At 41.8% G+C, this 57,671-nt stretch carries 50 protein-coding genes and 1 riboswitch (1 of these 51 cut by a window edge); of the genes, 32 read left to right on the forward strand and 18 right to left on the reverse strand.

Features of this window, described 5'->3' with window-relative positions:
• Nucleotides 1-96 precede the first annotated feature (96 nt).
• The gene (gene pyrE, locus HKX39_RS09085) at nucleotides 97-762 is read left to right on the forward strand and encodes an orotate phosphoribosyltransferase (RefSeq protein WP_171681009.1); all 666 of its coding nucleotides are present in this window, start codon (nucleotides 97-99) and stop codon (nucleotides 760-762) included.
• On the opposite strand, the gene HKX39_RS09090 is transcribed toward pyrE, so the two are convergent.
• Entirely contained in the window at nucleotides 759-1,655 is an 897-nt protein-coding gene (locus HKX39_RS09090) for a lysophospholipid acyltransferase family protein (RefSeq protein WP_171681010.1), read from the reverse strand. The genes pyrE and HKX39_RS09090 overlap by 4 nt on opposite strands.
• Nucleotides 1,656-1,908: 253 nt before the next feature.
• On the opposite strand from HKX39_RS09090, the gene metK reads away from it, so the two are divergent.
• The 12 genes from metK to epsC all read left to right on the forward strand — a co-directional run bounded on the left by metK (nucleotide 1,909) and on the right by epsC (nucleotide 17,690).
• Nucleotides 1,909-3,075, forward strand: a complete 1,167-nt coding sequence (metK, locus tag HKX39_RS09095) for a methionine adenosyltransferase (protein ID WP_171681011.1) — start codon at nucleotides 1,909-1,911, stop codon at nucleotides 3,073-3,075.
• Between the two features lie 10 nt (nucleotides 3,076-3,085).
• A riboswitch (S-adenosyl-L-homocysteine riboswitch) is annotated at nucleotides 3,086-3,162 on the forward strand.
• Between the two features lie 103 nt (nucleotides 3,163-3,265).
• Nucleotides 3,266-4,663 (forward strand): adenosylhomocysteinase, encoded by a 1,398-nt coding sequence (ahcY, locus tag HKX39_RS09100; protein ID WP_171681012.1) that lies wholly within the window; start codon nucleotides 3,266-3,268, stop codon nucleotides 4,661-4,663.
• Nucleotide 4,664: 1 nt separating this feature from the next.
• The gene (gene metF / locus HKX39_RS09105; RefSeq protein ID WP_171681013.1) at nucleotides 4,665-5,501 is read left to right on the forward strand and encodes a methylenetetrahydrofolate reductase [NAD(P)H]; all 837 of its coding nucleotides are present in this window, start codon (nucleotides 4,665-4,667) and stop codon (nucleotides 5,499-5,501) included.
• 137 nt (nucleotides 5,502-5,638) lie between these two features.
• Nucleotides 5,639-5,845: a LuxR C-terminal-related transcriptional regulator gene (locus HKX39_RS09110; RefSeq protein ID WP_171681014.1), complete on the forward strand. Its 207-nt coding sequence runs from the start codon at nucleotides 5,639-5,641 to the stop codon at nucleotides 5,843-5,845.
• A 187-nt stretch (nucleotides 5,846-6,032) separates the two neighbouring features.
• On the forward strand, nucleotides 6,033-6,488 hold the full coding sequence (locus tag HKX39_RS09115) for a prepilin peptidase (RefSeq protein WP_171681015.1): 456 nt from the start codon (nucleotides 6,033-6,035) through the stop codon (nucleotides 6,486-6,488).
• Between the two features lie 7 nt (nucleotides 6,489-6,495).
• Nucleotides 6,496-7,119, forward strand: a complete 624-nt coding sequence (coaE, locus tag HKX39_RS09120) for a dephospho-CoA kinase (RefSeq protein ID WP_171681016.1) — start codon at nucleotides 6,496-6,498, stop codon at nucleotides 7,117-7,119.
• A 9-nt stretch (nucleotides 7,120-7,128) separates the two neighbouring features.
• The gene (gene zapD / locus HKX39_RS09125; RefSeq protein WP_171681017.1) at nucleotides 7,129-7,884 is read left to right on the forward strand and encodes a cell division protein ZapD; all 756 of its coding nucleotides are present in this window, start codon (nucleotides 7,129-7,131) and stop codon (nucleotides 7,882-7,884) included.
• Nucleotides 7,885-8,000: 116 nt separating this feature from the next.
• The gene (locus HKX39_RS09130; protein ID WP_171681018.1) at nucleotides 8,001-9,179 is read left to right on the forward strand and encodes an MdtA/MuxA family multidrug efflux RND transporter periplasmic adaptor subunit; all 1,179 of its coding nucleotides are present in this window, start codon (nucleotides 8,001-8,003) and stop codon (nucleotides 9,177-9,179) included.
• Nucleotides 9,176-12,253 carry an efflux RND transporter permease subunit gene (locus HKX39_RS09135; protein WP_171681019.1) on the forward strand — a complete coding sequence of 1,026 codons (3,078 nt, stop codon included), beginning with the start codon at nucleotides 9,176-9,178 and terminating at the stop codon, nucleotides 12,251-12,253. The genes HKX39_RS09130 and HKX39_RS09135 overlap by 4 nt, the downstream gene beginning before the upstream one ends.
• Nucleotides 12,250-15,336 (forward strand): efflux RND transporter permease subunit, encoded by a 3,087-nt coding sequence (locus HKX39_RS09140; RefSeq protein WP_171681020.1) that lies wholly within the window; start codon nucleotides 12,250-12,252, stop codon nucleotides 15,334-15,336. The genes HKX39_RS09135 and HKX39_RS09140 overlap by 4 nt, the downstream gene beginning before the upstream one ends.
• An 11-nt stretch (nucleotides 15,337-15,347) precedes the next feature.
• Complete coding sequence (locus tag HKX39_RS09145; RefSeq protein ID WP_171681021.1) at nucleotides 15,348-16,742, forward strand: efflux transporter outer membrane subunit; 1,395 nt, start codon at nucleotides 15,348-15,350, stop codon at nucleotides 16,740-16,742.
• 9 nt (nucleotides 16,743-16,751) lie between these two features.
• Entirely contained in the window at nucleotides 16,752-17,690 is a 939-nt protein-coding gene (epsC, locus tag HKX39_RS09150; RefSeq protein WP_171681022.1) for a serine O-acetyltransferase EpsC, read from the forward strand.
• Here epsC and HKX39_RS09155 read toward each other — a convergent pair.
• From HKX39_RS09155 to HKX39_RS09170, 4 genes are all read right to left on the reverse strand, one after another.
• Nucleotides 17,687-18,658 (reverse strand): nucleotidyl transferase AbiEii/AbiGii toxin family protein, encoded by a 972-nt coding sequence (locus HKX39_RS09155; protein WP_171681023.1) that lies wholly within the window; start codon nucleotides 18,656-18,658, stop codon nucleotides 17,687-17,689. The genes epsC and HKX39_RS09155 overlap by 4 nt on opposite strands.
• Nucleotides 18,655-19,383, reverse strand: a complete 729-nt coding sequence (locus tag HKX39_RS09160) for a DUF6088 family protein (protein ID WP_171681024.1) — start codon at nucleotides 19,381-19,383, stop codon at nucleotides 18,655-18,657. The genes HKX39_RS09155 and HKX39_RS09160 overlap by 4 nt, the downstream gene beginning before the upstream one ends.
• Before the next feature lie 119 nt (nucleotides 19,384-19,502).
• Nucleotides 19,503-20,459 (reverse strand): Nudix family hydrolase, encoded by a 957-nt coding sequence (locus HKX39_RS09165; RefSeq protein ID WP_171681025.1) that lies wholly within the window; start codon nucleotides 20,457-20,459, stop codon nucleotides 19,503-19,505.
• Nucleotides 20,460-20,480: 21 nt separating this feature from the next.
• Nucleotides 20,481-21,353 (reverse strand): ATP-binding protein, encoded by an 873-nt coding sequence (locus HKX39_RS09170; RefSeq protein WP_171681026.1) that lies wholly within the window; start codon nucleotides 21,351-21,353, stop codon nucleotides 20,481-20,483.
• 104 nt (nucleotides 21,354-21,457) lie between these two features.
• Here HKX39_RS09170 and ispB point away from each other — a divergent pair, with 104 nt between their 5' ends.
• The 6 genes from ispB to HKX39_RS09200 all read left to right on the forward strand — a co-directional run bounded on the left by ispB (nucleotide 21,458) and on the right by HKX39_RS09200 (nucleotide 28,788).
• Nucleotides 21,458-22,423 carry an octaprenyl diphosphate synthase gene (ispB, locus tag HKX39_RS09175; protein WP_171681027.1) on the forward strand — a complete coding sequence of 322 codons (966 nt, stop codon included), beginning with the start codon at nucleotides 21,458-21,460 and terminating at the stop codon, nucleotides 22,421-22,423.
• A gap of 119 nt (nucleotides 22,424-22,542) precedes the next feature.
• Nucleotides 22,543-23,289, forward strand: coding sequence for a glutamine ABC transporter substrate-binding protein GlnH (glnH, locus tag HKX39_RS09180; protein WP_171681028.1), 747 nt, complete (start codon nucleotides 22,543-22,545; stop codon nucleotides 23,287-23,289).
• A gap of 91 nt (nucleotides 23,290-23,380) precedes the next feature.
• A complete protein-coding gene (locus HKX39_RS09185; protein WP_171681029.1) occupies nucleotides 23,381-24,091 on the forward strand; it encodes an ABC transporter permease subunit in 711 nt (236 codons plus the stop codon).
• On the forward strand, nucleotides 24,091-24,825 hold the full coding sequence (glnQ, locus tag HKX39_RS09190; protein WP_216605081.1) for a glutamine ABC transporter ATP-binding protein GlnQ: 735 nt from the start codon (nucleotides 24,091-24,093) through the stop codon (nucleotides 24,823-24,825). The genes HKX39_RS09185 and glnQ overlap by 1 nt, the downstream gene beginning before the upstream one ends.
• A 44-nt stretch (nucleotides 24,826-24,869) precedes the next feature.
• Nucleotides 24,870-26,732 (forward strand): dihydroxy-acid dehydratase, encoded by a 1,863-nt coding sequence (gene ilvD / locus HKX39_RS09195; protein WP_171681030.1) that lies wholly within the window; start codon nucleotides 24,870-24,872, stop codon nucleotides 26,730-26,732.
• A gap of 73 nt (nucleotides 26,733-26,805) precedes the next feature.
• A complete protein-coding gene (locus HKX39_RS09200; protein ID WP_171681031.1) occupies nucleotides 26,806-28,788 on the forward strand; it encodes an LTA synthase family protein in 1,983 nt (660 codons plus the stop codon).
• Here the strand turns inward: HKX39_RS09200 and ppc are convergent.
• The gene (gene ppc, locus HKX39_RS09205) at nucleotides 28,785-31,619 is read right to left on the reverse strand and encodes a phosphoenolpyruvate carboxylase (protein WP_171681032.1); all 2,835 of its coding nucleotides are present in this window, start codon (nucleotides 31,617-31,619) and stop codon (nucleotides 28,785-28,787) included. The two genes, HKX39_RS09200 and ppc, sit on opposite strands and share 4 nt — an antisense overlap.
• Before the next feature lie 390 nt (nucleotides 31,620-32,009).
• Between ppc and HKX39_RS09210 the strand changes: the two genes are divergently transcribed.
• From HKX39_RS09210 to HKX39_RS09235, 6 genes are read left to right on the forward strand one after another with little or no spacing between them, the layout of a single operon-like run.
• The gene (locus HKX39_RS09210) at nucleotides 32,010-32,873 is read left to right on the forward strand and encodes a branched-chain amino acid ABC transporter permease (protein WP_171681033.1); all 864 of its coding nucleotides are present in this window, start codon (nucleotides 32,010-32,012) and stop codon (nucleotides 32,871-32,873) included.
• Complete coding sequence (locus HKX39_RS09215; protein ID WP_171681034.1) at nucleotides 32,874-33,821, forward strand: branched-chain amino acid ABC transporter permease; 948 nt, start codon at nucleotides 32,874-32,876, stop codon at nucleotides 33,819-33,821.
• A gap of 22 nt (nucleotides 33,822-33,843) precedes the next feature.
• Complete coding sequence (locus tag HKX39_RS09220; RefSeq protein WP_171681035.1) at nucleotides 33,844-34,608, forward strand: ABC transporter ATP-binding protein; 765 nt, start codon at nucleotides 33,844-33,846, stop codon at nucleotides 34,606-34,608.
• Nucleotides 34,595-35,302: an ABC transporter ATP-binding protein gene (locus HKX39_RS09225; RefSeq protein ID WP_171681036.1), complete on the forward strand. Its 708-nt coding sequence runs from the start codon at nucleotides 34,595-34,597 to the stop codon at nucleotides 35,300-35,302. The genes HKX39_RS09220 and HKX39_RS09225 overlap by 14 nt, the downstream gene beginning before the upstream one ends.
• Nucleotides 35,303-35,347: 45 nt before the next feature.
• Nucleotides 35,348-36,535, forward strand: a complete 1,188-nt coding sequence (locus HKX39_RS09230) for an ABC transporter substrate-binding protein (protein ID WP_246226151.1) — start codon at nucleotides 35,348-35,350, stop codon at nucleotides 36,533-36,535.
• On the forward strand, nucleotides 36,532-37,512 hold the full coding sequence (locus tag HKX39_RS09235; RefSeq protein WP_171681037.1) for an NADPH:quinone oxidoreductase family protein: 981 nt from the start codon (nucleotides 36,532-36,534) through the stop codon (nucleotides 37,510-37,512). Before HKX39_RS09230 ends, HKX39_RS09235 begins: the two co-directional genes overlap by 4 nt.
• Nucleotides 37,513-37,545: 33 nt before the next feature.
• Here the strand turns inward: HKX39_RS09235 and HKX39_RS09240 are convergent, their stop codons facing one another.
• Together HKX39_RS09240 and HKX39_RS09245 are read right to left on the reverse strand one after the other, a co-directional pair.
• Nucleotides 37,546-38,274 (reverse strand): 2-phosphosulfolactate phosphatase, encoded by a 729-nt coding sequence (locus HKX39_RS09240; protein ID WP_171681038.1) that lies wholly within the window; start codon nucleotides 38,272-38,274, stop codon nucleotides 37,546-37,548.
• The gene (locus HKX39_RS09245; RefSeq protein WP_171681039.1) at nucleotides 38,271-38,726 is read right to left on the reverse strand and encodes a PaaI family thioesterase; all 456 of its coding nucleotides are present in this window, start codon (nucleotides 38,724-38,726) and stop codon (nucleotides 38,271-38,273) included. Before HKX39_RS09245 ends, HKX39_RS09240 begins: the two co-directional genes overlap by 4 nt.
• Nucleotides 38,727-38,932: 206 nt before the next feature.
• Between HKX39_RS09245 and HKX39_RS09250 the strand changes: the two genes are divergently transcribed.
• The 5 genes from HKX39_RS09250 to HKX39_RS09270 are packed head-to-tail and all read left to right on the forward strand — an operon-like array spanning nucleotide 38,933 to nucleotide 44,906.
• A complete protein-coding gene (locus HKX39_RS09250; protein WP_171681040.1) occupies nucleotides 38,933-40,111 on the forward strand; it encodes an acetyl-CoA C-acyltransferase in 1,179 nt (392 codons plus the stop codon).
• Between the two features lie 27 nt (nucleotides 40,112-40,138).
• The gene (locus HKX39_RS09255; protein WP_171681041.1) at nucleotides 40,139-40,912 is read left to right on the forward strand and encodes an SDR family oxidoreductase; all 774 of its coding nucleotides are present in this window, start codon (nucleotides 40,139-40,141) and stop codon (nucleotides 40,910-40,912) included.
• A 9-nt stretch (nucleotides 40,913-40,921) separates the two neighbouring features.
• Nucleotides 40,922-41,986 (forward strand): phosphotransferase, encoded by a 1,065-nt coding sequence (locus tag HKX39_RS09260; RefSeq protein WP_171681042.1) that lies wholly within the window; start codon nucleotides 40,922-40,924, stop codon nucleotides 41,984-41,986.
• Between the two features lie 33 nt (nucleotides 41,987-42,019).
• Entirely contained in the window at nucleotides 42,020-43,237 is a 1,218-nt protein-coding gene (locus tag HKX39_RS09265; protein WP_171681043.1) for an acyl-CoA dehydrogenase family protein, read from the forward strand.
• A gap of 25 nt (nucleotides 43,238-43,262) precedes the next feature.
• Nucleotides 43,263-44,906: a long-chain fatty acid--CoA ligase gene (locus HKX39_RS09270; protein ID WP_343043445.1), complete on the forward strand. Its 1,644-nt coding sequence runs from the start codon at nucleotides 43,263-43,265 to the stop codon at nucleotides 44,904-44,906.
• A 78-nt stretch (nucleotides 44,907-44,984) separates the two neighbouring features.
• On the opposite strand, the gene HKX39_RS09275 is transcribed toward HKX39_RS09270, so the two are convergent.
• Together HKX39_RS09275 and HKX39_RS09280 are read right to left on the reverse strand one after the other, a co-directional pair.
• On the reverse strand, nucleotides 44,985-45,731 hold the full coding sequence (locus tag HKX39_RS09275; protein WP_171681044.1) for an enoyl-CoA hydratase-related protein: 747 nt from the start codon (nucleotides 45,729-45,731) through the stop codon (nucleotides 44,985-44,987).
• Between the two features lie 2 nt (nucleotides 45,732-45,733).
• A complete protein-coding gene (locus HKX39_RS09280; RefSeq protein WP_171681045.1) occupies nucleotides 45,734-46,699 on the reverse strand; it encodes an NAD(P)H-dependent flavin oxidoreductase in 966 nt (321 codons plus the stop codon).
• Between the two features lie 297 nt (nucleotides 46,700-46,996).
• Between HKX39_RS09280 and HKX39_RS09285 the strand changes: the two genes are divergently transcribed.
• Nucleotides 46,997-47,842 (forward strand): IclR family transcriptional regulator, encoded by an 846-nt coding sequence (locus HKX39_RS09285; RefSeq protein WP_171681046.1) that lies wholly within the window; start codon nucleotides 46,997-46,999, stop codon nucleotides 47,840-47,842.
• 88 nt (nucleotides 47,843-47,930) lie between these two features.
• Here HKX39_RS09285 and HKX39_RS09290 read toward each other — a convergent pair whose 3' ends face one another.
• Nucleotides 47,931-49,070 (reverse strand): acyl-CoA dehydrogenase family protein, encoded by a 1,140-nt coding sequence (locus tag HKX39_RS09290; protein WP_171681047.1) that lies wholly within the window; start codon nucleotides 49,068-49,070, stop codon nucleotides 47,931-47,933.
• Nucleotides 49,071-49,103: 33 nt separating this feature from the next.
• Nucleotides 49,104-50,300 carry an acyl-CoA dehydrogenase family protein gene (locus HKX39_RS09295; protein WP_171681048.1) on the reverse strand — a complete coding sequence of 399 codons (1,197 nt, stop codon included), beginning with the start codon at nucleotides 50,298-50,300 and terminating at the stop codon, nucleotides 49,104-49,106.
• A 218-nt stretch (nucleotides 50,301-50,518) separates the two neighbouring features.
• Between HKX39_RS09295 and HKX39_RS09300 the strand changes: the two genes are divergently transcribed.
• Nucleotides 50,519-52,615, forward strand: a complete 2,097-nt coding sequence (locus tag HKX39_RS09300) for a 3-hydroxyacyl-CoA dehydrogenase NAD-binding domain-containing protein (RefSeq protein ID WP_171681049.1) — start codon at nucleotides 50,519-50,521, stop codon at nucleotides 52,613-52,615.
• 75 nt (nucleotides 52,616-52,690) lie between these two features.
• On the opposite strand, the gene proB is transcribed toward HKX39_RS09300, so the two are convergent.
• From proB to argJ, 6 genes are all read right to left on the reverse strand, one after another.
• The gene (proB, locus tag HKX39_RS09305) at nucleotides 52,691-53,821 is read right to left on the reverse strand and encodes a glutamate 5-kinase (protein ID WP_171681050.1); all 1,131 of its coding nucleotides are present in this window, start codon (nucleotides 53,819-53,821) and stop codon (nucleotides 52,691-52,693) included.
• Nucleotides 53,822-53,959: 138 nt separating this feature from the next.
• Nucleotides 53,960-55,069 (reverse strand): GTPase ObgE, encoded by a 1,110-nt coding sequence (gene obgE, locus HKX39_RS09310; RefSeq protein ID WP_171681051.1) that lies wholly within the window; start codon nucleotides 55,067-55,069, stop codon nucleotides 53,960-53,962.
• A 136-nt stretch (nucleotides 55,070-55,205) separates the two neighbouring features.
• Nucleotides 55,206-55,466, reverse strand: coding sequence for a 50S ribosomal protein L27 (rpmA, locus tag HKX39_RS09315; protein ID WP_171681052.1), 261 nt, complete (start codon nucleotides 55,464-55,466; stop codon nucleotides 55,206-55,208).
• Between the two features lie 16 nt (nucleotides 55,467-55,482).
• Nucleotides 55,483-55,794, reverse strand: a complete 312-nt coding sequence (gene rplU / locus HKX39_RS09320) for a 50S ribosomal protein L21 (RefSeq protein ID WP_171589388.1) — start codon at nucleotides 55,792-55,794, stop codon at nucleotides 55,483-55,485.
• A gap of 124 nt (nucleotides 55,795-55,918) precedes the next feature.
• A complete protein-coding gene (locus tag HKX39_RS09325; protein WP_171681053.1) occupies nucleotides 55,919-56,983 on the reverse strand; it encodes a DUF1853 family protein in 1,065 nt (354 codons plus the stop codon).
• A protein-coding gene (argJ, locus tag HKX39_RS09330) for a bifunctional glutamate N-acetyltransferase/amino-acid acetyltransferase ArgJ (RefSeq protein WP_171681054.1) crosses the window boundary here: on the reverse strand, nucleotides 56,946-57,671 show its 3' portion. 498 nt of this gene lie beyond the right edge of the window; only the last 726 of its 1,224 coding nucleotides appear in the window; its start codon lies beyond the right edge, outside the window — the gene reads right to left on this strand; its stop codon occupies nucleotides 56,946-56,948. Before argJ ends, HKX39_RS09325 begins: the two co-directional genes overlap by 38 nt.

The following is a 57,671-nucleotide window of genomic DNA, read 5'->3' on the forward strand; positions in this document are numbered from 1 at the left end:
AAATATCTTGTACAAAGATAGCGAGGGTGGCATTGGTGTACGGAGGGAATTCGTATTAAAATGAGACTTTTAAATCACTTACTTACGGAAATTATTATGTCTCAAAATAATCGTCTTGATTTTGTTCGCTTTGCTTTAGCACAAGGGGTATTGAAGTTTGGTGAATTTAAAGTGAAATCAGGTCGATTAAGTCCTTATTTTTTTAATGCAGGGCTTTTTAATAGTGGTCGCTCCATTGGTGCGTTGGCTCAGTTTTATGCAAATGCATTGGTTGAGTCAGGTGTACAGTTTGATATGTTGTTCGGACCTGCTTATAAAGGTATTTCATTGGCAGCGACAACGGCAGTTGCTTTGGGTAGTCATGCTGGCTTGGGTAAAGATGTGCCTTTTGCATTTAATCGTAAAGAGGCCAAAGATCATGGTGAAGGTGGTGTTTTAGTGGGTGCGCCATTACAAGGAAAGGTGGTAATTATTGATGATGTGATTACGGCAGGGACTTCAGTACGTGAATCAGTAGAGATTATTCGACAAGCAGGTGCTGAGCCAGCAGCGGTATTGATTGCTTTGGATCGTATGGAGCGTGCAGGTGCAGATGATGCATTATCCGTACATTCGGCAGTTCAGGAGGTTGAACAAAAATACGGTATGCCTGTCGTGAGCATTGCTTCTTTGAATGATATTATGCAGCTCTTAGAGCAAGATAGTGCTTTTGCAGAACACCAACCGCGTGTAGCGGCTTATCGTGCCAAATACGGCGTTTAGTAAAAACCTGCCTCGCCTTCTGGGCGAGTTTTAAAGCGACGATGGACCCAGTAATATTGTGCTGGGTCTTTTCGTATCCACTCTTCTAATAAGCGATTAACACGAGCGGTTGCTTCTTCAATACTGTCTTCACCGGGGAAATTTTCGAGAGCTGGTAGTTGCTCAATATGATAAATGCCTGTATCAATATCTAGGTAAGTCACTATAGGAGTGACTTTAGCATTAAACATTTTGGCAATTTGTGCTGTACTCGGTAAGGTGGCCGCTTGGATATTAAAAAATGGAACAAAGATAGATTCATTGCGTCCAAAATCCATATCAGGTAGATAATAAAGCGGAATTCCTTTTTTGAGGAAACGCACTAGCCCTCGGAAGCCGTCCTTCCTGCTTAGCAGATGTATCTTATTGAATCGTCCACGCCCTTTACGAATAATATCATCCATACTTGGGTCACGTTGAGACTTGTACATCGTGCAAGCTTCTTTTAGTCGTATTGATAGTGCAGTTGCTGCGGTATCTAAACCAATGAAATGAGGTGCGAGGATGATAATCGATTCTTGCGTATCGAGTAATGTTTGAAGATTTTCAAATCCTTTTAATTGGGCAATTTCATGGATTTTTTGAGTAGAGCCATACCATAATACCCCACGATCAATAAAGGATTGAGTGGTAAGGCGGATATTGCGTTTTACCCATGTTTCAAGTTGTACATCATCTACTTCAGGAAAGCATAGGCGTAGGTTCGTCCGTACAATATGTGTACGACGCTTAGCTAGCTTTGGGAACAACCACGATAAACCTGCACCTAATCTTAGGCGGTTTTTATGTGATAGTTTGCCAATGCTTTTAAAAACAAACTCGATAAAACGGTATTTAAGGCTCTTTTCTATCATGAAGGTATTGTAAAGGAAGATAAGGTTCTTATGTGTAGAAAGTGAGTGTCTTGGTTTTAAAAGCAGATAAAGAATAATCTTATGAAAATAATGGTTTTTTACCTATTGATAGGTTTTTGAATTAAAATAGCAAACTAAATTCGCTGAGTTAAACCAGACAACTTGCGGGGCGAAACACAAAAGCCGCTAAAGCGTCGCACTTATTTTAAAGTTGCTACGCGTTCCTTTTTTATTTTTCAGGACGCACATTCTCATGTCACAAAACGAATTTTTATTTACTTCTGAGTCAGTTTCTGAGGGGCACCCAGATAAAGTTGCTGACCAAATTTCTGACTCCATTCTTGATGCTATTTTAGAACAAGACCCAAATGCTCGCGTTGCTGCAGAAACTTTATGTAATACAGGTTTGGTGGTGTTGGCGGGTGAAATCACGACAACAGCTAATGTGGATTATATTGATGTCGCACGTCAGACAATCAAACGTATTGGTTATGATAATACGGATTATGGTATTGATTACAAAGGTTGTGCCGTATTAGTGGCCTATGATAAGCAATCACCTGATATTGCTCAGGGCGTTGATCGCTCTCCAGAGGAAATCTTAAATCAAGGTGCGGGCGACCAAGGTCTTATGTTTGGTTATGCTTGTGATGAAACCCCAGATTTGATGCCTGCACCCATTTGGTATTCGCATCGATTAGTGCAACGTCAGAGTGAGTTACGTAAAAACGGTACATTGCCGTGGTTACGTCCAGATGCAAAATCACAAGTGACTTTCCGTTATGTTGACGGACGTCCTGTTGAAGTAGATACAGTTGTGTTATCGACTCAGCATCATCCAGATGTATCACAAGCACAAATTAAAGAAGCGGTTATTGAGGAAATTATTAAACCAAGTTTCCCAGAGGGATTGATTACGCCTAATACAAAGTTCTTTATTAATCCAACGGGGATTTTTGTGATTGGTGGTCCTCAGGGTGATTGTGGTCTTACGGGTCGTAAGATTATTGTAGATACTTATGGCGGTGCTTGCCCTCACGGTGGTGGAGCTTTCTCAGGTAAAGATCCTTCCAAAGTGGATCGTTCAGCCGCATACGCTGCTCGCTATGTTGCGAAAAATATTGTTGCAGCAGGTTTAGCTCGTCAATGTCAAATTCAAGTGAGTTACGCTATCGGTGTAGCAGAGCCAATTAATATCACCGTGTATACTGAGGGTACAGGTGTGATTCCTGATGCTGAGTTAGCAAAATTGGTGCGCGAGCATTTTGATTTACGTCCACGCGGTATCGTACAAATGCTTGATTTATTGCGTCCTATTTATAGTAAGTCTGCGGCATATGGACACTTTGGTCGTTCAGAACCTGAGTTTACTTGGGAAGCGACTGATAAAGCCGCTGCACTAAAAGCAGCTGCAAAATAAAGAGTAATTTTACGCTGAGGAGCGCTGCACCAGAGATTCTCTGCTAGGCTCAGGGTAAAAGGAATGAAATAACGGCGCTCATCTTATCTGCCTAATTGTGCATATAGAGATGAGCGTCTTTTTTATGCAGAATTTATCGATAAACATTGGGCAATAAGCCTTATTTTTAAGATGAAAAGGATGAAATAATATGAGTACAGTAGATTACAAAATTGCCGATATTGGTTTAGCAGATTGGGGTCGTAAAGAGCTTTCGATTGCTGAAACCGAAATGCCAGGGTTAATGGCGACACGTGAGGAGTTTGCCGCATCACAACCACTTAAAGGTGCGCGTATTGCTGGTAGCCTACATATGACGATTCAAACAGGTGTACTGATTGAAACGTTAGTCGCCTTAGGCGCAGAAGTACGTTGGGCATCATGCAATATTTTCTCAACACAAGATCATGCAGCAGCAGCAATTGCGGCACGTGGTATCCCTGTGTTTGCTGTTAAAGGTGAGACACTCGAAGAATACTGGCAATATACTCATAAGATTTTTGAATGGCCGGGTGAGCAAGCCAATATGATTCTAGATGACGGCGGTGATGCGACCACCTTATTACATTTAGGCTCAAAGGCAGAGAAAGATATTTCGGTGTTGGATAATCCACAGAGCGAAGAAGAGCGTATTTTGTTTGCAGCTATTCGTGCGAAATTAGCAGAAGATGCAACATGGTATTCAACACGTTTAGCACAGATTAAAGGTGTGACCGAGGAAACGACCACAGGTGTTCATCGCCTTTACCAAATGGCTCAAAAGGGTGAGTTGCGTATTCCAGCGATTAATGTCAATGATTCTGTGACGAAGTCAAAATTTGATAACTTGTACGGTTGTCGTGAATCATTAGTGGACGGTATTAAACGCGCGACCGATGTGATGGTGGCTGGTAAGGTGGCTGTGGTTGTCGGTTTTGGTGATGTGGGTAAAGGTTGTGCTCAAGCATTAGCCGCATTACGTGCTCAGGTGTGGGTATGTGAAATTGACCCAATTTGTGCGTTACAAGCCTCTATGGAAGGCTATAAAGTCGTCACAATGGAAGAGGCGGCGGATAAAGCCGATATTTTTGTCACAGCAACAGGCAACTACAACGTGATTACTCGTGCACATATGGAAAAAATGAAAAATGAAGCCATCGTGTGTAATATTGGTCACTTTGATAATGAAATCGAAGTTTCTGCTTTAGAGGATTTGCAGTGGGAAGAGATTAAACCACAAGTGGATCATGTCATTTTCCCTGATGGTAAGCGTATTATTCTCTTAGCTAAAGGTCGTTTAGTCAATCTTGGTTGTGCGACAGGACACCCATCTTTTGTGATGTCAGCATCATTTACTAATCAAACCATTGCTCAGATTGAGTTATTTACGCGTGGTGAACATTATGAATCAGGTAAAGTGTATGTTTTACCAAAACATTTAGATGAGAAAGTCGCGCGTTTACACTTGAAAAAACTTGGTGTGAATTTATCGAAACTTTCACAAAAACAAGCTGACTATATCGGCGTTTCTGTGGATGGTCCTTATAAACCAGATCACTACCGTTACTAAGATGAGTCGTCAGAATTTTTTTAGCCTAGAGTTCTTTCCGCCTCGTGATGAGGCGGCGAGAGAACGATTGCAACAAACTACACAGGAGCTTTTGGCTGTCGAGCCTGATTACTTTAGTGTAACGTTTGGTGCGGGTGGTTCAACACAGGACGGTACGATAGAAACCGTCCGTATGTTAAAAGCACAAGGGCTTGAGGCAGTTCCACATTTATCGTGTATTGGTAATAAACCCGAACAGATTCTAGCGATTGTAGAGCAGTTCAAGCAGATGGGTGTTAAAAAAATCGTCACGCTACGTGGTGATTTGCCTTCAGGTATGGGCTTGATGGACAATAGCTTGCGCTATGCGAGTGATTTAGTTGCACTGATTCGTCAGCATTATGACGATTACTTCCATCTTGAAGTCGCCGCTTATCCAGAAATGCATCCGCAAGCGCAGTCGCCAAGCGATGATTTGGCACATTTCATTACTAAGGTTAAGGCGGGTGCGAATAGTGCTATCACCCAGTATTTCTATAATGCTGATGCTTATTTTGATTTTGTAGAGCGGTTACAAGCTAAAGGTGTTGATATCCCTGTTGTTGCGGGTATTATGCCGATTACAAACTTCTCACAGTTAAGCCGTTTTTCACAAATGTGCGGCGCAGAAATCCCACGTTGGATTCGTTTGCGTTTAGCCGAGTTTGGTGATGATCGTGCTTCTATTAAAGCATTTGGTACGGAAGTGGTGACAGAGCTGTGTCAGAAATTAATAGATCATGGTGTTCCGGGTATTCATTTTTATACCTTGAATCAATCAGCAGCGACATTAGCGATTTGGCGTAATTTGACGATATAGCTTGAGCGTATGTTTCTCGCATAATAGTATTTAGTGAGTGCTGTCAATAAGGCAAGAATATCCTATGATATTTTTGTCTTATTGTTTTTTAACTTGTTGATTTGTTAGAGTATTGTCTAAAAAGAGAGGGCAGTAATATGCAAATAAAACAAGTGCTTTGTGATTTAACTCCTCGCGAAATACAAGTGATGTGGCTTATCTCCCGAGGATTCCCTAATAAGATTTGTGCCATGAAATTAGGTTGTTCGATTCGAACAATAGAAGCTCATCGTGCCAGTATCTTTAAAAAACTTCATGTTAAAAATGCGGTTGAGCTAGTGGCTATGCTGGCGCGCTACAGGTAATCGCATGATGATACAGATATTTATCGACGGCATATTAATTGTTGTTTTTACCTATCTTTTATGTTGGTATCGTTTCTTTATTTATCATTGCTATTGCCAGTTTCCTCGACACGTTTATTTTTATCAGCATAAGACCTACCAAAGAAGCTCTTCTTATCGCAGCCTATTGTTCTGGGCAATACTTTATATGCTTATTTGGAGCTATGCTTTGCCATTGACGATTACAGTGCCGTTGGGTGTGCTATTCGGGCTATATAGCTTTTTTGTATTGGTATCGAGTCTAGATTTTAAGTTGCGACTACTTCCCTTGCGCTTGTTATGTGGTCTAGCATTATTCATTGTGACTTATCGTTATGCGTTCAATCAGACGATATTCTGGGAGAGTCAAATACAAATGGGGTTGATGAGCGGTTTACTATGGTATATCACTCGCCAAGGTATAGGTCTTGCGGATATTTATTTACTGCTTATTTTGAGCTTCTTATTTCCCATGGATAGGTGGTTATGGCTAATGCTTCTTGCTACATTGATGGGATTGTCCTATGTGCTTATGTTAAGATTAACGCAGATGAGTAGCGTTCAGTCCATTGCTTTTGCGCCTTGGATTTGTTTGTCTGCTTGGTTAATATTATTGCTTACATAGGCATTAAATGGAATATCAACGCGTATTTATTGGGTTAACGGGTGGTATTGGCTCTGGAAAATCAACGGTTTCAAAAATGTTAGCCGATAAAGGCATTGCGATTGTGGATGCAGATAAAATTTCTAGAGAGCTAACACATGCGAATGGTTTAGCTATTCCTGCTATTCGAGAGGTTTTTGGCGATGAGGTGATTACCGAGGATAATGCTTTAAATCGTGCGGTGATGAGAGGGATTGTCTTTTCTCGTCCTGAAGCCAAAAAGACATTGGAGGGGATTATGCACCCCTTGATTCGTGAGCAGATGATTGAGCAGGCCTTGTCAGCTCAAGAAAGTCCTTATATTGTTTTTGATATTCCACTATTGATTGAGTCAGTTGATCGTTATCGTTCATGGTTAACGCGCATTTGTGTGGTGGACTGTGAGGAGGAGACGCAAATTGCACGTGTCCAAGCACGCAATGGCTTGAGTCGAGAAGAGGTGTTACATATTTTGCGAAATCAAGCGACAAGAGAAGAGCGAAAACGTTATGCTGATGATATGATTAACAATGGAAATATGATAAATTTAAGTATGTTAGCCGAACAAGTTAATCATTTACATCACCAATGGTTAGCATTACATACTGCCTAAGAGACGACATTGATTTTATACGAACATCCCTTTAATGAAAGGACGCGTTTTATGATTCGTTTGGAGTATATCTTCAAACAATTATTTGCGTTTGGTCAGAGCCTCTCTACTGATAATCAGCATGTGGCTTTTGCGACCTTATTTCAATTAATGGATGTCTGTGATCGAGGAGATTGTCGTAATTGGGTATTACAGGAAATTGAAAAGCAAAAGCAGAGTTTAGAGGCCTATCGTCATTTTCCTGAAGTGAATCTTAAGGCCTTAGATGAAACTACAGAACGATTAGATAAGGTTGCCAAAACGCTTGCCAATGCGAGTAAATTAGGTAGTCATATCCGTGAGAATGAGTGGTTATTGACTTTAAAAAACCGTTTTTTGACACCCGGTGCGACATCAGCCATGGATTTTCCTGCCTATGCGGCATGGATGAGTGGTCATGAATTAGAGCGTCAGCATGTGCTTCAAGAGCTGATTCAACCTTTTATGCCCTTATATGATGCTATTCATGAGAATTTACTTGTTCTTAGAGAGGCTGCTGTGCCAAATATGGAAAGTAGCAAACCTAATGGTGTTTTTGAAAAATCAATTGGGGGCAAGGTCTACCAAATGGCACGTGTTTGGGTGCCAGAGGGTAAACGAATCTATCCTGAAATTAGTGGCAATAAACATGTTGTGATGATTCGTTTTTTTCAAATCAATGAGCATTTTCGTCATCATTTAGTGAAGGAAGCGGTGGGTTTTAAAATGGCACTCTGCCAGTTATAACCCTAAGCGACGACAAAAGCTAAAAGCGTATTAAATTTTGTTTCAAAACATTGCCTATTAACCATTCTTAGCGTTAAATAAGCGACAATATTGAAAAATATACTCATTTTTCAATTATGCGCACATTGCTTAAATTATTACTACTGGCTCTTATCATTGGGGGAGCCAGTTATTATTATTTTTTCCCATCGTCAATATCAGGTTCTACTGAGTCCTCCTCCTCAAGTAATTCGTCTGGTGGTGCTGTCGCCACAGGCAGTAGAGAGCCAAGAGGAGGCATGGGAGCGATGAGTACTTTAGTAAAAGTCACACATGCTTATCCATCGGCTATTCAGGAAGTCGTGAGTAGTTTAGGGACGGTCATTCCATCACAGTCGGTGACGGTACGTAGTCAAGTTGATGGTATTTTGCAAGCTATTTTATTTGAAGAAGGTCAATTAGTTAAAAAGGGTGATGTCTTGGCAAAGATTGACCCGCGAACTTATCAAGCGGCATTAGATCAAGCAAAAGGCTCATTAGCACAGAATATGGCGAAGTTAAATAATGCTCGTCAGGATTTAAAACGTTATCAAACCTTATTCAAACAAGACTCTATTGCACGACAAGAGGTGGATACACAGCAAGCTTTGGTGCGTGAATATGAAGCCAATCAAAAGACATTACAAGCTGCAGTAGAGCAGGCAGAGCTTAATTTAGGTTATACATCTGTTGTGGCTCCTATCGATGGTCGACTAGGCTTGCGGACGGTTGATGTAGGCAATTTAATTACCGCCAATAGTACAGAGGGTTTGGTGGTTATTACACAGACACAACCTATTGATGTTAGTTTTGCGATTCCTGATAGTTATATTGATAAGGTGGCAAAGGCCTTTTATGCGGGAAAAAAATTGAGCGTAGGTATTTCGAGCAAAGATAATTCGAGAGAGCTAGCGCAGGGCGTATTAGTGTCTATGGATAACCAAGTAGATAGCACGACCGGTACGGTTAAACTAAAGGCGCGTTTTGATAATCAAGATTATCAGCTGTTCCCTAATCAATTTGTGAATGCAAAAATTGTATTACAAGACATTCAGGGAGCCTTGGTTTTGAGTAATGATGCGATTCAATACAATAACGAAGGGGCATTTGTGTACCTTGTCCAAGATGATAATACGGTAAAAACACAAGCGATTAGTCTTGGGGTGGTCAATAACGGTTTAACGCAGATTCTTTCAGGACTGAGTGAGACGGATAAAGTCGTGATAGAGGGATTAGATCGTTTACGTAATGGCAGCAAAGTAGAGATTGTGAAGTGAATATCTCCAGACAGTTTATTTTAAGACCGGTTGCCACGCTGTTATTAATGATTGCATTAGTGATGGGTGGTATTCTCGGCTATAAGCAGTTAGCGGTTTCTGCTTTGCCTCAGGTAGATTATCCGACTATTCAGGTCACTACGCAATATCCCGGGGCCAGTCCAGAGGTTATGGCCTCTTTGGTCACCAGTCCTTTGGAGCGTCAATTTGGTCAAATGCCGGGATTGACGGTTATGCGCTCATCAAGCTCAGCAGGCAATTCAGTGATTACGTTGCAGTTTTCACTGAATTTGTCTATGAGCGTCGCAGAACAACAAGTGCAAGCTGCTATTACGGCAGCGAGCAATTTATTGCCCGCTGATTTGCCCAGCTCCCCTATTTATAGCAAGGTCAATCCAGCAGATACGCCTGTGATGACCTTGGCCATTGTGTCGCATAATTTACCTTTGCATGAGGCACGTGACTTAGTTGAAACGCGTATTGCACAAAAAATTGCTCAATTGGACGGTGTAGGTCTATTAAGTATCTCTGGTGGGCAAAAACCGGCAATACGTGTACAGGTTAATCCTCAAAAATTAGCGAGTAATGGTTTAAGTTTGAATGATATTCGAACGGCTATTGATTCGAATAATATTAATTCACCCACAGGTAATTTTGACGGTCCACAACGTTCAACAACGGTTTATGCTGATGGACAGTTACGTACGCCAGAACAATATAAAGAGCTTATTCTTACTTACAACAATGGTGCAGCATTGCGCCTAAAAGATGTTGCAGACGTAGTCAGTGATGCAGAAGATATTCGTCAAGCGGCTTGGTTTGGTCAGCAGCCAGCTTTGCTGTTGAATATTCAGCGTCAACCTAATGCCAATGTGATTGAAGTTGCTCAAAAAGTACAACAACTCTTGCCTAGCTTGCGTCAGAGCTTACCCAATACGATTGAAATTGATGTGGTATCGGATAGAACCATTTCTGTAAAACAATCCATTACCCATGTTCAAAATGAAATGATGATGGCGATTGCATTGGTGGTATTGGTCACCTTTGTTTTTTTACGAAGCCTAACAGCAACATTTATTCCTTCGGTGGTGGTGCCGTTATCCATTGTGGGTACGTTCGCTATTATGTATTTTCTGGGCTATAGCCTAAACAATCTATCGCTAATGGCATTAACGATTGCGACGGGATTTGTCGTTGATGATGCTATTGTGATGATTGAAAATATTGCACGACACATAGAAGAAGGTGAAAGTCCTTTAAATGCGGCTTTAAAGGGGGCTCAAGAAATTGGATTTACGCTAGTGTCTTTAACTATTTCTCTGATTGCTGTCTTAATTCCATTACTGTTTATGGGAGATGTGATTGGGCGCTTATTCCAAGAGTTTGCGGTGACATTAGCCGTGGCGATTTTATTGTCGCTGCTTATTTCCTTAACGCTGACGCCTATGCTTTGTGCCTATTTACTAAAAAGCAATGTGTCACATAAAGAGAGTCGTTTGCAATCGGTATTACGAGAAACGATTGATGTGATATACCGATGGTATGAAAAAGCATTAAATGTGGTGTTGAGGCATCAAGCCCTTACCTTATTGATTGCGGTAGGAACCTTGGTATTGACGGCGGTTTTGTATCTTGCCATCCCGAAAGGTTTTTTTCCTATACAGGATACGGGAATGATCCAGATGGTCACGGAAGCACCACAATCATCTTCGTTTAAGCGTATTTCTGAAAGACAACTTTCAGTGGTTGCTTTAATTGAGCAAGACCCTGATGTCGCCTCTATTTCTTCTTTTGTCGGTGTGGATAGTTCAAATGCTACATTGAACACAGGGCGTATTTTGGTCCAATTGCATAATGATCGTGAGCGTAGTTCTGTGCAGGAGGTCATGCAGCGATTACAAGAGAAAGTCGGGCAATTATCCGATATTCAAGTCTATATGCAAGCTGTACAAGATTTAACGATTGATACACAAGTTTCTCGGACGCAGTATCAGTTAAGTATGAGTGCAGTAGATGGGGAATTACTTAAAGAATGGGTTCCTCTAGTGGTTGAACGATTGAAAACCTTACCTGGCTTATGGGGAGTGACGGATAATTTCCAGACCAATGGGTTACAAGTTAGTGTTGAGGTCAACCGCGAGCTTGCTTCGAGACTCGGTGTGACAATGGCGAGTGTTGATGAGGCTTTATATAACGCCTTTGGTCAGCGATTGGTGTCGACGATTTTTACACAGTCTGCTCAATATCGTGTGATTCTTGAGGTGGCAGAAGAGTTTAGACAATCGCCAGATAACCTTAACGATATTTATGTCGCCGGTAAAGACGGTATGGTACGTTTAGATAGTATTGCGACGATTAAGCATGGTGCCATGGAGTTAGAAAAACAGCGACTAGACCAGTTCCCTGCCGCATTAATTTCCTTTAACCTGAGTGAGGGTTATGCCTTGTCAGAAGTGGTAGATGATATTTATCAAACCGCAGATACACTTGGGTTACCAAGTAGTGTGAGTCTGCAGTTGCAAGGGTCAGCATTAGCCTTTGAAAGCTCCTTGACGAATACGCTGTGGTTATTATTGGCGGCAGTCTTTACGATGTATATTGTTTTAGGTGTGTTATACGAGAGTTATATTCATCCTGTCACGATTTTATCTACTTTACCGTCTGCAGCGATTGGGGCATTATTGGCATTAATGTTGACCGGACAATCCTTAGATATGATTGGTATTATCGGGATTATTTTACTCATTGGTATCGTCAAGAAAAATGCCATTATGATGATTGACTTTGCGCTACATGCTGAGCGTGAAGAAAGGTTACCTCCTAAAGACGCTATTCATAAGGCGGCCTTATTGCGGTTTAGACCGATTTTAATGACAACATTAGCCGCCTTGTTTGGCGCTATTCCTTTGATGCTATCGACAGGCTTAGGGGCTGAGTTAAGAGCGCCCTTGGGTTTAGTGTTGGTAGGTGGATTGTTATGTAGTCAGTTATTGACAGTCTTTACGACACCCGTGATTTATTTATTCTTTCACCGTTTTCAGCGCATGGGAACCCACCAAGCGGGGCAAGAATGAGTTTTACAGGCCTATTTATTCATCGTCCCATTGCGACAACATTGCTGGCCTTGGCAATGAGTGTGATGGGCGTGATTAGTTATTTTTTGTTGCCAGTAGCGCCGTTACCGCAAATGTCCATCCCCATGATTTTTGTGCAAGCTCAATTATCAGGAGCAAGTGCTGAGAATATGGCCAGCAGTATTGCCACACCGTTAGAGCGCTCATTGGGGAGTATTTCAGGATTGAGTTCAATGAGCTCTAATAGTTCTGAGGGAAGTACGCGTATCTTTTTAGAGTTTGATATTAATAAAGATATTGATGCTGCGGCGCAGGAAGTTCAGGGGGCAATTAATGCTGCTCGCCCTCTATTGCCTAGTAGTATGAAGACGCCCCCCAGTTATCGTAAATTGAACCCATCCTCTATGCCTATTATGGCGTTGGCACTGACCTCAACACGCTATGATCAGGGTAAGCTTTATGATTTGGCGAGTACGATTCTAAGTCAAAAACTATCGCAAATTGAGGGAGTGGGTGAAGTTTCTTTGGGAGGGAGCTCTCTACCTGCCGTGCGTGTAGATTTAAACCCTTATGCGGTCGCAGCGTATGGTGTGACTTTGGCTGAAGTTCGACAAGCGATTAGTCAAGCGAATACTTTATCCCCTGCGGGTTTAGTTGAAAATGAAGAATATCGTTGGCAAATCAAGACGAATGGCAAATTAAATAAAGCAGTTGACTTTCGAGATTTAGTTATTCGTTGGCAAGGTGAAAACGCTTTAAAACTTAAAGATGTCGCCAATGTTTATGATTATATCGAGAGTGAGTTTAATAGTGGTTTTTATAATAATGATAAAGCGGTCAATATTCTGATTCGTCGAGAAGAGCGAGCTAATATCATTAAAACCGTGGATAGCATTAAGGCAAATATAGAGGAGTTACGTGCTTTATTGCCTGATGAAGTGACGCTATCGATTGTACAAGACCGTAGTCCAAGTATTCGAGCCACTTTACATGAGGCGGAGTTAACGTTAATCATCGCTATTGGTTTGGTCATTTTTGTGGTTTGGTTCTTTTTGGGAAATTGGCGAGCAACGTTGATTCCTGCCATTAGTGTACCGGTTTCTTTACTAGGTACGTTTATCGCGATTTATTTACTCGGTTACTCCTTAAATACGATTTCGCTAATGGCATTGATCGTCGCGACAGGGTTTGTGGTGGACGATTCTATTGTGGTGCTAGAAAATATTATGCGCTACATTGAAAAAGGCATGAGTCCCTATAAGGCGGCATTACAGGGTGCCAAGGAAGTAGGGTTTACCGTATTAAGTATGAGCGTGTCCTTAATTGCTGTTTTTATTCCATTGCTATTAATGAATAATCTCATTGGCGTGTTGTTTAAAGAGTTTGCAATGACGCTATCCTTATCTATTTTGGTGTCTTTACTTGTTTCGTTAACATTGACGCCTAGTTTATGTTCTCGCTGGTTACGCCAAGAAAGTCATACGTCAAAGAAGTTTTTTGTATTTCGTTGGTTTGATAAGGGATTTGAGTTTTTACAAACAGCTTATCAACGTAGTTTACGATGGGCATTGAAATTTAAGTTCTTAACCTTATTGATGTTTTTAGCGACTATCGCTTTAAATGTTTATATGTTTATCACCATTCCTAAAGGGACTTTTCCTACACAAGATACGGGCGTAGTGATGGGTTTTTTTAGGGTAGACCAAGGAACTTCTTTCCAAGCCATGTTACCTAAATTGGATTATTACCGTAAGATTATCGTGGAGGATCCAAATGTTGAAACGGTGATGGGTTATGCGGGTGGTCGAGGAGGTTCTAATAGCAGCTTTTTGATGATTCAATTAAAGCCTATCGGTGAGCGAACGTTAGGCGGACAAGAAGTCATTAATAATCTACGCAGAAAGTTTGGTCAAGTACCGGGCACACAGTTATCTTTGGTTCTTCAGCAAGATATTCGAATGGGTGGTGGACCTCCTGGAGGCTCTACCGGCTCGCAAGATTTAATTCTCAAGGCAAGTGATTTAGAGGTGTTAAGAGAATGGACACCTAAGGTGAAAGTCGCTTTAGAACAATTGCCTGAACTTAAAGATGTCATGCAAGGAACGCAAGATAGTGGACGTCGTTTTGAGTTGCAGATTGATCGCGATGCCGTGAAGCGTCTTGGTGTCGATATGAGCTTAGTCACTGGGACCTTAGGCAATTTATTTGGTTCATCACAGGTCTCAGTGATCTATGAGGATTTAAATCAATACTATGTGGTGATGAGTGCTGCACGAGAGTTTTCTCAAGATCCCAATATTATCAAAGACATTGTTTTAATCGCGAGTGATGGTGCGAAAGTTCCTCTAAGTAGTGTCGCTACTTTTACCACAGGACCTGCGCCAGCGAGCGTACGTCACCAAGGCTTACAAGTGTCTGATTCGGTATCGTATAACTTAGCTGAGGGTATTACGATGCAACAAGCCAATCAAGCCGTTAATCGTGCGTTGGAACTGATTAATTTACCTACCAACTTAATTCAGGTTGAGGGTGGTGGCGATATGCAGTTATTGCAACAAAGTACTCAGCAACAACCGTTGTTAATTCTTGCGGCCATTGTAGTGATGTATATCGTATTGGGGATTTTGTATGAAAGTTTTGTCTTGCCGTTGACGATTTTGTCTACCTTACCATCGGCAGGGGTAGGTGCTTTAGCGGCACTTATGTTGATTGATATGGAGTTCACCCTGATTGCACTTATTGGTGTGTTTTTATTAATTGGTATTGTGAAGAAAAATGCCATTATGATGGTGGACTTTGCGGTGAGTCGTGAACGCGAATTAAATGAAACACCAGAACAGGCTATTTTTGAAGCCTGTGTTGTGCGTTTTCGTCCCATTATGATGACTACCGTAGCGGCGATTTTTGGTGCTGTTCCCTTGATTGTCGCCACAGGAGCGGGTGTGGAAATGCGTCAACCATTGGGCGTGACGATTGTAGGTGGTTTAATACTTAGTCAGATTTTAACGCTGTATTCTACCCCGGTCATTTATCTATTATTGGATAAGATGCGTCATCGTTTTATTAAGAAGCAAGTTGTTTAATGTGAAATAGTATGAGAAAACTTAGTGTCATTATCTTGTCGGTCATGCTCACTGCTTGTGCAGTAGGTCCAGATTATAAAGAGGCGCCTGCTATTGAGGTAGGGGAAAAATATAAGGCGAGCACTCAAGATTGGGTACAAATGAGTGAAGAAAGTCTAGAGAAAGAAGATTGGTGGTTACGATTTAAGGATGATACCTTAAATCGCTTAATGCAAGAGTTAAATCAATCAAACTTCCAAATTGCTGAGGCTTTGGCGACTTATGAGGCGGCAATGGCAAGTGTTCGTTCTTCTCGTGCAGGGTTATTTCCAAGTTTAGGGACAAGTGCGGATTACACACGTTCAGGAGGGGATAATCAAAGCGGTATTTCGAATACATATAAAGCAACGGGCTCTTTAAGTTGGGAAGTGGATTTATGGGGAAAGGTTCGCCGACAGCTTGAAGCAAGCAAAAATGCGGCTCAAGCGAGTGAAGCGGATGTGGCCAATATCCGTTTAAGTCTGCAAGCCCAGTTAGCGAAAGCCTATTTTAGTTTGCGAATGACAGATGAGCAGATTGCTTTACTCAATCGTATAGTGGCTAGCTATGAGAAAGCTGTGCAAGTAAATCAAAATCGCTATGATCAAGGTGTTGCCGCACGTGCTGATGTGGTAAGTGCGATGGCGCAATTGGAAAATGCACGAGCACAGGCGATTAATATTCAGTCGACACGTCAACAATATGAAAGTACGATTGCGGTGTTATTGGGCAAAGCGCCAAGTCAGGTGACTATCCCCCAAGAGGCTTTTGTCATGACGATTCCTAGCATTCCCACGGTGTTACCGGCTTCACTTTTATGGCATCGAGCCGATATTTACTCTGCAGAACGTGCTGTGGCTAAGGCAAACGAGGAAATCGGTATTGCAAAAGCGGTGTGGTTTCCGAGTTTAAATTTAGGTGTGAGTGGTGGGTTAAGTCAAAATACCTTGGCGAATTGGTTATCGGCACCATTGAATTTCTGGTCATTAGGACCAGCATTGGCGCTGACTATTTTTGATGGTGGAGCTCGCTCTGCAGCGGTCGCAAGTAGTACGGCTCAGTATCAAGGGAAAGTCGCTGCTTATCGTCAGACAGTATTAAATGCCTTAAAAGAGGTAGAAGATAATATGACTTTATTGAATACCTTAAATCGTCAACATAGTGTTCAGCAAAGGGCTTTAGCGGCAGCACGAGAGTCGCTCAAAATTACGCGAAATCAATATCAGGCAGGTTTGGTGAATTATCTTAGTGTGACGCAAGTAGAAAATACGGCTTATAATACCGAAATTAGTGCTTTGCAGCTGATGAACCAGCGATTAAATGCCGCCGTGGATTTAATCATGGCGTTTGGTGGTGGCTGGCAAGTACCAACAGCTCAAATACGATAGGTAGGAAATATGCCTTTTTTTAAATGTGATGGTCAACAGCCTTTTAAATTTGATCAAGAAGAAATTGTCAAAGGATTACGAGAGGTACGTCAAAAATGGCGTACTTCACAGCATCGTTTAAATGAGGTAGGGGGGCGTCATTTGCCTTCGCCTCACGCGATTGATCAGGCCGTCAAACAATTAACGGGCGCCTTATTTCCTATGCGTTTGGGGCCAGATGATTTGCTACAAGAGAATGAGGACTTTTATGTGGGTTATACCATTGGCTTAGCATTAAGTGCCTTATTAACGCAGATTAAGCTAGAAAAGAAACATCATCATCGCCATGATGAGATGGATGATTGTGCTATTGAAAAAGCCGCGGAGCGGGTGGTACGTGAATTTGCTAAAAAATTGCCAGAAATTCGTGCTTTATTAGATAGTGATGTGATGGCGGCGTATGCAGGAGACCCTGCTGCGCGTAGTGTTGACGAAGTTTTATTGTGTTATCCCGGTATTCAAGCGATGATTTATCATCGTATTGCCCATGAACTGTATAAATTAGATGTGCCCTTAATGGCACGTATTATTGCAGAAATTTCGCATAGTGCGACAGGTATTGATATTCATCCGGGAGCGCAAATTGGAGCGGGTTGTTTTATTGATCATGGCACAGGTGTGGTGATTGGTGAAACAGCCATTATTGGTAAGAATGTGCGTATTTATCAGGCGGTAACATTGGGAGCGAAAAGTTTCCCTGCGGATAAGGATGGCACCTTACATAAAGGACTGGCTCGTCATCCTATTGTAGAGGACGGTGTTGTCATTTATGCAGGTGCAACTATTCTTGGGCGTATTACTATCGGTAAAAATGCGATTATCGGGGGTAATACTTGGGTAACCGATGATGTTCCCGCAGGGGATTTTGTCCGTATTGTGAGCTCACATTCTAAGAATTGTGATTTTTAGAGAACCCACTTGATGTGAGTTATTCTGTCTTTAATCATTTTTAGTGTATTAAGTACATCTTTTTCATTTGGCAGTTCTCCATATACCAACGATTTAAAGTCGTTGGTATACGTATTTTTAAGCTCATTCCATATGTACTCTAAATCTTTGAACACGAGAGCTTCATTTGGATGATGATGTAACCATTGGTTATTATTTTTAAAACTAATGAAATCGTCTTGAGCTACTTTCTGTAGCATGATATCGAAAGCTTTTGACTGAAAGAATCTCTCAAACTCTGATTGGCTTAGTAGTTGGTGTAAGTCATAAGTATGTCTGATTTTTTGTTTTAAACTCGTTATTGGGGTATTGCTATAAGAGAAACGAACCAAGGACATGATTTTCTCGCAGAGGGTTCTATTTGGATCCAAGACAGATACATTGAATGAAAGTAAGTGATGTGTTTCTGCAAGTTGATGTTGCCCCATATTGAGCATCATCTGCCCAATAAAAGAAATAATGGGTTTAGTTGTAAATGGTTCATGATGTCCTAGCCAAGTTGATTCTAGTATGATAACGTCGCGTACCTGTCCATAATTGCCTTTGAATTCTTTGTTGTACGTGTGAGCTGTTTTCCTATTCATCCCCATTTTATGGGTGAGACCATCAATTTCTACACTAGGTAATATTTTGTCAACCAGAGAGCTAATTGTTTTTAGTTTTGTTTTTAGTTGATTGTCTGTTTCACCTTCTTTTCGTAATACGATTAAATCAATATCCTCAGAGAATCGCTCTATTAAGTTAAAACATTTAGACAGTGCAGTTCCTCCTTTAAAAACAACTTCTTGCCCTAGATTGCTATGGAAAATAGTAAATAGCGTATATGTAATCCAATAGTCTTTTTCGATGTATTCTGGTTTTAGATTGAGATGCTGCGATGTAAATCGAATGGCATCATTAAAAAGGGCTTTATCAGTGTGTAGTTTCATTTGATATACCAGTTGTTTTTTGTTGGTAATTCAGTTTTGGTTACACCCAGTTGGATGGTGGTTAAGGGGTTTAGGCTTTCTTTTAGTTTTATTAAAAGGGTGACTTCTTTATTCTCGTTTTCTAATATGGCACCTAATAATGCACGCACTCTTGGAGGGTAAAGGAGGGCATATTTAATTAAATCTTTTTGTTGTTGATGAGTTAATTCATTAATAATAGCACTGAGTCGATGAAGACCTTGAGTTATAGAGCAATCAGGAATATGTTTTATATCTTTAAATGCATCCAATAATCCAAGAATTTGATAATTTGAATTAGTGACTTTGGTGTAGCTTTTTACTGCTTGTGTTTTTAATATTTTGCCATCAATGTTGATGCGCTTATGTATACTAGCGATTTTTATACGAAAAGGTATTTGAGAAGTTAAACCTAGTCGATTGTAGAGAGAAGTTCCCGTTTCATAAGCAATGCGTTTCCCGTTTTTGAATAAATATGGTCGGAGCAACTCTTGGTAATCGGGCATTAATTCACCAAAAGATGTCTGCTCAGGTTTATAAAAAATGCCTTTTGAAATTTTTTTAATAAAATTTTTCTCAACTAAACGAGATAAGGCTTTAGCTGCTGCAGAATAGTCATTTTTGGCAATGTGTAAATCAGCATACCCAAAGGTTTTTCCGTTGGGGAGTTGATTGATTTTCTTGTATATATTACTAGTGATAGTCATGATAATAAATTTAATAAAAGTCAAGTTTTTGATGTTAAAAACTTGACTTTTATTATTTTAAATTATTGATATTATTTTTATTTAAAAATATTCTAATTTAAAAAAATAGATAATCACTTCTAACCTCTAATAAACGCCACGCCATGTGCACCGTATTCTTGTGCTTTGCTTAGGCTTGTTAAAGATTGTCCCCCAATCGCAAAAACTGGGCGTCCTGCTTCGTATGCAAATTGTTGGAATGTTTCCCAACCTAAGGGGGGAGTATCTGGATGAGAGGGAGTGGTTTCGACATGTCCAAGCACCATAAAATCGGCATTGAGGTGCTGAGCATAGAGAATATCAGCGAGATGATGACAAGATACTCCCATCAGCTTATTGTTATCAATTGGGCGCTCATCTAATTGTACGGCATCTTGTGCGCGTAGTTGAACACCATCAGCTAAAGCCCACCATGCACGAGGATGGATACTATTAATGATTAGTTTTGCGCCATGCTCATGGCATTTCGCCAGCATTTTTTCAAAGAGTGCTTTGAGCGTACCATGCCCTACACCTTCAGACCAATTCGGTTCTCGGAATTGAAAGAGTTTGATACCTTGATTGAGTAGTTGTTCAAACTTTTGCCAATACATCTCTTGTATATCAGCTTGTTGAAAGTGGCTAATAGCATAACTCTCGGGCAAGGTTAGCCATTTTAGAGGCTCAACGGATGCAGGTAAAATTTCACCGAGTTGATTTGCCTGAGTAGGCGTTGTCCATGCAAAGGCTTGTTGTTCTAGACCTCGTACTTCCCCTTTCCAATCGTAGACGCGACAGAAAGAAAGCTCTACGGTTGTTTTTGGATAATCATAGGTAAAGCTAACCCAAGGATAAGAGGTGGTAATCTCAATATCGAGCTCTTCTTTTAACTCTCGTGCCAAAGCTTGATGAACGTTTTCTCCTTCTTCTATTTTTCCTCCAGGGAACTCCCACCAACCAGACCATGGTTTACCGTCTGGGCGTTGAGCGAGTAGTACTTGTCCTTCGGGATTAATTATCACCCCTACAGCGACACGAATAAAAGGCTTTTGTTCCATAGTAATCCTTTGAGGAAAGTTTTATTTGCTTAAGTGACGTGCTGTCCAGTCTTTTGCAAAATGTCGGGCAATACGACCAGAACGAGAACCACGTTGAATAGCCCATTGTAGTGCTTCTGTACGACTGGCTTCAATATGTTCTTCTGGGCAGCCTAGTTCTCGTAACCAATAATTGACAATGGCAATGTAATCCTCCTGACGGAAAGGATAGAAAGAGAGCCATAAACCAAAGCGTTCAGAAAGAGAAATTTTTTCTTCAATTGCTTCGCCTGGGTGAACCTCACCGTCGTCTTGGTATTTGGTAGAAAGATTCTCACTCATATACTCAGGCATAAGATGGCGACGATTAGAGGTTGCATAAACCAGAACATTTTCTCCGCTAGAAGAGATTGAGCCATCTAGAATAGATTTTAATGCTTTATAGCTGACTTCACCTTCATCAAAAGAGAGGTCATCACAGAAGATAATAAAGCGTTCGGGGCGCTGATGAATTAAATCAACAATATCCCCTAAATCCCCTAAATCACTTTTATCAACCTCAATGAGACGTAATCCTTGGTCTGCATATTTGGCGAGCATGGCTTTGACTAAAGAGCTTTTTCCAGTACCTCGTGCCCCAGTCATTAAGACATTATTTGCTGGTTTGCCTTGTAAGAAAAAGCGTGTATTGGTATCGATGGCTTCTTTTTGTTTTTCGATATGAAGTAAATCGTCGGTTTCAATATGGTCCACGACTTTGACAGCTTCTAACCATGCAGTTTCCCCTTTTTTACGCCAACGAAAGGCTTTGGCAGACCAGTCTGTGCTTTCTGGTGTAGGAGGCAACCATGCTTCAAGTTGAGATAATACGCCTAGGGCTTTTTGAATGAGTTGCTGAACAGTATCATTAGACATCAGAAAAATCCTTGAGGTTTATAAGGTTTATGCGTTAGTAAGAATTGTTTGTATCAGATATAGTAGAATATACACATATTGTCACTTTTTAACATAGGTTTACTGTGAGCGTTCAAGAAATTATTAGTCCAATTGCAGCGGATATGCAAGAGGTAGATGCGGTTATTCGTTCTCGTTTAAATTCTGAAGTCGTTATGATTCGCACGATTGGTGAATACATCATTAGTGCGGGTGGTAAACGTATGCGTCCTGCGATGGTGCTGATGGTAGCAAATGCACTTGGCTATAAGGGCAATTTACACCATATTCTGGCAGCCGTGATAGAGTTTATTCATACCTCTACGCTTTTGCATGATGATGTGGTTGATGAATCAGATATGCGTCGTGGTCGAGAGACAGCCAATGCGGTTTTTGGTAATGCAGCAAGTGTGTTAGTGGGTGACTATTTATATTCACGTTCATTCGAAATGATGGTTGAAGTCGATTCAATGCGTGTGATGCAGATTCTTTCGCAGGCGACGACGGTGATTGCCGAGGGTGAGGTGCTTCAGTTGTTGAATGTACATGACCCTGATGTGACAGTAGAGCGTTATTTACAGGTTGTACGTTATAAAACCGCTAAATTATTTGAAGCGGCAACACAGGTGGCGGCTGTTATTGCTGGCGCTAGTCCAGAGGTAGAAGAAGCAGCAGCAGCGTATGGTCGTCATGTCGGTACAGCTTTCCAATTGATTGATGATGTCTTGGATTATTCGGGTTCTGCGGAGAGTTTGGGTAAAAATGTCGGCGATGATTTGCGTGAGGGCAAGCCAACATTACCCTTAATTCGTGTGATGGAAGTGGGTACGCCAGAGCAACAAGCCTTAATTCGTCAAGCGATTGAGACAGGTGAAGCAGACTTTGAGGCCGTTGCTGCGGCGATTAGAGCGACGGATGCACTAGAGTATACTCGTCAGATGGCGATTAAAGAGGCCGAAATTGCTCAAAAAGCCTTAGATTTAATTCCTGATTCTGACTATAAAAAATCACTTCGTTTATTCGCGCGTTTTTCAGTAGAGCGTGATCGTTAAGCGCAGTAGATGAGAGTGACAAGGGTATTTCCTAATAGTAGGTAATGCCCTTTTTTATTACATTTACTTATATTTAGAATAAATTTGGGTGTGATATTACGCCTTAAGGAGACTATGTCATGAAAAAACTCTCGGCTGTATTTTTAGGATTAGCAACGACTTTTGCATTTAATGCCTATGCGGCGGATAAAGAAATTATCGTTGCCACCGACACAGCATTCGTGCCATTCCAATTCAAAGATGGTGATAAATATACTGGTTTTGATATTGATTTATTTGATGCCATTGCACGTGAGGCGGGTATCAAGTATAAATTACAGCCGATGGATTTTAATGGTATTATCCCGAGCTTACAGACACGCAATGTGGATGCAGCAATTGCGGGTATTTCCATCAAAGAAGAGCGTAAGAAGATTCTCGACTTTTCTGATCCTTACTACAATAGTGGGATTGCCATTATGGTGCGCACAGCAGATGTTGATAAGATTAAGAGTTTAGATGATCTTAAGGAAAAAACAGTAGCAATTAAAACAGGCTCGGGTCCTGTCGATTTCGTGAAGAAAAATGTACCCAGTGCCAAAATTAAACTCTTCCCTAATAGCGATAACTCTTTCTTAGATTTGCAGTCAGGTAATTCAGATGCGGTGGTTTATGATACGCCTAATTTACAGTACTACGCTAAAACAGCAGGTCAGGGTAAAGTAGTGGTGAGTGCTATTTTAAATAGTGATGATCAATATGGTATCGCCTTTCCTAAAGGAAGCGATTTAGTGGCAAAAGTCAATGAAGGTCTTAAGAAAGTCCGTGCAAGCGGTGAATACGATAAGATTCATGCAAAATGGTTTGGTGATGCACCTGCCAAATAAGGTTTAATGCCAGTTATCGTGCTGTTGAGGTGATGAATCTTTGGGGTTTCATCACCTATTTTTATTTTTAAACTATTGAAAAAATTTTGTTATGGATGTTGATTTTCAAGTAATTGTTGATGCTTTACCTGATTTATGGAAAGGTGCTCAATTAACAATAAAAATTACGCTACTTGGCTTAATCGGTGGTGTTATTTTAGGGGCTTTGGTGGGGGTGATTCGTGCTTATGCACCGTCTTGGTCAGATAATGAGTTTAGATCTAAGCATCCTGTGGGAGGTGTCTTATTACCCTTAGTATCTTGGATAGCAAAAGCCTATGTGCTACTGATTCGTGGTACGCCCATGGTTGTACAAGTGATGTTTATTTACTTTGCCTTTCCTTTGATTTTTCAGGTGCGAGTGGATGGTATGACGGCGGCAATTGCTACCTTGATGATTAATTCAGGAGCTTATATCGCTGAAATTGTACGAGGCAGTCTATTGTCAGTTTCTAAAGGGCTCTATGAGGCTGGTTTAGCGATGGGTTTGCCCTTTTATAAAATCATTACGAAGATTATTGGGCCGATTGCTTTTCGCCGCATGATTCCTGCATTAGGTAATCAATGCATTATTAGTCTCAAAGACACGTCCATTTTTATCGTTATTGGGGTGGCAGAACTCACGCGTCAAGGACAAGAAATTATGGCAACCAATTATCGTGCTATTGAAATTTGGGGGGCTGTGGCCTTTTTCTATCTAGTGATGACAGGCATTATTGCTTTAGGGCTAAAGTTAATTGAGAAGAAAATGAGGATTCTATAATGTCGACACCCATTGTTCAATTTAAAAATGTGACTAAGAAATTCGGTGCTCATACGATTCTGGATGGCGTAGATTTAACTATCAATGAGGGTGAAGTGGTGGTGGTTATTGGTCCTTCAGGGTCAGGTAAATCAACTTTTTTACGGTGTATCAATGCATTAGAGACGATACAAGGAGGTGATTTAATTGTGGGTAGCCATAGTGTCAAATCCTCACCCGCTGAATTGAGAGCGTTGCGCCGTGAGGCAGGTATGGTGTTTCAGCAGTTTAATCTATTTCCTCAACTGACGGCATTGGAAAATGTTATGTTTGGGCCAAAACAGATTCGTGGCGTCACTCATGCTAAAGCCAAAGAAGAGGCGGAAGCTTTGCTGAGAAAAGTGGGACTGGGTGAGCGCATGAATCACTATCCTAGCGAGTTATCAGGTGGACAACAGCAACGAGTGGCTATTGCGCGTGCGTTGGCGATTAAGCCTAAGCTAATGCTATTTGATGAGCCAACATCAGCATTGGATCCCGAGTTACGACATGAGGTACTTAAAGTCATGCAAGACTTAGCACAAGACGGTATGACCATGGTCGTGGTGACGCATGAAATTAGTTTTGCAGAAAAAGTCGGTACACGACTCATTTTTATTGATAAGGGTAAAATTGCGCATGATGGATCGCCTAAGGAACTAATATCCCTACCACCAAGTCAGCGTTTAAAAGATTTCTTGCAACACGTGAAGTAAAATAAACACCTATCTGATAATTTAGCTTTTCATAGGAAGGATGTATGCCTGCTTATCGTTCAAAAACCTCAACCCATGGTCGTAATATGGCTGGTGCTCGTGCTTTATGGCGAGCAACTGGTATGAAAGATAGTGATTTTGGTAAACCCATTATTGCTGTCGTGAACTCATTCACGCAGTTTGTGCCGGGACACGTACATCTTAAAGACTTAGGTCAACTAGTCGCTCGCCAAATTGAACAAGCAGGTGGAGTGGCCAAAGAGTTTAATACTATTGCGATTGATGACGGTATTGCGATGGGGCATGGTGGCATGTTGTATTCTTTGCCTTCTCGTGATTTGATTGCGGATTCTGTCGAGTATATGGTTAATGCACATTGTGCTGATGCGATGGTCTGTATTTCTAATTGCGATAAGATTACTCCAGGCATGTTAATGGCTGCAATGCGCCTTAATATCCCAACTATTTTTGTTTCGGGTGGCCCTATGGAAGCAGGTAAAGTGGTTTTACCTGGTTCAGAAAAAGTTATTAAGCTAGATCTTGTGGATGCTATGATTAAAGCAGCAGATCCCGATGTTTCTGATGCAGAGACAGATAGTGTAGAGCGTAGTGCTTGTCCTACCTGTGGTTCTTGTTCAGGTATGTTTACGGCTAACTCAATGAACTGTCTAACAGAAGCGTTGGGTTTGTCTTTGCCAGGCAATGGTACGATTGTCGCGACACATGCGTTGCGTAAAGGTTTATTTGAGCAAGCGGGTACTTTGATTGTTGACCTTGCTCGTCGTTATTATGAACAAGATGATGAGAGTGTATTACCTCGTAGTATTGCGACAAAAGCTGCTTTTGAAAATGCCATGGTGCTTGATGTTGCGATGGGTGGTTCGACCAATACCGTACTGCATTTATTAGCTGCGGCGCAAGAAGCAGGTGTAGATTTCACGATGAAAGACATTGATGCCATCTCTCGTCGTGTGCCATGTCTATGTAAAGTAGCGCCAGCAACGAGCCAGTACCATATCGAAGATGTACATCGTGCCGGTGGCATCCTAGGTATTTTGGCTGAGTTAAATCGTGCAGGTTTGGTAGATACGACGGTAAACAATATTCATAGTGGTACCTTAGGTAAGGCGATTGAGGCTTGGGATGTAAAAGCCGCTAATGTTAAGGCAGAGACCGTAGAGTTTTTTAAAGCTTCACCCGGTGGCGTACCTACACAAGTGGCATTTAGCCAGAATCGTTATTTCAATGAGCTAGACTTAAATCGTGCCGATGGTTGTATTCGTGATAAAGCGCATGCTTATTCTCAAGACGGTGGTTTAGCGGTGCTCTACGGTAATTTAGCGACCAATGGTTGTATCGTCAAAACAGCGGGTGTGGATGAAAGTATTCTGACGTTTACGGGCAAAGCGATTGTATTTGAAAGTCAAGAAGATGCCACAGCAGGTATTTTGGGCGGTGATGTCCAAGAAGGTCATGTTGTCATTATTCGCTATGAGGGTCCTAAAGGCGGGCCGGGCATGCAAGAAATGTTGTATCCAACCTCTTACCTTAAATCAAAAGGCTTAGGTGCTAAAGCTGCCTTATTAACAGATGGACGTTTTTCAGGTGGTTCTTCTGGTCTAGTCATTGGTCATGCATCACCAGAGGCAGCCGAAGGTGGTAATATTGCATTAGTACAAAATGGTGATGAGATTCAAATCGATATCCCTAATCGTAAAATTCATTTGGCTATTTCGGATGAGGAATTAGCTACTCGCCGTCAAGCAATGGAAGCGAAAGGGGATAAGGCATGGAAACCTGAGAGTCGCGAACGCTATGTATCGCAAGCTTTACAGGCATATGCAGCGATGGCAACATCGGCTGACCGTGGTGCCGTCCGTGATTTGAGTCAATTAAAACGTAAATAAAATAGACGTTATTTGACGTGAGAACCCATCGTTGTATGCGATGGGTTTTTTGTTGATTGTTAGGTTTAAAGGTATGTATCAACCCTCCATAGTAATTGTGCCATTGTGGCTAATCTTTATTTATCAGTTTTTATTGTTGGCAGCACATCGTCGAGCGATGGTAAAAGCCTTTGTTGCTCAGGATATTTTAGAAAACCCGGAGCATCAATTATCGGTAAGAAGAATGTTCGCGTTAGGGCATCGATTTGATATGAAAGTGCTATCGATGGTTGTCGGTATTCCTATGATTATTGGGACAGTAGTGCTTTATTTCACCTCCCACATTGCGCTAGGTATTGCGATAGTGATGTTTGTGCTGTGTTTAGTGCTTAATGGCATTATTGTCGGTAACTTTTACTACTTTAAGACCTATAACAATTACTACGATATTTTTATGTTTGGTCTCGTGGAGGATGATACGCAAGCCGTTTTAAAAAATATTTATGAGGACTACCCGATTATTCGCCTTGTATTAGGTGTGTTATTGAGTGCTCTGTTGCCGGCGTATTTTTGCTATCAAGCGATACATTTAAACTGGTTTGCTTTTGACGCGCTATGGCTCCAAATTATTTTGTCAGTAGTGAGTGTGCTGTGCATTGCTTTAGCCGCAAGAGGTGCGATACGTTCTAAGCCATTGGGACGAGGGCAGGCTCAAGTGAGCTCTTTAAGTATTTTGAATAAAATGGTTCCTGACGGCGTGACTGCTATGAGTTGGGCATTTACCGATCGTAAGGCACAAATTAGTTTTGACGTGGTGACAGCAGAGCAAGGAAAAGCCTTGTTACGTCGTATGGGTGAGATAGAGGATTTTCATGATACAACCCCTAAAAATAATTATCTTGCTCAAGAAAAACCTCATGTGGTTTTTGCCTTAATGGAGAGTTTTGGAAATAATATCTTAATTCACGACCATGCAGAGCATAATGATTTGCTAGGTCGTCTTCGTCCTTATTGGCAAAAGGGTTTTGTGTTTGAACGGTTTTGTTCGGACTATGATGGTACCGCCCCGAGTTTAGCGAATATCTTTTTTCATAGTGATATTCAAAATATCAGCCAAACCATTGCTCAGCATACTTCTTTAGGAGAAACCCCTTTTGAGGTATATAAAGCACAAGGCTATAAGACTGTTTTTATTACGGCTGGCAATATGATGTGGCGTAATTTAGCCAATTACTTCCCTCTACAAGGGGTAGATGAGTTGTATGACCAGAATAATATGATGGAAATATTTCCTGAAGCAAAGGCTTCTCTTTCTTATTGGGGGGTGGCGGATGAATATGCTTTTGCATTGGCTCAAAAACTTCTCGAAGAAAGTAAGGAACCATTATTTATCAGTATTTTGACAATGACAAATCATCCTCCTTATAAAGTACCAGCGCATTACCATCTTAAACCTCTACAGCCAGCGTGTTTACAGGGGAGATATGGTAATGAGGATACGGAGCGATTAGCGGTTTTAGGAACTTATCAATATGCTTGTGATACCTTGGGTGGTTTTCTGCAAGCGATAGATAAAAAAGATACTCAAGCTCGTCAAATTATCGTTGCGGCAACAGGAGATCATCATTTTAGAGGGGTTTATGTTAATCAACCCAAAGAGGTTTTTTTAGCAAAGTCTGTCCCATTTTTTGTCTATTTGTCTAGCGATTTACAGACACAAATGGATTTGTCTTTTGATAAAAACAGAGTCGCCTCGCATAAAGATATTATGCCGACACTCTATCATTTGAGTTTGTCCCAAGCTACTTATTGGCATGGCTGTGGTCGTTCATTGTTTTCGACAGAGCAACGGTTCGAGTTTGCTTATAATGAGAAGTCCTTATTTGCGACAGTAGAGGGGGTGATGGATTTAGGTGCTCAGCCTTGTATAGCTTATCCATGGTCTTCATCAGAGAGTGGCTGGAAGGTAGAGGTGAATAGTCGTCCTTTAACGGCCAGCGAGCAGGATAAAGCCCTCGCATTTCAGGACTTTATCCGGTGGCAGATCAATTATTTGGTTACGCAAGCACAATCCTAACCTGAGTTACGTAAGCCTGCAGCAATGCCGTTAATGGTGAGATGGACACTGCGCTCATCGCGTAGGCTCTCATAACGGTTTTGCTGTGTTTCTGCACGGTGCTGACGTAGGCGACCAATAACCTCCACTTGTAGATAATTGAGGGGGTCAATATAAGCAAAACGTTCTTGTAATATATTCGCCAATGCTTTGTTATTATCTAATAATTCCTCAATATCAAGAATCTCTTTTAGGCTTTTAACCGTTAGCGCATGTTCATGCTTAATCATAGAAAAAATTCGGTGACGTAGCGTCTCATCACTAACCAAGGTACTATATTGCTCAGCGATTTTTAAATCTGACTTGGCTAATACCATCTCCATATTTGAAAGCATTGTTTTAAAGAAACGCCAGCCTTTTGCCATATGACGTAAACGAGCTAATCTGTCTGAGCGACTATTGGGCTCACAGTCAAAACCTTGCTCTAAATAGGTATGTATTGCTGTACCAAAGCCATACCAACCTGGTAATAAGACTCGGCATTGAGCCCAAGAGAAGCCCCAAGGAATAGCGCGCAAATCCTCGATACGTTGCCCTTTTTTGCGAGAAGCAGGACGAGAGCCGATATTCAGTCCCGCAATTTCATTAATCGGAGTGGCAGCAAAGAAGTAATTGACAAAACCCTCAGTGCCATAGACCAATTGACGATAAGTGCGCTGTGAAAGTTGAGATAGCTGCTCCAGTAGGTTCTGATGTTCTTGCATAAAGAGGTCGGGTTCAGACGCTTGTTTGCCGACCGAGGTTTGTAAGGTCGCGCTGAGGAGATGTTCTAAATGCCATTTACCCAAGGCAGCAGAGCGATATTTGTTCTGAATCACTTCTCCTTGTTCGGTGAGACGAATTTGTCCAGCGACAGAGCCCGGTGATTGAGCCAAAATAGCGTCAAAGCTAGAGCCTCCGCCACGGCCGACGGCTCCTCCGCGTCCATGGAACATGCGTAAACGGACGGCATGTTTTTTAAATACCTCCACTAAAGCTTTTTCAGCTTTATATAAAGACCAGTTAGAGGTGAGATAGCCCCCGTCTTTATTACTATCAGAATAGCCTAGCATCACTTCTTGTAGACCATGTTGTGCCTTTATTACACGCTCTTTGACAAGTGGAATGCTAAGCCATTGATCCATAATATTGGGACCTGCTTCTAGGTCAGGAATGGTTTCAAATAAAGGCACGACAATCAGACCATCATCGGCTTGAATAGGGATTGGATTACCTTGCTCATCGGTTTCTAGGCTGATGAGACCAGTTTCTTGCTGAAGAACTAGAATTTCCAATAAATCGCTTAAGGTTTCTGTATGCGAAACAATATATTGTTTGATAGCACGTTTACCATAGCGTTGACGCAGTTGTGCAGCTGTTTGGAGGATAAGTAATTCTTTGCTGGTTTGTTCGCTATATTGTTGCCATGGAGAGACCAAGGGGCGAGGGTTATGAAGCTCAGCAATGAGAAGTTCAACTTTTTCTTGTTCACTTAACTCAGCGTAGACCAATGGTTTGCCTTGCAATGTTGTGCGATTGCGTCTATATAGTTCGGTTAATACTGCTTCGTGAACGTCAGAGCTTTGGCGCAAATCTACCGTAGCTAAGTGAAATCCAAAAATCTTAACAGATTGAATTAAGGTATCCAGACGTAAATCCGCAATGGATTCGGCTTGATGCTGACGTAAGGAGTCTGCGATTAACTGCAAGTCTGCTAAGAAGTCTTGTGGGCTCGTATAAGGAGTAGCTGCCTGTACATTGAGAATTTGTAATTTGCCATCAGAGAAATCTTTGGCAGTTGCGGCAAGACGAGCATAGGTATTGATGATGACGCGACGATAAGGTTCATCTAAACGATGTGGAGAGCGATCGATACTGAGCTTGGATTGTTCTGACAGTGCTTCAGAAACATCGGTTAATAAAGTGCTCATCGATAGCTCAGTACCGAGCGTTTTAAGCTCATCTAAATAGTGCTGAAAAAGGGTGACGGCTTGTTTACGAAATGCCGATTTTAGGGTATCCGCATTGACATTGGGGTTGCCGTCACGGTCACCACCAATCCACGAACCCATCGTGAGAAAAGAGGGCAGCTCATCAAATTGGGTTTTAAATTGATGACGTACTTCTCTATTGAGTTGCTTATAAAGGGCGGGGATGGCTTTTAAAAAAGTCGTGGCGAAGTAGTTGTTGACATTATCTAACTCATTATCAACCGTTAGCTTATTGGCTCGCAACATACGAGTGAGCCAGAGGATTTTGATATAGGCGGCTAATTCCTCAGCAAGCTCTTCTTGTTCTTCCTCATCATCAAGCTGATGATAGGTGATTAACTTCTGTGCAATAGCTTGATGTAGATCAAGCGTACTTTTGCGCTGTACCTCAGTTGGGTGTGCTGTGAGTACAGGAACGACATTGGTCTGTTGTAAAGCAGAATACAGCTCTGCTGCGCTAATACCCTCTTGGTTGAGCATAGCCAAGGTATGCTTGAGGCTAGACGGGGAAGTTTTGGATTTGAGTAAGCGTTGTTGGTCGTGATCCTCGGCGATATTAGCGAGATGTAAAAAATAGCTAAACGCACGCGCCATCGTATTGGCTTCATCGTCAGAAAGTTGGTCAATAGCCTGACTTAGGGCTTGGATATTTTCTGTGTTGGGCTCTCGACGTGTGCGTACACTCGCACGGCGTAGTTCTTCAATATCATTAAATGCTTTTTCGCCGTCACTAGAGCGGATGGCCTCACCAAGGAGTTTGCCTAGTAGATAAATATCATTGTGCAGGCTTTTATTGCTTGTTTTAATGGCGTTATTCGTCATATTAGAAGTCTCCTTTCTTATTGTTTAAGTATAAGGGTATTCAGACTCATAAGGTATAAAAACGTCAATAAGATACTATTTTTACATGCAAGTAATTTTTAAAATAATTACCGCATTGCAGAATATACGTTCCATTTTTAATTATGTAATTTATTTTAAAAGAATAATAAAAAACATGAAAGTAACCAAAAAATCATAAAAAAATAATTTATTTTCTTTTATTTTGTAAAAAAATTTATTTTTATAATCTTTTTGATAAAAAATTAATAAGACTAGGTATTTTCCCTTTATTTCTGCAATGCAGAATAAAAAAGAGAAAAATTGATTGACAATTTATGCCAATTTATCAAAAATAATTTCTAATTAACGATAAAAATACGGAGACAATGCATGGATATTTTTATGCAGCAGCTTCTGAATGGCTTAACGCTAGGAAGCGTCTATAGTTTGGTGGCATTGGGGCTGACACTTGTGTACGGTATCCTGCATGTCCCTAATTTTGCCCATGGTGCTTTTTATATGATGGGTGGCTTTGTGGCCTATTATCTGATGAGTGCGATGGGTTTGGGGTATTGGTCTGCTATGGTTGGGGCAGCGATTGCGGTTGCTTTGCTGTCTATGTTGGCTGAGTTATTGGTTTTTAAACCTTTGAGTAAAGCCCCTCCATTACACGATATGATTGCGGCAATTGGAATTATGCTCTTTCTAGAGTCTCTTGCTCAGTTATTGTGGGGAGCAGACTTTCAGCGAATCCCAACCCCTTATCAGCAGATGATTGATCTTTTGGGTATCACGGTATCTTTGCAACGCTTACTTATCATCGCTGGTGCTTTTGTTTTATTGATTGCCTTGCATTTATTTCTTCATCATACGCTTTTGGGTGCAAGTATTATCGCCATGGCACAAAGTAAAGAGGGGGCAAAACTGGTGGGTATTGATCCTGTACGGGTGACCTATTTGGTATTTGCCGTAGCGGGTGTGTTGGCTGCAGTGGCTGCCGTGTTATATGCCCCGATTAATTTAGTCTATCCAGCAATGGGACAGATTGTGATTACAAAAGCGTTTGTCATTATCGTCATGGGTGGAATGGGTAGTTTTGCGGGAGCAGTAATTGGTGGTCTTATTATTGGTTTTGCCGAAAGCTTTGGCGGGTATTATATTTCGCCTGATTATAAAGACATTATTGCTTTCTTGGTCTTAGTTCTTGTGCTATCTATTCGACCAGAAGGTTTATTTTCAAAGGGGATGCGATAAATGAAAAAGTTAACACTATCGTATGGATGGACGATTGCCTTGTTGGTGGCGATAGCATTTCCCTTCGTTTCGTCTAATGAGTATTACTTATCTGTGGTGACGTTGGCGATTATCTACGCGATTGCCGCCTTAGGATTAAATTTGCTGACAGGTTATACCGGGCAATTTAATTTAGCGCATGGTGGGTTTATGGCCATTGGTGCTTATGCGGTAGGTATTTTGACGGTGGATTATGAGTGGTCTTTTTGGTCAGCATTTGTGGTGGCGGTGCTGATTACGATGTTGATTGGCTTATTGGTCGGTTTGGTATCGTTACGTTTAAAAGGGCATTTCTTTTCGATTTTTACCTTATGCGTGGGTTATATCATTTTCTTGCTCATTGAAAAGTGGGAAAGCCTAACGCATGGTGTGATTGGTATTATGAATGTGCCCACACCTGAGCTAGGGGGTGTAGTAGATTTCTATGACGGTAAGGCTCAGTATTTCTTAGCATTAATTTGTTTAGTTGTTGGTATCTGGTTAATGAATCGTTTAGTGCGTTCTATTGTTGGGCGTAGTTTTATTGCCATTAAAAATGGTGATTCTTTAGCAGAGGCATTGGGCATTAATCTTATGCGTACCAAGATTCTTTCTTTTGTTATTTCGGTAGCGTACGCAGCCGTAGCGGGTGCTTTATATGCCGGCTATGTTCGCTTTTTAGGTCCAGATATGGCTTATGTCTCAACCACTTTTAATATTGTGATGTTTGTGTTAGTGGGTGGTTTAGGCACAATCGCAGGTCCGGTCATTGGTGCATTACTACTTTCTAGTCTCACGCAATCTTTACAGTTCTTGGCGGATTATAGGATGTTAGTATTTGGCCCCTTATTGATTATTGTCTTGATTTTTATTCCTTCAGGCATTGTTGGGCTTTGGCGTCGATTTTTGACCAAAAAGACTATGGCATAAAAAGTCAATAACGGAGAAAAAGATGCTAAAAATTCATAAGCTAACTAAAAATTTCGGTGGTTTAACGGCGGTCAATGATGTATCGGTTACCGTGGATGAGGGCAGCATTACCGCGATTATTGGTCCTAATGGTGCAGGTAAAACGACATTTTTTAACTTAATTAGTGGAGCTATTCAGCCTAGTTCAGGCAGTGTCATGTTAAATGGTGTCGAAATGGCAGGATTGCGCGCTGATCAAATTGCCAAACTCGGTGTGGCGAGGACATTTCAAACAACGAATCTATTTGAACAAGCGACGGTATTAGATAATCTCATCGTGGGGCACCGTTTACGGACGAGATCTGGGTTTTGGGATGTTGTATTCAATACGAGACGCTTGCAACAAGAGGAAAAAATATGTCGCGAAAAAGCGGAGCTGGCCTTAGATTTTGTGGGTTTATCTCATCGAGCAGATGCCTTGGCAGCAGATATTACGCAAGAAGAGAAAAAGCGAGTTGCCTTTGCATTAGCCCTAACAACTGACCCCAAGATTTTATTGCTTGATGAGCCAGCAGGGGGTGTCAATCCAGAGGAAACCATTGGACTGGCTAACTTAATCCGTAAATTAGTGCAGAGTGGGAAAACAGTCTGCTTAGTTGAACACAAGATGGATATGATTATGAGTTTAGCCGATAAGATTTTGGTGTTACATCATGGTCAGAAATTAGCCGAGGGAACGCCAGCAGAGATTCGTCAAAATGATGCAGTCATTGAAGCTTATTTGGGGGTAGAGCATGCTGAAAATTGATAATGTGTCTTTAAAGTATGGAGCATTTACCGCCTTGAATAGAGTTTCATTAAGGGCAGATCAGGGTGAGTTGATTGTCTTATTAGGTGCAAATGGTGCTGGTAAAAGTACCTTGTTTTTGGCGATTAGTGGTGTACATCCTATCGCCGAGGGAAAAATTCTCTACCAAGGAGAAGATATCGCTAAATGGAAGTCACCTCGTATTGTGAAAGAGGGCTTGGTGCATTGTCCAGAAGGAAGAAAGCTATTTCCCGGAATGAGTGTTTATAAGAACTTACAACTCGGTGGGTATGTTCATAAAAAAGATAAGAAAGGGGTAGAGGAACAAATTGAGGAGGTGTTTGAGCTTTTCCCTATTCTTAAAGAAAAACAGCATCAAATGGCAGGGTCTTTATCAGGAGGTCAGCAACAAATGGTGGCGATTGGTCGAGCATTGGTGAGTCGGCCTAAGGTATTGCTATTAGATGAGCCTTCACTAGGTTTGGCACCTTTAGTGGTTAAGCAGATGTTTGAGGTGATTCAAAGAATCAATGCCCAAGGGACGACCGTGTTATTGGCGGAGCAAAATGCTTATTCTGCCTTGAAAATTTGTCATCGTGCTTATGTCATGGAGCGAGGTAATGTCATCCTTGAAGGAGATAAAGAATCGCTTTTGCATAACGAAGATATTAAAAAAGCTTATCTAGGTGCTTAATCCTAGTAAAAATCGTATTTGGCTACTAACTATGTGGAGACAGTCATGAAAGCCTTAACAAAAATGATTCGGAAGTATGTGGGTGCAACGTACGTAGCGAGCGTGTTGATGGGAGTAGGCTCAACCGCTGCTATGGCTCAAGAGGTTATTAATATTGGTTTTAGTGGTCCTTTAAGTGGTGGAGCTGCACTATATGGCAAAAATGTTTTATTTGGTTTAGAGAGTGGTGTTAAAGATGTTAATAAAGAGGGCATCAAGATTGACGGTAAAACGTATACATTAAATTTGGTTGGGTTGGATGATAAATATGCTCCTTCTGAAACAGCCGTAAATGGTCGCCGTCTTGTTCAGGAAAATAAAGCGAACTTTATTTTTGTGCCACATTCAGGAGGGACTTTTGCGCTACAGACATTTAATACGCGTAGTAATTTTTTGATTTTGTCTTTTAGTAGCTTAAATGCCGTGTTGGAGAAAAAGAATCCTTTAACTGTTCGTATTCCTGAGGCTTATGAACGTTATTTCCCAACGTATATTAAATTCCAGATGGAGAAATATGGTAAGAAATTAGGAATAGCGACAACTAATAGTGATTATGGTCGTACTTTCTCCAAAGATTTTGAAGCGGCTTGGAAAAATGCAGGTGGTGAGGTAGTTGCCAATAATTTAATGGCCTATAACACGTCAGCAGATTTTTATAGCGGTATGGGACGCGTGTTAGCTGAGAAGCCGGATGTGCTTCTCATTGGAGGTCCTTCTGAGCCTACTGCCTTAGTCGCTAAGCAAGCGCGAGAGCTAGGCTTTAAAGGAGGGTTTATCTTAACTGATCAAGCAAAGTTCAATGAGATGGAACGGGTATTAGGCGATTATTCTATATTGAATGGTTCTGTGGGTGTTGTTCCGCTTATTCCAGAAGTTCGTCCAGAGTCTATCCCTTTTATGGAGGAATTTGCAAAAAACCATCCGTCTGTGCAAGGCAAGGCATTTAGTAGTGATATTACCCTTAATTATGCCATGGTGCGTATCTTGGCCATCGCCATGGAGTTGGCTAATAGTAAGGACGATTTAAAAGCGATTATGGATAAACTGGATGAGGCTGTGAAGAAACTTCCTCCACAATACAATCCTATTCAAATCACAGGGTTTAAAAATGGTAGTTTGATTTACAACTCTTCCGTAGTTTTAGTTGAAGATGGTAAATTGGTACGCCACGCATTAGTTGAGGAGAAAAAATGAAGGCGCTTGTTTGTCATAAGTTTGGTCCGATAGATGACTTAAATGTAGAGGAGTTACCGTCTTTAGAGCCTCAAGCTAATGAGGTAGTCGTGAGGGTTGCGGCGGCTTCTGTGAACTTTCCCGATGCTTTAATTGTGCAAGGTTTATATCAGATTAAGCCAGACTTTCCTTTTTCTCCGGGTGCAGAATTTGCTGGGGAGATTATTAAGGTAGGTGCTCAGGTTAAGGGCTGGAAAGTTGGAGATAGAGTAATCGCTTCTTGTGGATATGGTGCATTTGCACAAGAGTGTCGAGTGGATGCCTCACGTCTTATCCCCTTACCACCAGAGATGCCCCCTGAGCTAGGGGCTGCCTTTGTGATGACGTATGGGACGTCCTTGCATGCACTCAAAGACTGCGGTGAGCTAAGCTCAGAAGATACCTTACTGGTATTGGGGGCAGCGGGGGGCGTAGGATTAGCCGCTATCGAAATCGCTAAACAAATGGGTGCTAAAGTTATTGCGGCTGCCTCTACCTCTGATAAGAGGGACTTATGTTTACAGGTGGGGGCAGACTATGCGGTTGACTATACCCAAGAGGATTGGCGTAAACAAGTAGAGAAGATGACGGAAGGTAAAGGGGTAACGGTCGTCTATGATGCTGTTGGTGGTGCGTATAGTGAAATAGCTCTACGTACCTTGGCTTGGCGAGGACGATTCTTAGTGGTGGGTTTTGCGGCAGGGCAAATTCCTAAGATTCCTTTAAATCTTGCCTTGTTAAGTGAGCGTAAGATTTTAGGTGTATTTTGGGGGCAGGCCGTACGTCAGAACCCACAAAAGCATCAAGAAAATATGGCGTTATTAGTGGATTGGTTTAAGCAAGGAAAAATCAAACCCGTTGTCACGCAGACAGTAACGCTATCTCAAGCAAAACAAGCAATCCAAGATTTAGCTAATCGTCAAATCAAGGGAAAAGTCATTGTGTTGCCACAAGCCTAATTTCCCTTGGCTTATTGTAGGAAAAGGCCCCAACTAGGCGATGTTCATCAATGTGCCGTTAATCAGTTGGGGCACTACGGCATAAATATCTTTTTGGGCAATAAAGTCCACTTCATCTTGTGCGCCTTTTGCGATAAGACGTTTGCCAACACGAGAGTTGTATAAACAATCTTTAACGTCGGTGCCTTGGTAGTATTGTAAAGCGGCTGTGGCACTATCGGTCAGAGTAAAATTCTCTAGTGGAAGTAAAGAAATTAAATAGCCTGCCCCATAAAAGTCCTCCATATTAAAAGCATTACGAGATCCAGAGCAGATAATAATAAACGTTACGCCGGGATGATGGGTGAGTGCATGTTGGATAACAGCTTTTGCATTTAAGAGAGAAACGGCATAAACGGTTTTGGCCGTTTGACTGCCGAGTAGAGCAACGGTACCATTGGTGGTAGCATAGACAAGGGATGGCTTGTTGTGCTGGATAATACTGATAGGTGTGGCGGCACTAAATCCTTGAAGTGTTTCTGCATTGAGTTCACCAGCGAGTGTGTACTCATCAGGGTCTAAGGTATCGGCGATAGCTAGTGCTTGCTCACCATTGAGTGCAGGTATGACGCGTTGAGCATGATTGGCTAATGCTGCGGTAATACTGGATGTTGCACAAAGAATATCGAGTACAAATGCGATTTTACCTTGCAGTAGCTCGGGATTAATATCCTCCTTTTTCAAGACAACGTGCAGACTAGGCTTACTTGAATTATCGCTCATGGTGTTTTCTCCGTAAGAGCAAAAGTGCCAGAAGCATGAAAGACCTTTTTCTCGCCAGCAAAAATATCGCAGTCAATAAAAGCAATCCGCTTACCTATGCGATGAATGATTGGTTTGGCATAGATAAAATCTCCCGGCTTTGCGAGACTGATAAATTGACTATTGAGGGCAAGGGTAAGGTATTGTTTAGTCCAGTTGGATTGATGGGTTAGCGCACGTCCCATGGCATTATCGGCAAGTAGCAATAAAATTCCACCATGAGGGACATCGAGCTGATTTAAATGTTTTTCTTCTAATAATAGACCCAGCCCCATTGTGCCATCTTCAAATACTTTTTCATACATCGGGCCGCATAATTGAACAAATCGACTTCGGGTTTCGAAGGGGGTAAAGTCCGCAGGAACCGCTTGCAAAGGGGGGCTTCCCTCTGGAGATTGAGTTTGTGTGCTCATTAGATTTCCTCCTATGATAGATATTTATTTTCTGCATAGCAAAATTATATTTTGTTTATTTTATTTGAATATTAGAAAATTCCCCAATAAAAGTTACTTTACTTAATTTAAATATCTAGATATGATTAAAAAACGGAAATTATTTCCGCTTAATGGAAAAAATTGTATAAGAATGTAAATATTCATATTCACTAATGGAGATACTTATGACAGAAGCAGTTATCGTTTCAACCGCACGTACGGGTTTAGCAAAGTCTTGGAAAGGTGCGTTTAATATGACGCATGGTGCAACCTTAGGTGCACATGCTGTTAAGCACGCCGTTGAGCGAGCAGGCATTGATCCCGCGGAAGTAGAAGACGTTATCATGGGGGCGAGTCTTTTAGAGGGGACAACAGGTGGTAATATCGCTCGTGCTATTGCGATTCGTGCAGGTCTGCCCGTAACAACTGCAGGCGTCAGTATTAACCGTTTTTGTTCATCAGGGTTACAAGCGATTGCAATGGCTGCTAACCGTATTATTGCTGAACAGGTGCCTATTATGGTTGCGGGTGGTTTGGAGAGTATCTCGTGCGTACAAAATCAGAAAAATGCTCATATGAATCGTGATCCATGGATTGAGGAACATAAGCCTGAGCTGTACTGGAGCATGTTGCAGACGGCTGAGAATGTTGCAAAGCGTTATAACATCAGCAAAGAAGCGCAAGACGAGTATGGGGTACGTAGTCAGTTGCGAGCCGCAGCAGCACAAAAAGCAGGTCTTTTTGATAAAGAAATTGTCCCAATGACCACCACGATGGGAATTTTTGACAAAGAAAAAGGTTTAGTTGGTACAAAAGAAGTCACTATCTCTGCCGATGAAGGTATTCGCCCAGATACGAATATCGAGGGTGTGCGCAATATTCGTTCAGCCTTACCCGGAGGCGTGATTACCGCTGGTAACGCTAGTCAATTCTCTGACGGTTCTTCAGCGTGTGTATTAATGAATAGTAAATTAGCTGAGCAACGTGGTATCGAACCCTTAGGTATTTTCCGTGGTTTTGCCGTTGCGGGTTGTGAGCCTGATGAAATGGGTATTGGTCCTGTTTATGCTATCCCTCGTTTATTAGAAAGAACAGGCTTAAAAATGTCGGATATTGGGCTTTGGGAAATTAACGAAGCGTTTGCATGCCAAGTATTGTATTGTCGTGACAAATTAGGTATTCCTGATGAATTATTAAATGTAAATGGTGGAGCGATTGCCGTAGGACATCCTTATGGTGTTTCAGGTTCTCGTTTAACAGGTCATGCTTTGATTGAAGGTAAACGCCGTGGGGCTAAATACGTTGTTGTGAGTATGTGTATCGGTGGCGGTCAGGGTGCTGCAGGCTTATTTGAAGTAGTGTAAGTAGCCTTTTTTATAGGAGGAGACAAAATGAGTGTCAAAGCATTATTCAATATCGAAGGACAGGTTGCCCTGATTACTGGTGGCTCTCGAGGACTGGGTTTGCAAATTGCAGAAGCACTAGGCGAAATGGGGTGTAAGCTCGTGATTACAGCGCGTAAAGAAGGTGATTTACTAGAGGCAAAGCAACACCTTGAGTCTTTAGGTTATCCTGTTCTAGCTTTGATTAATAATCTTTCTGAGTTTGACAAAATCCCTGAGTTAGTAGATCAAGTGTTAGCACATTATGGAACGATTGATATTTTGGTTAATAATGCAGGAGCGACATGGGGTGCTCCTGCAGAAGAGTATCCTGATGAGGCATGGCATAAAGTGATGGACTTAAATGTGAACGCAATGTTCTTTTTAAGTCGAGAGGTAGGCCGCCGCTGTATGATTCCTGCGCAAAAAGGCAAAATCATTAATGTTGCTTCTATCGCAGGCTTACGAGGTACAAGTAAAGGGGTGAATACCATTGCCTATAACACTTCTAAAGCAGCTGCGGTGAACTTTACACGTACCTTAGCATCAGAGTGGGGTAAATACAATATCAATGTCAATGCGATTTGCCCGGGCTTTTTTCCCTCAAAACTGGCTAATGGTTTGATTGAAAAACTTGGTGATGCTATGGTCGCTCGGATTCCGCTAGGTCGTATTGGTGGTGAAGAAGATTTAAAAGGTTTAGCCGTATTATTGGCTTCTGAGGCAGGACGACATATTACAGGACAAGCCATTGCTGTTGATGGTGGTTCATCAATTTGTTAGGAGTAAGGTATGTCGTATCAGCATTTTACGGGTACTAAGCCTGTGGCAGAACAACATGCGTTTGACGAAAAGGCATTGGCACGTTATATCCGTGAGCATGTAGAAGACTTTGCAGGCGATTTGGTAGTTGAGCAGTTTAAAGGGGGGCAATCTAACCCCACCTTTTTGGTGAAAGCAGGTCAAAAACAATTTGTGCTGCGTCGTAAGCCGTTGGGGCAATTATTGCCTTCAGCACATGCGGTTGATCGTGAATTTAAAGTGATTAAAGCCTTAGCCAATACGGATGTCCCCGTTGCCAAAGCACATGTGCTTTGTATGGATGATGATGTGATTGGCTCGGCTTTTTATTTGATGGATTTTGTTCCCGGACGTATTCTTTGGGATCCGAGTTTACCAGAGATTCATAGCCAGCAAGAACGTCAAGCCATTTATGCAGAGATGAATCGTGTGATTGCTGCTTTGCACTCTGTTGATCCGACACAGATTGGTTTGGGTGGTTTTGGACGAACAGGAGGTTATTTTGCTCGACAAATCGAACGATGGACTAAACAGTATCGTGCTTCAGAGACAGAACATATTGAGGCAATGGAAAATCTCATCAAATGGTTACCAGAGCATATTCCTGACGGAGATGAAACACGCATTGTACATGGAGACTATCGTTTAGATAATGTGATTTTTCATCCGACAGAGCCTAAGATTTTGGCTGTACTTGATTGGGAGCTATCTACACTAGGTCATCCATTAGCCGATTTTGCTTATCACTGTATGGCTTGGCGTCGTCGCAATCAAGGTGAGCGAGGTTTAATGGATATTGATATTCAGTCTTTGGGTATTCCTAGTGAGAGCGAGTATGTCCGACAGTATTGCCAACATACAGGACGTGAGTCGATTGACCCTAAAATATGGGAATACTATATCGTATTTAATATGTTCCGTTTAGCAGGCATTTTACAAGGTGTGATGTCTAGAGCCTTAAAAGGTAATGCCTCTAACGCCTTGGCATTAGAAGCAGGTAAGCGAGCAAAGCCCTTGGCTATTCAAGCGTGGTCATTAGTTGAGAAGCTATCATAGTGGTTTAAATAAGAGAATAATTGGAGAAGACAAATGGAATTTTCACCAAAAGTAAAAGAACTTCAGGAACGCTTAAACAAATTTATGGATACGTATATCTATCCTAATGAGGCGTTATTCCACCATCAAATAGAAGAGAACCGTCTGGCAGGCAATCCTTGGCGTACACCGGCCATTATGAAAGAACTCAAAGAGAAAGCTAAAGCAGAGGGCTTATGGAATTTATTCTTACCTGAGTCATCATTAGGTGCGGGGTTGAGTAATTATGAGTATGCCCCTTTATGTGAAATCATGGGACGCTCTACGCATTTTGCACCAGAAGTATTTAATTGCTCGGCACCTGATACAGGCAATATGGAAACATTAGTGCGTTATGCCAATGAAGAGCAAAAAGAAAAATGGTTAATGCCGTTGTTAAGTGGTGAAATTCGTTCGGCATTTGCCATGACAGAACCTGCAGTTGCTTCATCTGATGCGACCAATATTGAGGCGGATATTAAAAAAGACGGTACTGACTATGTGATTAATGGCCGTAAGTGGTGGACCTCAGGTGCTTTGCACGAAGATTGTAAGGTGCTTATTTTTATGGGTAAAACAGACCCTGAGAATCCAGATAAATATCGCCAACAATCTATGATTTTAGTGCCGCTAGATACACCGGGAGTTAAAGTTGAGCGTGCATTGACTGTATTTGGCTATGATCATGCACCACATGGACATGCTGAAGTATCGTTTACAAATGTGCGTGTGCCGCAGAGTAATGTGCTATTAGGGGAGGGGCGAGGCTTTGAAATTGCGCAGGGACGCTTAGGGCCGGGGCGTATTCATCATTGTATGCGCGTCATCGGTGTGGCTGAGCGAGCGCTAGAGTTAATGTGTCGTCGAGCGTTAGAGCGTAAACCATTTGGTCGTCCTTTGGCAGATCAAGGAGTGACGCGTGAGCGGATTGCGTCAGCGCGAATCATGATTGATCAAGCACGATTACTTGTGTTAAATGCTGCACATATGATGGATACGGTGGGCAATAAGGTAGCGAAAAAAGAAATTGCGATGATTAAAGTGGCTGCACCCTCTATGGCTTGCCAAGTGATTGATTGGGCAATGCAAGCGCATGGTGGAGCCGGTGTTAGCCAAGATTTCTTCTTAGCGGCTGCTTATGCCTCTGCTCGGACCTTACGTTTTGCAGATGGTCCTGATGAAGTTCATCGCAATCAAATTGGTAAGCTTGAGTTAGCTAAATATAAAGTTTAACGAAGACGTTATTAAAGGAAGTTTTATGATGTCTGATTTACATTTACCTTTTTGGCCAAAAGGTTTGGCTAAGGAATTAACAGTACCTAAAACGACACTTCATTCTAACCTTGAAATTACAGCACGACGTTATCCAGATAAAGCGGCATTGGTATTTTATGATTATGTGATGACCTATCGTCAGCTCTTTGATGAGGTTGAGCGAATGGCGGGTTATCTCCAAAAGGTTTGCGGTGTTAAAAAGGGTGATCGAGTGTTATTGTATTTGCAAAATAGCCCACAGTTTTTTGTGGCTTACTATGCTATTTTGCGTGCAGATGCCGTGGTTGTTCCAATTAATCCGATGAATAAGGCAGAGGAGTTGGAGCATTATGTAGAAGATACGGGGGCGGATACGATTTTTGTTGCACAAGATTTATACAGTCATGTGGTCAAATTAAATCATCCTCAGATTAAAAATATCGTATTAATTTGTTATGCAGATTATTTACCTGAACAAACTGATTTAACGATACCGTCGTTTGTGAGTGCAGAGAAATTAGTGGTGAGCAATCCTAAGGTAATCCCTTGGACGAAGGCGTTGGAAGAGAATTTTCAAGCCAACCCATCAGAAACAGGGCCGGATGATTTGTGCGTCATGCCTTATACCTCGGGCACCACAGGTAATCCTAAAGGATGTATGCATACTCATGCGACAGTAATGTATAACACCTTAACCACCGCGTTTTGGTATTTGTGCAATACGCAAGATACGATTTATTTAGCGACCTTGCCGATTTTCCATGTGTCAGGTATGCAAGGAACCATGAATACACCCATCTATCTAGGTGCTACCGTTGTGCTAATGGTGCGCTGGGATAGAGAAGTGGCTCTCAAACTTATTGAGCGTTATCGTATTAGTCGCTTACCGATGATTGCGGCGATGGTGGTGGATTTTATGTCTTCGCCTAATTTTGATAAGTATGATTTATCATCGGTGACGCGTATTAGTGGGGGTGGTGCTGCGATGCCAGAGGCTGTGGCGGCTAGACTTTATGATTTGTTCAATATCAAATATATCGAAGGATATGGTATGTCGGAGCTAATGGCCGCTTCACATATGAATCCTGAAGCTAGACCAAAACGACAATGTTTAGGTATCCCTTTGTTTGGCGTTGATTCTCGGATAATTGATATTGATACATTAGAGGAGTTACCGCAAGGAAAAACAGGAGAGATTATTGTTCATGGTCCTCAAATGATGTTGGGATATTGGAATAATCCCAAAGCAACAGAAGAAACGTTTATTGAATTGGATGGTAAGAAATTCTTACGTACTGGGGATATCGGTTATATCGATGAAGAGGGATACTTCTTTATGGTAGACCGCTTAAAACGGATGATTAATGCTTCTGGTTATAAAGTATGGCCTGTCGAAGTCGAAAGTCTCATGTATAAAAATCCTGTCATCCAAGAAGCATGTGTTGTGGGTGTGCAGGATGAAAAACGAGGCGAAACAGTTAAGGCTGTTGTGGTGCTAAAACCAGACTATCAGGACAAGGTCAGCGAAGAGGACATTATAGCGTGGTGTAAAGAGCATATGGCGGCCTATAAAGTCCCCCAAATCGTAGAATTTATTGAGGAGTTGCCTAAAACTGCCTCTGGGAAAATTAGCTGGAAACAGTTATAAATAAAGGAGTTAAAACAAAAAGCGTGCTGTATTTCAAGCACGCTTTTTTGTATATCCTATTTTTAGGAAATAGAGGGTTTATTTTTTGTTGGCAAAGAATTTGCGAAACTTCTCTTGAGCCGCTTCGGATTGTAAGCATTCGGCAAACGCTTTTCTTTCAATATGAATAGTTTCTGCGACAACCGGTGAAATCTGACGTTTTAGTAGACGTTTGGTGTGTTTTAAAGAAGCTAGAGAATGCTGAGTAAGCTCTTCGGCAAGTTTTTGTGCATCATGGATAGCCTGACCTGATTCACTCACTTGATTAATTAAGCCTGCCTCAAATGCTTTTTCTGCACTAAATGGATTGCCACGAAATAACCATTCGTTTGCTTGACGTATACCGACATATTGCGCCAGTAAAACACTAGAGGCTCCTTCGGGGCAGAGTGCAAGGTGAATAAACGGAAGTTGGAAACGAGTGTCTTTGCCAGCATACACAAAGTCACAGTGAAGGAGCATGGTAACACCAATACCCACAGCACCACCTTCTACCGCAGCAATAATTGGGATGGTTGCTTTGTTAAGGCTTTCTAGGAAAACCATCGCAGGGCTCACAGCTTCAGGTGTTTTTTGGAAATCGTGTAAATCGTTGCCAGCCGTAAAATAGTTAGCCGCACCTGTAATGATAATGGTATGTAAATCATCGCGATCAACCGTAGCGTCGATCGTCTGAGCCAATAGTGCATACGTTTCTCTATCTAAAGCATTACGCACATCAGGGCGATTGATGGTGATTCGTAGGATTTTGTTTTCTTCGTGAATTAATACTTTATCGCTTGTCATTGTTAGAGCTCCTTTGATAGACGATTTTTGGCAAGTTCGTATTCTTGTTTTAAGTTTGAAATAATTTGGGCAGTGCTGTCGACTTTGTCGATAGAGCCTACACCTTGACCAGCTCCCCAAATATTTTTCCAAGGTTTTACTCGGTTTGTACCAAAATTAGTCGTTGCCATATCTTCTGGGTTGAGATTGTCTGGGTCAAGACCTGATGCAAGGATACTTGGTCTTAAGTAATTGCCTGGAACGCCAGTAAAGAAGGGGGTGTATAAGATGTCTTTAGCACTAGAGTCGATAATCATTTGCTTATAAGCCTCATCAGCATTGGCCTCGTGGCTAGCAATAAAACGTGTGCCCATATAGGCAAAATCAGCTCCCATGGCGCGTGCTGCCAGAATGCCGTCACCCGTACTGATAGAGCCAGACAAGGCAATCGGGCCGTCAAAAATTCGGCGTACTTCAGAGAGTAGTGCGAATGGGCTGAGAGTGCCAGCATGCCCACCAGCTCCAGCGGCGACAAGGATAAGACCGTCTACGCCAGCTTCGAGTGCTTTTTCAGCATGTCTTAGTGTGGTGACATCATGAAAGACAATACCTCCCCATTGGTGAACTTGTTGAGCAATATCATTTGGTGCTCGTAAACTGGTGATAATGAGAGGGACTTTGTATTTCTCGCATAGCGCCATGTCATGGTCTAGGCGATTATTTGATGAGTGAATAATCTGATTGATAGCGAAGGGGGCGATTTTTTGGGAGGGATTTTTTGCGCGTTCTTGGGTAAGCGTTTCGGTGATTTCTGCTAACCAATCATCAAGAAGTTCGGGGGGGCGAGCATTGAGAGCGGGCATTGAACCGATAACACCACCTTTACACTGCTCAATGACTAAGCGGGGGTTAGAGATGATAAACATGGGTGAGCAAATCACAGGTAAGCTCATTTGTGCATGTAAGTTTTGAACGATAGAGGTACTCATAATTACACATGTCTCCTATGTGAATAAATTAGTTCAAATTTAAAGTTTTAGTTATTTTTTATTTAAAGAAATATAGAATTTAATGTATCATACACCCCTCATTTTGTTAATAGGTATTTGCTTAAAAATAGCGATTTTTTTGTAAAAAATCACTGAAAAATTAAGGTGATTTTATAGATTGTTGGTAACACGCAAATTACGATTAAAAGGTATGTTTTTTATAAATTTTATTCAATAAAACATTGACTTATATGATAAAATTATAAGAACAATAACAATCTCTAAATACGTAAAAATATGGATCAAAAAGATAATAAAAACCTATCCAATCAACAGGTCGTCGCACAACCTAAAGACCGTTCGTTGATTGATAAATACAAAGAGGATCGTCAATTTGTCACTGCGTTGGCAAGGGGGTTGGAAGTATTGGCCTGCTTTCGTTCTGGCAATGGTGTGTTGGGTAATCAAGATATTGCCAAGCGTTGTCGATTATCGAATTCGACTGTCTCACGCCTCACTTCTACTTTAGTTAAGATGGGCTATCTCATGCATGATGAGCCTACAGGGAAGTATCGTCTAGGTATGGCGACATTAGCCTTGGGTGCTGGTATGCTAGCTAAATTAGATGTGCGTCAATTAGCCAGACCGTATATGCAAGAGTTAGCTGATTTTTGTCAGGGTGTTGTTAGCTTGGGTGTACGAGATCGGCTTTCTATGCTTTACATCGAAAGTTGTCGTAGCTCTTCTGTTTTAACCTTATCTGTTGACGTGGGCTCTCGTTTACCCATTACGACATCATCGATGGGGCGAGCTTATTTAGTTGAAGCGAGTGCGAACGAACGTCAAGAAATCTTCGATAGGGTTAATGAGCTCGACGAACGCTCTAGCGAAGCTATTCGTCTAGGATTCGAGCAGGCACTAAAAGACTATAAAGAGTTAGGTTGTACGTGTTCTTTTGGGGATTGGCAAAAAGATGTGAATGGTATATCCATTGGATTGAACTTAGGAATTAATTTTCCTCTTATGTCAATCAATTGCGGTGGACCTTCATCTAGCTTATCTCAAGAGTTCTTATTGGAAGAGGTGCGTCCTCGCTTACTAGAAATGAAACAACGTTTACGAGAAGCTGTTGGACTGAGGTAGTGGCGTACAATACTAAAAGAGCTAGTATATTGTCATACTAGCTCTTTTTATTTAGAGATACCTTATGGTATCTTTTTATCTTTGGGAATTAGCTTAATAAGCTATTGCTATAACGATCAAAGTGATAATCGACATCACCAAAAATCATATTAATCAATGCGACGCGTTTGTAGAAATGAGCCACATTAAGCTCATCCGTTACACCGATACCGCCATGCATTTGCACGGCTTCTTGTGCAACTTGACGAGCTAGTTTGCCTACATAGGCTTTCGCTCCAGAAGACTTAGTTTGACGATGTTTTAAATCGGTATTACTCATCTCTGTTGCCGCTAATAGAGCCATTGAGTTGGCTTGTTCGGCAGCAATAAGCATTTCCGCCATACGATGTTGAAGTGCTTGGAAAGAGCCAATAGGCACACCGAATTGTTTGCGAACTTTTAGATACTCTAGTGTGGCTTTATTTAATGCATCAATGAGTCCGCTTGCTTCAGCGGTTAAGGCTGCATTGGTGATAGCAAGAGCATGTCCAATCGCATTAGCGGCTTGACCTTCTTGGCCGATTAATGTCTCAGCAGCGACAGCAGTATTTGAGAAAATAATATCTGCAGCATTGTGACCGTCATGTGTGCGGTATTGTTTGATAGTCACTCCAGCTGTATCTTTGGGTAAGCGGAATAGGCTGATTCCTTCGCTATCTGTATGAGCGCCTGAGGTACGTGCGGATACAATGATATAGTCTGCATGCTGAACATCAAGAGCTGCTGCTTTATGTCCATTTAAAATCCATTGATTACCGTCTTTTTGAGCTGTGGTGCTAACAAAGGTTTCTTGGTAACGACCATTTGGCTCATAGTGAGCGAAACTATAACGAGCGCCCCCAGCGGCAATTTCCTCGATATAAGCGGATTTTTGTTCTGGGGTGCCTGCCTCTTGCAATAATGTACCTGCTAGAATGACGGTGCTGACATAAGGCTCAAGTAATAAGCCGGGAGCAAGTGCTTTCATCACAAGGTAGTTATCTAAGGCTGTACCATTTAAGCCACCTAACTCCTCGGGAAATGGTAGGGCAAGAATACCGAGTTCTGCTAGGGTATTCCATGTTTGTTCAGAGAACGTATCACCAGATGCAATGCGTTTACGGCGATCCTCAAAACTATAGTCTTTGGCAATGAATCGGTTTAAGGTATCCTGTAGAGAGATTTGCTCTTCTGTAAAATTAAAATCCATAATTTACTCCACCAATTAGTTATTATTCATGCTTTATAGACCAAGCATGGTGCGTGTGATAATGCCTTTTTGAACCTCACTTGAACCACCATAAATCGTTGTTTTTCTGACATTAAAGCTGTAACCTGTGAGGTGCTCAAAGTCTGTTGGGAACGCACTACTAATGTTGTCGTGTTCATCACTATCAAGTAGGTGTGCTACACCGTAAGGTCCTAGAGCTTGCGACGCTAATTCAGCAAGGGTCTGTTGAATTTCAGAGCCTTTGACTTTAAGGATAGAGGCCTCGGGTCCCGGATTGTGCTGCTTACCTTCGGTTGAAACGAGTTTTAGATTGGTAATCTCTAATGCTTGTAGTTCTAGTTCAACGGCAGCTACACGGTCACGGAAACGGACATCCTCAATTAGTGGCTTGCCGTCATTACCTGTACGATTGGCTAGCATTTCTTTTAAGCGAGCGAGGGCTGCTTTTGAACGACCTACACGAGCAATGCCTGTACGTTCATGGCCTAACAGGAATTTAGCGTATGTCCATCCTTTATTTTCTTCACCAACGAGATTTTTAGCTGGGACTCGAACATTTTCAAACCATACTTCATTAATTTCGTGACCGTCATCAAGCATGATAATTGGACGGACAGTAATGCCCGGGGTTTTCATATCAATCAATAAGAAAGAAATGCCTTCTTGCTTTTTGGCAGTTGGGTCAGTACGCACTAAGCAGAAAATCCAATCAGCAAATTGTGCTAAGGTTGTCCAAGTTTTTTGCCCATTCACAACATAATAATCACCGTCACGCACAGCACTTGTTTTTAAAGATGCGAGGTCTGAGCCAGCACCAGGTTCTGAATAACCTTGGCACCACCAATCTTGACCTGAAATAATTCGTGGTAGGAAAAAGTCTTTTTGTTCCTGTGAGGCATATTTTTGAATAACAGGGGCAACCATTTTAATACCAAAGGCTAACTGCTCAGGGGCTCCATAACGGGCACATTCTTCATCAAAAATGTGACGTTGTACGGCGTCCCAGCCTGTACCGCCATATTCTACTGGCCAAGATGGTGCTCCCCAGCCTTGGGCATAAAGTGCTTTTTGCCATTCGATACGGTCTTCTGGGCTGAGAGGCTCGTTCATGAAAATTTTACGGCGTACTTCATCAGATACGGTTTTTTCTAAGAAAGCACGAACTTCATCACGGAAGGCGAGTTGTTCTTGTGTGAGGTTTAAATCCATAGTTGTTTCCTTAGTTGTTATTAATAGATATTTCCGTTATGCGAAAATGTTTTTTGTTTTACGGAATTATAATAATAGATGAAATTTATTTGGTCAATCAGGTTTTCCATTATTTTTTATGATTGTTTTTGTTGTTTAATTAATGTATTATTGGATTTATTATTCCACAATGCAAAATATATTTTTGATATTTCGATTTATGACAAGGAGTATGAGTAATGGAGACTGTAAACTACGACGTACAGCAGGGTGTTGCTGTATTAACTTTTTGTAATCCGCCTGTTAATGGGATGAATCACGATGTTCGAGTGGGTATTGTTCAGGCAGTGGATAGAGCCAATGATGATGATTCAGTAAAAGCGATTGTGATTACAGGGGCGAATAAGATTTTCTCTGGTGGTGCAGATATTACTGAATTTGGTACCCCTAAAGTCACTAAACATCCTATCTTGCGTTCGGTTATTGAAACCTTAGAATTTAGTCAAAAAATCGTTATCGCCGCTATTCAAGGGACTTGCTTGGGAGGTGGTTTAGAGCTATCGATGGGGGCACATTATCGTGTTGCGCATGTAGACGCTAATATTGGTCTACCAGAGGTAAAATTGGGCATTTTACCGGGGGCAGGTGGTACACAACGCTTACCTCGCGCTATTGGCTTAGAGAAAGCTTTGCATATGATTGTGACAGGAGCTTTTGTTAAAGGCAAAGAGTTTGCTAATACTGGCTTGATTGATAAGGTTGTTGAAGGCGATGTTGTGCAAGAGGCAGTCGCATTTGCACAAGAGTTAGTTAAGAATAATGCAAAACCGAAGTTACTGCGCGATGAAAAAGTGGCGTTTGAGGGAGATGCACAAGCTTTCTTAAACGAACAACGTGAGAAATTAGCGGCAGCGAATAAGCATTATCCTGCGCCAGTAACATGTTTAGACGCAGTGGCAGGTAGTGTTTTCTTACCTTTTGAAGCAGGTCTTAAACAAGAACGACGTTTATTTATGGGCTTGATGAGTTCTGATGAATCCTTAGCTTTACGTCATATTTTTGCGGCTGAACGTGCAGCTTATAAGATTCCAGATATTCCCGCTGATACACCATTGCGTGAAATTAAGAAAGTCGCTGTTATTGGTGCGGGTACTATGGGCGGTGGAATTAGTATGAATTTCTTGAATGTGGGCATTCCTGTCACGATTCTTGAAATGAAACAAGAGGCTTTAGATCGAGGCCTATCTATTATTCGTCGTAATTATGAGAATACGATGAAAAAAGGCCGTCTAACCGCAGAGCAGGTCGAAGAGCGTATGGGCTTATTAAAAGGCACACTCTCTTATGATGATATCGCGGATGCGGATTTAATTATTGAAGCAGTTTTTGAAGAGATGAGCGTCAAAGAAACTGTCTTTAAAGAGTTAGACCGTGTGGCAAAACCGGGTGCTATTTTGGCATCTAATACCTCTACGCTTGATGTCGATAAAATTGCTAGTTTTACAAAACGTCCAGAAGATGTCATTGGTCTACACTTCTTTAGTCCTGCTAATGTAATGAAGTTACTTGAAATCGTACGTGGTGAGAAAACAGCCAAAGATGTATTGGCAACCTCATTACAATTAGCGCGTAAGATTGCGAAGAAACCGGTAGTATCAGGGGTTTGCGATGGCTTTATTGGGAATCGTATGCTATATCGCTATCGTGCTGTGGGTGATCAGTTGTTGCTTGAGGGTGCATCCCCATCACAAATTGACCGTGCTTTAGAAAACTTTGGTTTTGCCATGGGGCCTTATCGTGTAGGTGATTTGGCAGGTTTGGATATTGGTTGGGCTATCCGTAAACGTAAAGCTGCAGAGAATCCAGACGTTCCTTATGAGCCTGTTATTGGCGATAAACTATGCGAGGCAGGTCGCTTTGGTCAAAAAACAGGTAAAGGTTGGTATCGCTATGAAGAGGGTAATCGAGAGCCTTTAGTTGATCCAGAAGTGGAAAAGATTATCGATGAGTATCGTGCGTCTAAAGGGGTTGTGCCTCGTACATTTACTGATAGAGATATCGTTGAGCAATGTATTTATGCATTGGTCAATGAGGGCGCTAAAATTCTGGAAGAGGGTATTGCATTGCGTGCTTCAGATCTTGATGTTGTGTATCTCAATGGCTATGGTTTCCCTGCGCATCGTGGTGGTCCAATGCATTATGCACAACAGGTTGGGTTATTCAATGTCGTTCGTTCAATGAAGCGCTTTGCTAAGGCATCTCCTCAGGCAGCTGAGTTCTGGAAAGTGTCGCCTCTATTGGAGCAACACGCAGAGTCTGGTGAGCCATTGAAATAAATGATTTCCTAAGAGAGGAAAATACACTACGGTGTAATTTAAAAGGTCTAGTCCGTGGGACTAGACCTCTTTTTATTAAGGCATAAGTACCACGAGATTATCGCGATGAATAAGCTCTTCGTTATGAATGCTACCTAAAATCTCTGCAATTTTATGCGTAGGCTGGCGTAAGATACGACGTGTATCTGATGAGGCATAATTAATCAGTCCACGTGCATATTCAATACCGTTTTCATCCACACAAGCGACTAAATCTCCGCGTTTAAATGTGCCTGATACATCAATAGCCCCGATGGGTAATAAGCTTTTCCCTTGTTCTGTTAGGGCTTTAATAGCGCCAGCGTCCAATACAATTTTGCCTCGTACGCGTAAATGGTCTGCTAACCATTGTTTGCGAGCAGAGCGGACACTATGACTTGCTTGTAGCTCTGTACCGATGGTTTCTCCTGCAGCTAAACGGGCAAGTACATTTTCTTCGTGCCCTGACACAATAATCGTATGAGCACCTGTACTGGCAGCGCGTTTAGCAGCGAGAACTTTTGTAATCATGCCGCCTGTGCCGACCATAGAGCCACTACCACCAGCCATTTTTTCTAAGGCAGGGTCACCTGCGGTTGCATGATGAATAAATTGCGCTTGGGGGTTTTTACGAGGATCGCTATCGTACAAACCTGTCTGGTCTGTCAGAATAATCAAGGCGTCCGCATCAATAAGATTGGTCACTACAGCCCCTAGTGTATCATTGTCGCCAAGGCGAATCTCGTCGGTCACAATGGTATCGTTTTCATTGACGATAGGGATAACGCCTAAGTCCAATAGCGTCAAGAATGTTGAGCGAGCATTGATATAGCGAAGACGGTCTGCTAAATCTTCGTGAGTGAGAAGAATTTGCGAGGCAAGTAAATGATGCGTAGAGAATGCTTTTTCATAAGCTTGAATTAAACCCATCTGACCAATAGAGGCAGCAGCTTGTTGCTTATTGACCTCTTTGGGACGAGAAGTCCAGCCTAAACGCGCCATCCCCTCAGCAATTGCGCCACTAGAAACGAGCACGACCTCTTTACCTGCTTGGCGTAGAGCAGCAATTTGTGCAGCCCAAGCAGCGATAGCTGGGTAATCAATTCCTTTGCCGTAGTTTGTGATGAGAGAAGAGCCGATTTTAATGACAATACGTTTGGCATCTTTAATAACGGAAAAGGTATTCATAAAAGTTAAAATGCGAGTTAATCAATAATTAGACGATATTAATATGTGTCTTGGAAAAAGTAAATAATCCCAAGATGAAAAAAACCTCACACAAAATGGTGAGGTTTATATCTCATTGAATATCGCTATAGAAAGGGTTTATTCAGTGATATTAGACCTATTCGTATTAAAGCGAGGGTCTTCGGGTTCATAACCCACCACTTGCTCATCTGCCGCTTGATTATCTTTCGCTTTTTCCTTATCAAGATAGTCTTGTAAAGCCCAAATAAGCTCTTGAGTGCCTTCACCATTGAGGGCCGAAATAGCAAATACAGGACCAGTCCAGCCGAATTGTGCGCAGAAGTCTTTTTTCACTTGTTCTGGGTTTTCGAGCATATCTAATTTGTTTAGCACTAACCAGCGAGGTTTTTCATAAAGCTCTTGGCTATACTTCTGAAGCTCATTGACGATAGCTTTTGCATCCGCTACAGACTTTTCGATAGTATCTACCTCTGGGTCTAGACTAGACACATCCACCAAGTGTAAAAGTACGCGTGTACGGGTGAGATGGCGCAAGAATAGATGTCCTAGACCTGCTCCCTCTGAAGCACCTTCAATCAGACCGGGAATATCGGCCACTACAAAGCTACGAGAGGCTGATGTCCGTACCACGCCGAGATTAGGGTGTAGGGTTGTAAATGGATAGTCAGCCACTTTAGGGCGCGCATTGGAAATCTTAGTAATCAGTGTTGATTTACCAGCATTCGGTAGGCCGAGTAAGCCTACATCGGCTAGCACTTTAAGCTCTAGACGGAGTTTGCGGTGCTCACCTTCCTTGCCGTAGGTAAATTGGCGAGGAGCACGATTGACGCTGGATTTAAAATGAATGTTACCCAAGCCGCCTTGACCACCAGCCGCCAGAGTGACTTGTTCGCCATGACGGTCTAAGTCAAATAATTGTTCACCAGTTTCGTCATCATAGATAACTGTACCAACAGGAACGCGTAGCGTAATATCGTCAGCAGCAGCACCGTATTGGTCTGAACCACGACCATTTTCACCATTTTTAGCACGATGTAGGCGTGCATAGCGGAAATCAATAAGGGTATTAATATTGCGATCTGCTACGGCAAAAATGCTACCGCCACGACCGCCATCACCACCGTCAGGACCGCCCTTGGGAATGAATTTCTCGCGACGGAAACTGGCGGAACCATTTCCCCCTTTACCGGCGATGACCTCAATTCTAGCTTCATCAACAAATTTCATAATATTTTTCCGAGCTTTTTTCTTTTAGACTAGAGAAATAGATTGCTTATTGCTATTTTACTCTAGACAAAAGCAATAATAAAAACGCCGCTCAAAACAGAGGTTTGAACGGCGTTTGTCGTAATCAGTAAATTACTTATTCTGCAGCGATAACAGAAACTGTTTGCTTGTTAAGCGCGCCACGTACTGAGAATTTTACTTGACCATCAACTAAGGCGTATAAAGTATGATCTTTACCAATACCTACGTTCGTGCCTGGGTGGAAACGAGTACCACGTTGGCGAACGATGATTGAACCTGCAGGGATTGACTGACCGCCGTAAACTTTAACACCTAAGCGTTTCGCTTCTGAATCACGACCGTTGCGGGTTGAACCGCCACCTTTTTTCTGTGCCATGTTTTAACTCCTGCTATTAAGCTGTGATAGATTCGATAACGATTTGAGTGTAATTTTGGCGATGGCCTTGACGCTTTTGATAGTGCTTACGGCGACGCATTTTGAAAATTTTCACTTTATCGTGACGACCATGTGCAAGAACCTTTGCTTTTACCACAGCACCAGCAACTAAAGGAGTACCTACTTTTAAAGATTCACCTTCGCCTACTGATAAAACTTGATCTAGCGAGATTTCTTGCCCGATGTCTGCTGGTATCTGTTCTACCTTAAGTTTTTGACCTTGGGCAACGCGATATTGCTTGCCGCCGGTTTTTATGACCGCGTACATATGGGTAACCTCAAATTAAATAAATAACAATACTTGCCTAAAAACAAGGCAAGACAATCATTTTAACCATAAATTCCTTTTAAAGTCAAATAATTAAGTGTTAGATAACAACAAAAAGGCATTTTTAAAAACTGTGAGGCACCACAAACCCTCTATGCACTTCTTCCCATGCGCCATATTGATTTGCTTGTAAAGCACACAATAGCAGTGGTTGTGCTTCTTCATTATGGTTTTCGAATAGTTGCCATTGAGAATAGAGGGTGGAGAGGATTTCTTTTGATTCAACGGTTTCTTGTAAAGGACATTGATGTCGACTAAGCCATTGCAAACGGGGTAAGATTTTCCAGCGCCAATGTTGAGGAGATTGTTTTAATCGCTCGATAAAGTTATCTATCTTTAACCACCAACCGCGTAGGTGATGTGAGTGAATCCATGGCAACTCAGAGGGCTCTAGATAATCTGACCAAGTATCTGCATCTATGGTAGCATCAGATTTTAGAGGATAAAACAGCCAGCCTTTCATAAAATAAGCGGATTGCGTAATAGGTAAGGCAAGTTGTTGAGCGACTTGTTGTGCGAGCGGTAATTGCTTTTTCTGCAAATGCAGTAGTTTGCGCAGTAGTGTATCTTTTTTCTGTGTACCGATAAAACGATCGAGATGGTTTAAAAGTGCGTAAGCTTGTTCGTCCGTGATGTCGTTATTTTGTTGTAGTAATTGTATATCTTCTTTGGTCAAGGTTAACGGAGTCAGGGCAATGTCACTTTCTTTTGGAATATAGAGGTAAAGCTTAACGGCAAGTTCCCAATGGTGAATGCGTTGAGTGGTTTTGTCTTGCCAAATGTAATCAAGCTCTCCAATAGTTTTTGTACCTTTGAATAACTTCTCTTGGATAGGGAAGTGTTGATAAAGCAAAGTGATAGAAGGGCAATGCGATAGGGCTAGTCCTAATAAATCCTCAGCATATAAGCCTAGACGAGAACGTTTGCCGATCGTTTGTATGTCTTTTGTACTATCGGAGGAGAGGAGGTATTGTTGGAGAGCCCGTTGCTGCTCAGGGTTAAATTGAGCAGCAGGGTAATGGGCAAGACCTTGGACAAGAAAAGGTGAGTGAATCAACCAATCTACGTCTTGCCATATCTGTGTATCCGTATTACGAACGATAGTCGGCATTAATGCTGACGTAGTCATGAGAAAAGTCACAAGTATAGACTGTTTCGCAAATATCACCACGTCCGAGAACAACGCGGACGAGAATCTCTGCTTCATTCATCACGGCTTGACCTTGTTCTTCTCGATATTCAGGATTGCGGCCGCCATTGAGAGCAACAAGAACATCACCGAGATAGAGTTTTAACGCGCTCGTATCCAAATCATTGACACCAGCATAACCGATAGCCGCTAGGATACGACCAAGATTAGGATCAGAGGCAAAGAATGCCGTCTTAACAAGTGGTGAGTGCGCAATTGCGTAGGCAATTTTTAAAGCCTCTTCGCTATTTTTTGCCTCTTCGACTTGAACAGTAATAAATTTTGTTGCGCCTTCAGCATCTCGAACGATTTTTTGTGCTAATTCACGAGAAATCTCTGTGAGTGCTTGGGCGATAATATCAAAACTAGCGGTGCCTTCGATAGCCTCAACGCCACTTTGACCTGTTGCTGCAATGATGAATGAGTCATTGGTTGATGTGTCGCCATCTACGGTAATGCGATTGAATGATTGGTTGGCGATAGCTACGGTGAGTTTTTCGAGTGTTTGTTGTGCAATTTTGGCATCTGTCGCTACATACCCTAACATGGTTGCCATATTAGGGCGAATCATACCAGCTCCTTTACTAATACCTGTGACGGTGACTGTTTTACCGTCTACTTTTACTTG

The organism is Pelistega suis (assembly GCF_013133795.1).
GTDB classification, from domain to species: domain Bacteria; phylum Pseudomonadota; class Gammaproteobacteria; order Burkholderiales; family Burkholderiaceae_B; genus Taylorella; species Taylorella suis.

Coding starts and splice junctions, on each gene's coding strand:
- HKX39_RS09115 (WP_171681015.1), top strand. CDS start 6,033: ATGCTTATTTGGAGCTATGCTTTGCCATTGACGATTACAGTGCCGTTG.
- HKX39_RS09210 (WP_171681033.1), top strand. CDS start 32,010: ATGGATATTTTTATGCAGCAGCTTCTGAATGGCTTAACGCTAGGAAGC.
- metK (WP_171681011.1), top strand. CDS start 1,909: ATGTCACAAAACGAATTTTTATTTACTTCTGAGTCAGTTTCTGAGGGG.
- HKX39_RS09200 (WP_171681031.1), top strand. CDS start 26,806: ATGTATCAACCCTCCATAGTAATTGTGCCATTGTGGCTAATCTTTATT.
- HKX39_RS09275 (WP_171681044.1), bottom strand. CDS start 45,731: ATGACAAGCGATAAAGTATTAATTCACGAAGAAAACAAAATCCTACGA.
- rplU (WP_171589388.1), bottom strand. CDS start 55,794: ATGTACGCGGTCATAAAAACCGGCGGCAAGCAATATCGCGTTGCCCAA.
- epsC (WP_171681022.1), top strand. CDS start 16,752: ATGCCTTTTTTTAAATGTGATGGTCAACAGCCTTTTAAATTTGATCAA.
- HKX39_RS09155 (WP_171681023.1), bottom strand. CDS start 18,658: ATGAAACTACACACTGATAAAGCCCTTTTTAATGATGCCATTCGATTT.
- HKX39_RS09255 (WP_171681041.1), top strand. CDS start 40,139: ATGAGTGTCAAAGCATTATTCAATATCGAAGGACAGGTTGCCCTGATT.
- HKX39_RS09265 (WP_171681043.1), top strand. CDS start 42,020: ATGGAATTTTCACCAAAAGTAAAAGAACTTCAGGAACGCTTAAACAAA.
- pyrE (WP_171681009.1), top strand. CDS start 97: ATGTCTCAAAATAATCGTCTTGATTTTGTTCGCTTTGCTTTAGCACAA.
- HKX39_RS09110 (WP_171681014.1), top strand. CDS start 5,639: ATGCAAATAAAACAAGTGCTTTGTGATTTAACTCCTCGCGAAATACAA.
- proB (WP_171681050.1), bottom strand. CDS start 53,821: ATGAATACCTTTTCCGTTATTAAAGATGCCAAACGTATTGTCATTAAA.
- HKX39_RS09160 (WP_171681024.1), bottom strand. CDS start 19,383: ATGACTATCACTAGTAATATATACAAGAAAATCAATCAACTCCCCAAC.
- HKX39_RS09325 (WP_171681053.1), bottom strand. CDS start 56,983: ATGACTACGTCAGCATTAATGCCGACTATCGTTCGTAATACGGATACA.
- HKX39_RS09140 (WP_171681020.1), top strand. CDS start 12,250: ATGAGTTTTACAGGCCTATTTATTCATCGTCCCATTGCGACAACATTG.
- HKX39_RS09145 (WP_171681021.1), top strand. CDS start 15,348: ATGAGAAAACTTAGTGTCATTATCTTGTCGGTCATGCTCACTGCTTGT.
- HKX39_RS09295 (WP_171681048.1), bottom strand. CDS start 50,300: ATGGATTTAAACCTCACACAAGAACAACTCGCCTTCCGTGATGAAGTT.
- HKX39_RS09170 (WP_171681026.1), bottom strand. CDS start 21,353: ATGTCTAATGATACTGTTCAGCAACTCATTCAAAAAGCCCTAGGCGTA.
- coaE (WP_171681016.1), top strand. CDS start 6,496: ATGGAATATCAACGCGTATTTATTGGGTTAACGGGTGGTATTGGCTCT.
- ppc (WP_171681032.1), bottom strand. CDS start 31,619: ATGACGAATAACGCCATTAAAACAAGCAATAAAAGCCTGCACAATGAT.
- HKX39_RS09285 (WP_171681046.1), top strand. CDS start 46,997: ATGGATCAAAAAGATAATAAAAACCTATCCAATCAACAGGTCGTCGCA.
- HKX39_RS09250 (WP_171681040.1), top strand. CDS start 38,933: ATGACAGAAGCAGTTATCGTTTCAACCGCACGTACGGGTTTAGCAAAG.
- obgE (WP_171681051.1), bottom strand. CDS start 55,069: ATGAAATTTGTTGATGAAGCTAGAATTGAGGTCATCGCCGGTAAAGGG.
- metF (WP_171681013.1), top strand. CDS start 4,665: ATGAGTCGTCAGAATTTTTTTAGCCTAGAGTTCTTTCCGCCTCGTGAT.
- HKX39_RS09245 (WP_171681039.1), bottom strand. CDS start 38,726: ATGAGCACACAAACTCAATCTCCAGAGGGAAGCCCCCCTTTGCAAGCG.
- HKX39_RS09220 (WP_171681035.1), top strand. CDS start 33,844: ATGCTAAAAATTCATAAGCTAACTAAAAATTTCGGTGGTTTAACGGCG.
- HKX39_RS09280 (WP_171681045.1), bottom strand. CDS start 46,699: ATGAGTACCTCTATCGTTCAAAACTTACATGCACAAATGAGCTTACCT.
- ilvD (WP_171681030.1), top strand. CDS start 24,870: ATGCCTGCTTATCGTTCAAAAACCTCAACCCATGGTCGTAATATGGCT.
- HKX39_RS09270 (WP_343043445.1), top strand. CDS start 43,263: ATGATGTCTGATTTACATTTACCTTTTTGGCCAAAAGGTTTGGCTAAG.
- HKX39_RS09240 (WP_171681038.1), bottom strand. CDS start 38,274: ATGAGCGATAATTCAAGTAAGCCTAGTCTGCACGTTGTCTTGAAAAAG.
- HKX39_RS09165 (WP_171681025.1), bottom strand. CDS start 20,459: ATGGAACAAAAGCCTTTTATTCGTGTCGCTGTAGGGGTGATAATTAAT.
- HKX39_RS09230 (WP_246226151.1), top strand. CDS start 35,348: ATGAAAGCCTTAACAAAAATGATTCGGAAGTATGTGGGTGCAACGTAC.
- HKX39_RS09090 (WP_171681010.1), bottom strand. CDS start 1,655: ATGATAGAAAAGAGCCTTAAATACCGTTTTATCGAGTTTGTTTTTAAA.
- glnQ (WP_216605081.1), top strand. CDS start 24,091: ATGTCGACACCCATTGTTCAATTTAAAAATGTGACTAAGAAATTCGGT.
- HKX39_RS09235 (WP_171681037.1), top strand. CDS start 36,532: ATGAAGGCGCTTGTTTGTCATAAGTTTGGTCCGATAGATGACTTAAAT.
- rpmA (WP_171681052.1), bottom strand. CDS start 55,466: ATGGCACAGAAAAAAGGTGGCGGTTCAACCCGCAACGGTCGTGATTCA.
- HKX39_RS09290 (WP_171681047.1), bottom strand. CDS start 49,070: ATGGATTTTAATTTTACAGAAGAGCAAATCTCTCTACAGGATACCTTA.
- HKX39_RS09260 (WP_171681042.1), top strand. CDS start 40,922: ATGTCGTATCAGCATTTTACGGGTACTAAGCCTGTGGCAGAACAACAT.
- HKX39_RS09300 (WP_171681049.1), top strand. CDS start 50,519: ATGGAGACTGTAAACTACGACGTACAGCAGGGTGTTGCTGTATTAACT.
- ahcY (WP_171681012.1), top strand. CDS start 3,266: ATGAGTACAGTAGATTACAAAATTGCCGATATTGGTTTAGCAGATTGG.
- HKX39_RS09130 (WP_171681018.1), top strand. CDS start 8,001: ATGCGCACATTGCTTAAATTATTACTACTGGCTCTTATCATTGGGGGA.
- HKX39_RS09225 (WP_171681036.1), top strand. CDS start 34,595: ATGCTGAAAATTGATAATGTGTCTTTAAAGTATGGAGCATTTACCGCC.
- HKX39_RS09215 (WP_171681034.1), top strand. CDS start 32,874: ATGAAAAAGTTAACACTATCGTATGGATGGACGATTGCCTTGTTGGTG.
- HKX39_RS09185 (WP_171681029.1), top strand. CDS start 23,381: ATGGATGTTGATTTTCAAGTAATTGTTGATGCTTTACCTGATTTATGG.
- glnH (WP_171681028.1), top strand. CDS start 22,543: ATGAAAAAACTCTCGGCTGTATTTTTAGGATTAGCAACGACTTTTGCA.